Here is a 53,725-nt window from a genome sequence, read left to right on the forward strand (position 1 = left end):
GCGATATTGATCGCGCCTGTCAGCCGCTGGGTGATGAAATGGCGGGTCGAGGCTTTCTTGTCGCCATAGACCGACTTGGGATTGGCGACCGTGTCGCGGGTAATGACCTGTTCGCGCATCATGCCATCCAGACAAAGACGGTCCAGACCAGCACGGTCAGGACGATGGAACCGACAAGATTGGCCCAGGCCAGCATTTCGCGCTGCCCCGGCTCCATGCCGATGATGAAATCCCAGATGAAATGGCGGATGCCGCCCAGCATGTGGTGGATCAGGCTCCAGCTGAACCCGAACAGCACCAGCTGGCCGAACCAGCTGCCATAGATCTCGTTGACCATATTGAGCGGCGCCTGCCCCCAGGCGGCGGCGCCGAGCCAGATCACCAGCAGGACCGTGCCGGCATAATTGGCAATGCCGGTGGCGCGATGGAAGATCGACATCGCCATGGTAATGGTCCAGCGATAGATCTGGAGATGCGGAGAGAGCGGGCGGGATCGAACCGTCATGAGGCCTCGCTGGCTTGCGGCCGGGCCGCTTGCAGTTTGGAATGGTTCGAGACTTCTAGCGCCCAAAGCTTACGAAATCAAAGCATCGCCATCCGACTTTTGGCGCATTGCGCACTTTGTTCGTATGTCGAACAGCCTGTGCGGGCAGCGCATCGCGGGACTGTCGGCCAAAAGCAGACTGCCCCGGCGTTGACCGGGGCAGCTGTTGCACAGACCCAGCCGGGTCCTACTTCCACTTGATCGGCAGGTCGTTCTTGAACCCGCCGCCCTTGCCGCCGCCGCCCTGGCCGGGGGCGACGCCGCCCGTGCCTTCATTGAGCGACTGCGCGTCGGGCATGCCGATCACGCGGTTGACGGCGATCTGGTTTTCGATGCCCGGCCACTGACACTCCGCATTGTTGAGATCAAGGAAGCTGCACTCGATCACCGTATTGGGGGTTTCACACGAAAAGCTCGGATTGGCATCGGACAACGTGCCGCCCTGCGCGATGCAGCGATCGGCGAAGCGGTCGATGGTGATGCCGACCGACCGGGTGGCTGCCTGGGCCGGCAGGCTGCCCGAGAGGCCGGCAAGGGTAGCGAGGGCGGCGGCGATGATGATGGTCTTGGTCATGGTTCTCTCCTGATGGGGTGCGGTGGCCATGTGGCGCGCCGCTGATGGCGCCCTTCTAGCCAAGCCCACCTCACGCCGCCGTGAACCGGCCGTTTATCTGCCATTCAGCAAAGCGTCTGGCCGCATCGGAGCGTTTGCGGCATAGAGGCGGCAGCACGCGAGGACCTTCATGCACGACACCATCACCATCGACAGCATCACCCCGCTCGCCAAGGACTGGGGGCGGCTGGACCGCTATGAGGTGACCCATGCCTGCCGCGACGGCACGCGCCAGACCGTCATGCGCGAAGTCTATGACCATGGCAGCGCGGCGGCCGTGCTGATGTTTGCGCCCGCGACGCGCAGCGTGATCCTGACGCGCCAGTTCCGCCTGCCGCCCCATCTCAATGGCGACCCGGCCTGGCTGATCGAGGCGCCCGCCGGCCTGCTCGACGGCGAGGCCCCGGCCCTGGCGGCGCGGCGCGAGGCGATCGAGGAAACCGGCTATGAGCCGCAGGCCCTGCAATTTCTCTTCGACGCCTATATGAGCCCCGGCTCGCTCACCGAGAAATGCGCCTGCTTCCTCGCCCGCTATACGCCCGGCGAGCAGCTGGCCGCAGGCGGGGGCCTGGCCCATGAAGGCGAAGATATCGAGGTGTTCGAACTGGACCTCGATGCCGCGCTGGAGATGATCGCTACCGGCGAAATCGCCGATGCCAAGACCATCCTCATGCTGCAGGCGCTGCAATTGCGGCTGGTCCTGGGCGAAGGGATTTAGCGGGTCTCCGCCCCTCGCCATTCGGGCATGGCCCTCATGGCCTCCTCACCTAAAATCACGCCAATGGCGTGACTTGCCTCCGGCCGGTCAGAAGTCCACCAGCTTCTTGTCCGGATCATAGGGCTGGTCCCTGGCAACCCGCGTCATCGCCTGGCCGACCTTCATCGTCTGGGTGGAGGCATCATAGGCGTAGCTGGGCGAGCCATGCAGCTGCCAGCCCTCGCTCAGCGCCTTGGTGACCTTGTGGCAGAAAGCGGCGTCGTCCGCGCCGGTCAGGAAACGGTAGATGAGCATGCATGTCCCCGTTGCGCGGCCAAACACATCGCCGCAGTTGATCTCGGCCGTTCTTACCGATAATCGAAAGGTCATGCATCGCTTTCCTGATCACCTGCTGAAGGGCCACGCCAATTTCATGGCCGGCCGCTATGTCCGCGAAAAGGACCGCTACCGCGAGCTTGCCGCCAGCGGTCAGACGCCGTCCACCATGATCATCGCCTGCTGCGACAGCCGCGCGGCACCGGAAATGATCTTCGACTCCGAGCCGGGCGAACTCTTCGTCCTGCGCAACGTGGCCAACCTCGTGCCCGTCTACCAGCCCGATGGCGGCCAGCACGGCACTTCGGCGGGCATCGAGTTTGCCGTCAAGGCGCTCGAAATCTCCAATATCGTGGTGATGGGCCATGGCCGCTGCGGCGGCATCAAGGCGGCCCTCAACCCCGATCACAGCCCGCTCGATGAAGGCGACTTCATCGGCAAGTGGATGAGCATGCTGGGCGACCTGCCCGGGCAGCTTGGCACCAAGTCCATGATGACCGCGGCCGAGCAGCAGACCGCGCTCGAGCGCATCTCGATTCGCAACTCCATCAACAATCTGCGCACCTTCCCCTATGTCGCCGACCTCGAAGCGGCGGGCCGGCTGGCGGTGCACGGCGCCTGGTTCGATATTTCGACCGGCGAATTGTGGGTCATGGATGGCGACAGCGGCGACTTCGTCCGCCCCGACTTCTGAGCTTTCCCTGACAGAGACTGTCAGCACACGGCCGCGTGAAGTGTTCGCGCGGCCGCTTCACGTATCCGTGATGCTGAACATCTGAAAGCCGACCACCGATCGACTGCATGATCGGGTTGCTGTCGAGACAATAAAACTTCGTAATACTGCGCAAGACTACAATCTTTACGTGCAAAATGCATGTTTATCTTGTTGCATACACTTTGGGATGATTAAGGCAATACTGCCTGAAAATGGCCCGATAATTTCCCGCTCCCGGCCGATTTTCCGGCCCGGACGGAACACATTGCCAGATCATTGTCTGTCTCACGGGCTGCAGGAGAGCATCCCGTCGGGGATCGGCTAACCGGTCACCGCTTTTATCTCCCCAACATTGGAGCTCAACTCCCATGAAGAAGATCATTGTTTCGTCCCTCGTCGTGCTCGGCCTTTCGACCGCTGCATTCGCTCAGGCTGCCACGGACTTCGCGTCCGTCGATGCCGATATGAGCGGCGGTGTTTCCCTTGCCGAAGCCCAGGTCGCCTGGCCGGACCTGACCGAGGAAGCCTTCACGGCTGCGGACACCGACGCCAATGGCGATCTGTCGGCTGAAGAATACGACGCGCTCGTCGCCGCATCGGCTGCCCCGGCCAGCTAAAGCCGGTTCGCGCCCCACCCACGGGCGCTGACAGAAGCCACCCCATGCCTCCTGGGGTGGCTTTTTCTTTCGGCCGCGCCGCCGCGGCCCCTTATGGAGTTTTTAGCATGCACAAGATTGTCCTGAGCCTTGCCGTCCTCGGCTTTTCCGCCACGGCGGCCTTCGCCCAGACCCCAACCAGTTTTGCCGATGTCGATACCGACGCCAATGGCGAGCTGAGCTTTGCCGAATTGCAGCTGGCTTGGCCCGACCTGACGCAGGCCGAATTCGACGCTGCCGATGGCGATACCAGCGGAGGCCTCGCCCCCGACGAGCTTAATACGCTGCAGCCGGCCGCCCTGCCCGCGACCCCGCAATAGCCCTGTGCCGGGCCGCCTGTCGGGCGGCCCGCTTCGCTCAGTCGAGGCGGATGGCAGGCTCGATGGACCGCGACCGCCACAGCGTGACCAGGAGCCCGGCAATGACCAGCACCCCGCCGGCAATCTCGATGCCCGTAATGGTTTCGCCCAGCACCAGATAGCCGGACAATAGCCCGGTAATCGGCACCAGCAGGGTGAACGGCGCCACCACTGTGGCGGGATGCCGGCCCAGCAACCAGCTCCAGATCACCCCGCTCAGCAGCGTGGCCGGATAGGCCAGGAACGCGATCAGCGCGGCGTCGGACCAGTCAAAACCCAGCAGCGCCGCCGTCACCGCGGGCGGCCCTTCGACCAGCAGCGACAGCGCCAGCAAGGGCAAAGGTGCGGCCAGCAGGCCCCAGACGGTGAAGGACAGGGCATTGACCTTGCCCGCCCGCTTGGTCAGCACATTGGCAAGGCCCCAGCACAGCGCAGCCAGCAGCGTCATCACCAGCGGCACCAGACTTGCCCCGCCCAGCCGCCCGGTGGCGATCACCGCAATGCCGGCAAAGGCGATGATGGCGCCGATGACCTGGAACCGGCTCGGCCGCTCGCCCAGGATGACGAAGGCCAGCGCCATGGTGAAAAAGGCCTGCACCTGCAGAACCAGCGAGGCCAGGCCCGCCGGCATGCCCCAGGCCAGCGAGAGGTTGAGAAACGCATAGAGCCCGAAGCCCAGCGCCAGCCCGAACCCGGCCACCCAGACCCAGTGAACCTTTGGCGGCTTGACGAAGAATACCAGCGGAAAGGCCGCGAAGAAGAAGCGCAGGGCGGCCGCCAGCAGCGGCGGCATGGCCGCGACGCTGAGCTTGATGACCACGAAGTTGAAGCCCCAGATGGCGACGACGAGCAGCGCCAGCAGCACGTGACGGATCGGCATCAGGCAGCCCGCAGCCGCGCCACGAGGCGCGGTCCGAACACATTGAGCACGAGGCCGGCCAGGATCAGCAGGCTCCCCGCCACCTCCAGCGGCGTAACCATTTCACCCAGCAGCACGAAGGCCGCGGCAAAGCCCACCACCGGCACCAGCAGCGTAAAGGGCGCTACCAGCCCCGCCGGATGCCGCCCCAGCAGCACCGCCCAGCCGCCATAGCCCAGCAGCGTCGAGCCATAGGCGATGAACAGCACTGAGAACCAGGCCTGCGGACTGGCGCTGGTCAGCGCCCCCAGCGCCTGCGGCCCCTCGAGCAGCAGCGATACTGCCAGCATGGGCAGGGGCGGCACGAGGCTCCCCCAGATGACGAAGGCAAACATGTCGACCTTGCCGGCCCGCTTGGTGACGATATTGGAGATGGCCCAGAACCCGGCGGCCACCAGCGTCATCAGCAGGGGCAGCAGCACCGCGCCGCCGATATGTTCGGACGCGATGGTGCCAAGGCCCGCCAGCGCGATCCCCGCGCCGGCCAGCTGCGGTAGGGTCGGCCGTTCGCCGAGAAACAGGATGGCCAGCCCCAAGGTGAAGAAGACCTGCATCTGCATGACCAGGCTCGCCAGCCCTGCCGGCATGCCCAGCCCGATGGCAGTGAACAGGAAGCTGAACTGCAGCACGCCCACCGTCATGCCATAGGCCACCAGCATGGCCCAGCTCACCTGCGGCTTGCGCACGAAGAACACCGCCGGCAGGGCACAGCCCAGATAGCGCAGGCCTGTCAGCAGGAAGGGCGAAATCTCATCCACCCCCCACTTGATCGCGACGAAATTGAGCCCCCAGACGAAGACGACGCCAAGGGCAAGGAGAATGTCGCGAAGGGGCACTTGGATGTTCCGCCTGGGTCAGGCTGGGCGTTGCCAGCCGAAGAGAATGTCGGGCAAGCCGGCTTCGTTGTCGCCGTCGGTCCGCCGGATTTCGGTAAAGCCTTGTCGGACATAAAAGGCCCGGCCGGCGAGATTGTCCGCGAAACACCACAGTTGAAGGTGGTCCTGGCGGTGTTTGGCTGCATCGACCAGCAGTTTGCCGACGCCCTGTCCGCGCTGTGCCGGCTCGAGATAGAGATGCTCGATCCAGCCCGGCGTTTCGACCAGGAAACCCAGCTTCACCCCGACCCGCTCTGCCAGCGTGATCAGGCCCCCGTCGAGATAGCCCCCGAAGAATTCGATGTCCTCTGCCCCGCTATGCAGCACTGGCAGAAAGGGCAGCGCCGCGGCGCGTGAACGGGCAAAAATCCCGGCTACATCGACGATATCGTCAATCGAGGCGGGCCGGAGGGTGATGGTGTCCATCAATATTCCCCCCGGCCGCTGTTTGGTTCAGGCCGCCTTGCGGGCCACGAGGCCCCGCGCAATCAGCTCTTCGGCGATCTGGATCGTGTTGAGTGCGGCGCCCTTGCGCAGATTGTCCGAGACGACCCAGATATTGAGCCCGTTCTCGATCGTCGCGTCCTCGCGGATGCGGCTGACAAAGGTGTCATATTCGCCCACGCACTCGACCGGCGTCGCATAGCCACCGGCCTCGCGCTTGTCGATCACCGAAATGCCGGGCGCCTCGCGCAGGATGTCGCGGGCCTCGTCGGGCGAGATCGGGTTTTCGAACTCGATATTGACCGCCTCGGAATGGCCGACAAAGACCGGCACGCGCACGGCGGTGCAGGTCACCTTGATCTTGGGATCGAGGATCTTTTTGGTCTCGGCCATCACCTTCCACTCTTCCTTGGTCGAGCCGTCTTCCATGAAGACGTCGATATGGGGAATGACGTTGAAGGCGATCTGCTTGGGGAACTTGTTGCCCTGGCCCGGGCTGTCATTGACGAAAATGCCCTTGGTCTGGTTCCACAGCTCGTCGACGCCTTCCTTGCCCGCGCCCGATACCGACTGATAGGTCGAAACCACGATGCGCTTGATCTTGGCAAAGTCGTGCAGGGGCTTGAGCGCCACCACCAGCTGGGCGGTCGAGCAATTGGGATTGGCGATGATGTTGAGCCGGGTCGGATTGGCCAGCCAGGCATCGAGCACATGGCCATTCACTTCCGGCACCACCAGCGGCACGTTGGAATCGTAGCGCCAGAAGCTCGAATTATCGATGACGATGCAGCCGCTGGCAGCGATGCGCGGCGCCCAGTCCTTGGAAATGGTCGAGCCGGCCGACATGATGGCGAAATCGACGCCCTTGAAGTCGAAATCGTCAAGGTTCTTGGCCTTGAGGATCTTGTCGCCATAGGAGATTTCGCGGCCGATCGAGCGCGAGGAGGCGAGTGCGATCACCTCGTCGGCCGGGAACTTGCGTTCAGCCAGGATATTGAGAACTTCACGGCCCACATTGCCCGTGGCACCGACGACAGCGACGCGATAACCCATTTTTTGGAACTCCAGTCCCTTACCATTTCCGCCCCCGCGCGATGAACTTGCCATCGCGGCCAGTGCTTTGAGCCTCTCCCCGTCGGGAGACGACCCGGGGAAAAGCGTCAGGCGGTTTTGGTGGTTTTGGTCATGAGGGCAGCGACGCCACCGGCCAGAAGCCGGGTGGTTGCGAATTCCGCAATGTCGAACAAGCTGCGCATCGATTGACTGCTTTGGTTGAAAGCAGGCGAAGTCATACGCCCAAATAGGAAATAGTCAATGAACTTGCCGCAGGCCGCGCGACGTGGCATGCGCCGACTGGTGCGCAATTGCCACAAGAGCCGTGTTAAGGCTAGCCTAACGCATATTATTGTTGCGGTATTAGGGCCTTTCGCCGGCAATGGCGCAAGGCAGGGAAATGATCGATGCGCGCGGGACTTCTGGCAGGATTGGCTTTGGCTTTTGGACTGTCCGGCGCGGCGCTGGCGCAGGACACGACGCTCTATTTCAGCCCGGACCTGACCAGCGAACTCACGGCCCCCAGCGCCTTTGACGGCCTCTATGCCGGCGCGCTGCTCGGCCCCATCTCGGCCCGCAAGAACAATTTCAACACCACCGGTTGGGAGATCCGCCCCGAAATCGGCGGCGTCGTCGGCTGGAACCAGCCCGTCGCCCCCGGCATCATCCTGGGTGCCGAGCTGCAGGCCACCGTGGCCACCGATTTTTCCAGCTCCGCCTATCTGCGCGCCATGGCTTTGGCCCGGCTGGGCTTTGCCGCCGGCGACAATTCGCTGGTCTATATCCTGGGTGGTGCCGGCCGGCTGGGCGACAGCTGGGCCTTCGAAGCCGGCATCGGCGCCGAAGTCATGGTCACCCAGAACATGGCCCTGCGCCTCGAAGCGGCCGGCATCGGCCAGCTCGGCCCCGTGCCCAATGGCAACAATATCCCCGCCGTCTCGGCCATGCGCATCACGTCGGGCGTCCTCTGGCAGCTCGACGGCCCGCCCGCCGCTACGACATTCAATACCGGCCCGGTGACCGACTTCACCGGCCTCTATGCCGGCATCAATATTGGCGGGCTGACCGATCCGCAGTTCAACTTCTTCAACGACTATGGCTGGGGCTGGCATCTGAGCCGCTTCGAAATGGGCGGCCTGGCCGGCTATAACCATGCGCTGACCGACCTGATCCGCGCCGGCGTCGAAGTCCAGCTCGGCGTCAATTACGACACCTCTGGCGATGCCGGGCTCGATGCACTGGCGCTGGCCCGCGTCGGCGTCGTGCCGGTCGAGGGCCTCCTTGCCTATGCCGCGGGCGGCGTGGGCCTCGTCGAGGGCCGGAGCGCCTATGCCTTTGGCGGCGGCGTCGAATATGCCCTTTGGGGCCAGGCCAGCCTGCGCGGCGAAGCGCTTCTGCTGGGCCGCATGGACAATGCGCCCGGCCTGACCGGGGTCAGCGGGCCCACGACCTCCAAGGTCACCATTGGCACAGTCTGGCACTTCGACTAAGACGCAACCCTTCCCATCCCGCCGTCGCGGGAGTGACGCGGTGAGTTGCCATGCCCCATTATGATGTCGTGATCCTTGGCGCCGGCGCCGCCGGCATGATGGCCGCCATCGAGGCCGGCAAGCGCGGCCGCTCCGTCCTGGTGGTCGACCACGCCAGATATGCCGGCGAGAAGATCCGCATTTCCGGTGGCGGGCGCTGCAACTTCACCAATATCCACGCCACCATCGACAAGGGGCGCGACCGCTTCCTCAGCGACAATCCGCGCTTCGCCCTTTCCGCGCTCAGCCGCTACACGCCCGACATGTTCATCGCCATGGTGCGCGACCACGGCATCACCTTCCATGAAAAGACCCTCGGCCAGCTGTTCTGCGACGGGCCGGCCACCCAGATCAACACCATGCTGCTGGGCGAAATGCGCCAGGCCGGGGTGACCCTGGTGCTCGAAACCAGCGTCGAGGCGGTGGATCGCAGCACCGACGGATTCTCGCTGCAGCTGAGCACCTCGTCCATCACCTGCGAGGCTCTCGTGGTGGCCACGGGCGGCAAGTCCATTCCCAAGATGGGCGCGACGGGCCTCGGCTATCAGCTGGCCACCCAGTTCGGACTGCGGCTGACCGAGACCCGCCCGGCTTTGGTGCCGCTGACCTTTGAGACCGGTGCCCTGGAAAAGCTCAAGGAGCTCTCCGGCATCGCCACCGACGCCATTGTCAGCCACGGCAAGACCGCGTTCGAGGAGGCGCTGCTCTTCACCCATCGCGGCCTCTCCGGCCCGGCCATCCTGCAGATCTCGTCCTATTGGCGCGAAGGCGATGCCATCGCCGTCGACCTCCTGCCGCATCAGGATGCCGGCGAAAAGCTGCGCGCCGCCCGCAAGGCGACGCCCAAGGTGCAGGTCCAGACCGTGCTCGGCGGCATGCTGCCCAAGAAGCTGGCGCAATTGCTGGGCGACGAACTCGACCTGCCCGGCATGATCGGCGATTTCTCCGACAAGAAGCTCGCACTGGTCGAAGCGGTGCTCAAGGCCTGGACGCTCAAGCCCGTTGGCTCGGAAGGCTACCGCACCGCCGAGGTCACCCTGGGCGGCGTCGATACCCGCGATCTCGACGCCAAGACCATGGCCGCCCGCAACGTGCCCGGCCTCTATTTTGTCGGCGAGGTGGTCGATGTCACCGGCTGGCTCGGCGGCTACAACTTCCAGTGGGCCTGGGCCTCCGGCTGGGCCGCGGGGCAAGTGGCCTAAGGTTCTTCACCTCTCCCTTTGGGGGAGAGGTGAGGCTAAAACCGAAATCCCAGCCGCATGCCCACATTCGTATTGGCCCGCTGCGGCGTTCCACAGGCGCCGAAATCCGGCAGATGCTCCGCCGTGGCAATCACCGAAGCCCCCAGCGGCAGGTTGACGCCCACGCTGCCGGCCACCCGCAGGCCGACGCCACAGCCAAGGTTGCGCGCCGGATCGTTCTGCGGCGCATTGAACATCGAGCTGCGCAGCACGCCACCCGCACTGGCCTCGACAAAGACCGGCAGGATCGGCGCCTGCACCGTCCAGCTCAGCCCCGCATAGCCATAGCTGTCCTGGCCACGAAAGCTCATCGTGGCACCCAGATGCGGCCGCAGCTCGCCGATCACCGTCCAGGCATTGAGATCGGGCGCGGTGAACAGCAGTTCCACATTGGCGTCGCCGATCCGGTTGGCATCGAGCAGATTGCCCGTGTCGACGCCGCGCGCCGAAATGCCGGCGCGGATTTCGGGCAGGAAGGTCATCTGCGCCTGCGCCGGCAGGGCCGCCAGCAATGCGAGGAGGAGGCTGAGGGAAGCGATCAGGCTGCGCATGGCAAAGCTCCGTGCCGTCAATCCATGATTGAGCGTGTCCGGCGCCGGATCGGCAAGATTTGACTCAAATTGTCATGAACGAGACCTTACCGCGCTGCATCTGCATCTCGCTTTCATCGCATTTTGCCGATAGAAGGCGGGTAAATTGCATGCAAAGGAATTTCCCATGGCCGCTCCCTTCGCCCTGTCGCTGCAGGATCTCGCCCCCATTGCCGAGGGCACCACCACACAACAGGCCATGGCCGAAACCATCCTCCTGGCGCAGGAGGCCGACCGACTGGGCTATACGCGGCTCTGGTATGCCGAACATCACGGAATGCCCTCCATTGCTTCGTCCGTGCCCGAAATCCTCATCGGCAGCGCCGCCGCCCATACCAGGGACATCCGCATCGGCTCGGGCGGCGTCATGCTGCTCAACCACGCCCCGCTCCGCATTGCCGAGGCCTATCGCACGCTCGAGGCGCTGCATCCCGGCCGTATCGATCTGGGCCTGGGCCGCGCGCCCGGTGGCGACGGCTATGCCATGCGCGCCCTGCGCAGCGGCGGCGGCGAGGAATTCTCCGCCTACCTGGCCGAGCTCATGGCCTTTGACGAAGAGAGCTTTCCGCCCGAGCATCCGTTTTCGCGCGTGCCGGTCTCGCCCGGCGGCATCCGCCTGCCGCCCATGTGGCTGCTCGGCTCCTCCGGGGCCAGCGCCTCGGCGGCCGGCCAGCTGGGCATAGGCTATGCCTTTGCCGCCCATTTCAGCCACACGCCCCCTGCCCCCGCCTTCGAGGCCTATCGCTATGCCTTCCAGGCCACCGAGGCCTTCCCCAGGCCGCGCGCCATGCTCTGCGTCTCGGTGATCTGCGCCCCCACCGACGAGGAGGCGCAATATCTGTCGCGCTCGCAGGCGGTCAGCTGGACCCTGTTCACCACGGGCGAGCAGCGCAAGCTGATGTCGCCCGAAGAAGCCCATGCCCGCGTGCTGACGCCCCAGCAGCAGGCCGTCATCGACCATCAGTCGACCCTCTGGATCGTCGGCTCGCCCCAGACGGTGCGCGACACCATTGCCGAAAAGGCCGAAAGCTGCGCCGCCGACGAGGTGATGATCACCACCACCATCCACAGCTATGCCTTGCGCCGCCGCAGCTATGCGCTCATCGCCGAGGCCTTCGGGCTGGATCCGCGGCACTGACGGGCACCAATTTCATGCCCTGTTAACGTCTCGTTTCGGCTCGGCTATTATCATGCCCGAAATTGAGCTTTCGGATCAGGCCATGAGCGCTGCCGCCTTCGTTCTGGCCATTAATCTGTTCGTCGCCCTGATCTTTGCGGCCGCCTTCGGCATCGTCGCGGCATATGCCCGCTCGGCCGTCGGCGCGCGCTGGCTGGCTCTGGCCTATGGCCTGGGCGTGATCAATCCCGTGCTCGAATTCATCCTGCCGCACCAGATCGATCCCCGTCCGGTGCAGGTCGCCATTTTCGCGTCCTTCCTCTTCGCCCTCAGCCTCGTCGTCATCGGCCTTAACCGCCACTACCGGCTGACGCCGCCCTGGCGGACGCTCAGCATCATCGTGACGGGGTCGATGCTGCTCAATGTCCTGATCATCGACATGCCGCGCGATTCCCTGCTGCGGGCCGTGCTCTACCAATTGCCCTATTTCGCCGTGCAGGTCGTGGGCGTCGTCACCATCCTGCGCTACCGCGGGCGCAGCGCGCTCGATCTGGCGCTCCTCGTACTGATCGCCGTCAGCGCCCTGCAATTTCTGTCCAAGCCGCTGCTGGCGGCATGGCTGGGCTCGGGCGCCACGCCCCAAGCCTATATCGGCTCCACCTATGCCGCCATTTCCCAGAGCGTCGGCGCCGTGCTGCTGATCGCCAACGGCCTGCTCATGCTGCTGATCATCGTGCGCGACGCCATGGCCGAAATGTCGGCGCGCTCGGAGACCGACAAGCTGTCCGGCCTGCTCAACCGCCGGGGTTTCGAGGACCGCGCCAATCGTCTCATGGCCATTGCCCGGCGCGCCAGCATGCCGGGCGCCATGGTGGTGGCCGACCTCGACCACTTCAAGGCGATCAATGACAATCACGGCCACGAGGCCGGCGACCGCGTCATCACCGCCTTTGCCGACATGCTGGCCGGGGCCGCCGACCAGCGCGCGGTGCTGGGGCGGCTGGGCGGCGAGGAATTTGCGGTCTTCATCCCCGGGGCCAACCCCGCCACCGGACGGCTGTATGCAGAGGGCGTGCGCAGCGGCTTTTCCGGCCTGGTCATGGACCAGCTGCCGCCCGATCACCGGCTCAGCGCCAGCTTCGGCGTGGCCCAGCTGCTGCATGGCGACAGTCTCTCCGACCTGTTGCGCCGGGCCGATGCGGCACTATACGAAGCCAAGAAGAACGGTCGCGACCGGGTCTGCGTCGCCGAAGTCGACGGCACGCCCCAGCTCGCTGCGTCGCGGCGGAGCAATGCCAGCGCCGATCGCGCCAGCGACAGTCCCGAAATCAGGACATCTCCGCGCCGGTCCGGGCCGTGACCTGCACAATCAGCATGCTGGCGGCCGGGGACGACCTGCGCGGCTTGCCGTCGGCGCATCCCACTGGCTTCAGCTGAAGCGCTTCTGGAAGAATATGCGGCGCGAGCCAGCAGGATGATCTTCGATGGCCCCGAATTCGACGAAGCCGACCTTGCGATAGAAATCGGGCGCCTGGAAATCGAAGGTTTCGAGCCACATGCCGCCCAGGCCCCGTTCGCGGCCCCAGGCTTCGGCGCGCCCGATCAGCGCCTCGCCCAGGCCTTGTCCGCGCGCTTCCTCGGCAACCGACAGGTACTGGACGAACATCCACTCATAGAGGGCATAGCCGGTCAGCCCACCGATGATCTTTCCCGTCTCGTCCTTCAGCAGGAAGCCATAGCTGCGGTAGTTGGCGCCGGGGCGCTGGCGTTCCGCCGCCTCGCCGATAATGTTCAGGACCGCCCCGATCTGCTCTTCGTCGGGCGCATCGACGAACTCGATACGGGCCGCGGCGCTCACGACGCATGCGCCCCGATGCGCGCAGTGACTTCGATCTCGATCTTCATGCCAGGCTCGATCATCTGTACGATCAGCATGCTGGCGGCAGGGCGGATATCCTTGAATACCGGACCGACAGCGGCCACGACGGCATTCACGTCATTGCGGTCGCCCACATAATAGACCACGCGCACGGTATCCTGGATCGACGAGCCGGCTTCCTTGAGCGCCTTGTCGATGGTGGCCAGCGCATTGGCCGCCTGCTGGCCGACATCGTCGGGCATGGTCATCGTCGCATAGTCATAGCCGGTCGTGCCGGAGACATAGACCGTATCCTCGTGCCGGACGGCACGGGAATAGCCGAAGGTCGCTTCGAAGGGCGAGCCGGTGGAAACGCGCTGGACCATGGATCAACTCAAGTGTTTGTGGAGGAAATACCGGCTGTGGCCGGGCGGATAGTTGGCGATTTCGCCGAACACGGCATAGCCGAGCTTTGCGTAAAAGCCCGGCGCCTGGAAGCTGAAAGTGTCGAGCCAGATGCCGGTGCAGTCATGCTGGCGCGCCACCACCTCGGCCTGCTCCATCAGCTGCCGTCCCACACCCTGCCCACGCAGACGCTCGGGCACGAACAGCAGTTCGACGAACATCCAGCCAAAGCCGATGCGGGCGGTCAGCCCGCCATCGGTGGCACCTGTTTCGGGATGGCGCAGCATGAGACCTATCGTGCCGAACTGCCCGGTAAAATCCGGCGTCTGGCTGCGATTGAAGGCAACGAGACCATCCACCACCGCCTGGCGGCTTTCCGGCCGCAATTCGGCCTCGTAGACGATCTCGCTCATGGCTTCAGAGCCAGGGGCGGTCGGCCGCCATCTTGCTTTCGAAGCTGGTGATCGACGGATCGGACTTCAGCGTGCCGGCAATATCGTCCAGCCCTTCGAGCAGGATCTGCTTGCGGCTCGGGTCGATATCGAAGTGGATGGTGCCGCCATCGGGACCCTTGATGGTCTGGGTTTCCAGATCCACGGTCAGCGTCGCATTGGAGCCGCGCTCGGCATCGTCGAGCAGCAGCTTGAGCTGGTCGGGGGTGACCACCAGCGGCAGGATGCCGTTCTTGAAGCAGTTATTGTAGAAGATGTCGGCAAAGCTGGTCGAGATCACGCAGCGGATGCCGAAATCGAGCAGCGCCCAGGGCGCATGTTCGCGGCTCGAGCCACAGCCGAAATTGTCGCCAGCCACGATGATGCTCGCCTGGCGATAGCTTGGCTTGTTGAGCACGAAATCGGGATTCTCGGTGCCATCCTCGTTATAGCGCATCTCGCTGAACAGCGCCGAGCCCAGGCCCGTCCGCTTGATCGTCTTGAGATACTGCTTGGGGATGATCATGTCGGTGTCGATATTGATGATCGGCAGCGGCGCCGCGACCCCGGTCAGGCTAGTGAACTTGTCCATGAACAAACCTCGCTTTGGCGAAGGGTCATCGCGCGAAAGCAGGGTTTGGGTCAAGTCGGGAATGGGCAGAAGCGTTCGGCGAGGTACTGCTGAGTACGCCGGAGGCGCAGTCGTCTCCCTCCCCCTTGTGGGGAGGGATCAAGGGTGGGGGTGAGTCAGGGGAGTGGAGTTTGCCGAAACACCCCCACCCGACCCCTTCGAGGCCACCCTCACCACAAGGGGGAGGGAGCGCCGACTGATATATCCGTTAAGCCGCCAGGCTCTCCCGGGCGCTCACGCCCAGCATCAGGTTCAGATTCTGCACCGCGGCGCCCGACGCGCCCTTGCCCAGATTGTCATAGACCGCCACCAGCACGGCCTGCGCCCGCGCGTCATTGGCAAAGACATGCAGCGTCATCGTATTGGTGTCGTTATGCGCCTGCGGATCCAGCGCCGGCGTCCGGGCCGCTTCCTCATAGGGCGCCACCACGACGAAACTGTCCTCGATCGCCGCGAAATGGTCGGCAATGGCGGCATGCAGCTCCCGCCCGCTCGGCACGCGGGCCAGCTGGCCCAGCTGCAGCGGCACGAAGGTGGTCATGCCCTGGGCAAAGTCACCCACCGTCGGCACGAAGAGCGGTGCGCTGTCGAGCCCTGTATAGAGCGTCATTTCCGGCACATGCTTGTGGTTGAAGGTCAGCCCATAGGGCATGAAGTGGCTGGCCGAAGCGCCCGCTGCCTCATATTCGGCGATCATCTGCTTGCCGCCGCCCGAATAACCGGAAATGCCGTTATAGCTGATGGCATGGTCGGCCGGCAGCAGGCCCGCCGCGATCAGCGGCCTTACATGGGCGATCAGCCCCTGCGGCCAGCAGCCAGGATTGCTGACGAAGCGCGCACTGGCAATGGCCTGGCTCTGTCCCTTGTCCATCTCGGCAAAGCCATAGGCCCAGCCGGGATCGACGCGGAAGGCGGTCGAGGCATCGATCACCCGCGTCGTGTCATTCTCGATCAGCGAGACGCTCTCCTTGGCCGCCTCGTCGGGCAGGCAGAGGATGGCCACGTCGGCGGCATTGAGCAGCCGCTTGCGCTCGTCCTGATCCTTGCGCTTCTCAGCAGCAATGGACAGCACTTCGAGGTCGCGCCGGCCGGCCAGGCGCTCGCGGATCTGCAGACCCGTGGTTCCGGCTTCCCCGTCGATGAAAATCTTCGCGACCATTGGCGTTTCTCCCGATGCGGCAGCGTAAATGGACCTCGCATGTGTCGAGGTCAAGACGTCACGCCGCGGCTAGAGCACGGTGTCGATCGCCTGCAGCATGGTGATCCAGCCCTTTTCGGTCCGGGAAACCCAATCGAGCCATTGCGCATCCATCTCGTGATAGAGCGTCACAATGGCGCCCGGCCCGTGCGGCTCGGGCTCGATGATCATGGTGACCAGCGAGGTCTGCTCCTCCTCGCTGGGATCGGTATACCAGGTGAAGGCGATCTTGGTTGGGCGCTCAAGCGCCGTGAAGGTGCCCCAGTGACGGGCCTCGCCGTCGGCCCGCATATCGGCGAACAGGAACTTGCCGCCCACCACCGGGTCGATTTCGCACGCCGTCATTTCCCCGCCGCTGCCCGACTGCTCGCCCCAGGCCTGCTGCCAGAGCCGCACCATGGCCGGATCGAGAAAGGCGTCATAGACACGCTCCGGGCTGGCCTTGAACCGGTGGGTGACCTTGGCTTCGATCGTGTCGGCCATCAGCTTTGCTCCTTGTTGTCGTGGGCGGCGAGCACGGCATCCATGGCCTCGAGCCCGCCCTTCCAGAAGCGTTCCTGTTGCTCGATCCATTCGCGGGCGCTGCGCAGGGATTCGGGCCGGAAGCTCAGAATGTGCTCGCGGCCTGCCTTGCGGCGGCTCACCAGTTCGGCCCGCTCCAGCAGCCGGATATGCTTGCTCACCGAATTCAGCGAAATGGCGAAGGGCGCCGCCAGTTCGGTCACGCGCGCCTCGCCCTGCGACAGGCGCTTGAGGATGGCCCGCCGCGTCGGGTCGGCCAGGGCAATGAGCGTGTGATCGAGCAGGGCATCCGGAGCTTGCATCAATATTCATCCTTATGGGTTAATATTGTCGATCCCACCCACGGTTGTCAAGCCGGTGCGCCAATGGCATTGCTTTGACCAACTGGACAAAAATCAGGGAGACGAAGATGACCCCACACAACCATGCCAAGGCGGGTGACTATGCCGAAGCCGTGCTGCTGCCGGGCGATCCCCTGCGCGCCAAGTGGATTGCCGAGACCTTTCTCGACGACGCCAAGCTGGTCAATTCGGTGCGCAATTGCCTGGGCTATACCGGCACCTACAAGGGCAAGCGCGTCTCCGTGCAGGCCACCGGCATGGGCCAGCCCTCGCTCTCGATCTATGTGCATGAGCTGATCAACGTCTATGGCCTCAAGACGCTGATCCGCGTCGGCACCTGCGGCGGCCTCAATGCCAAGGTCAAGGTCCGCGACCTGATCCTCGCCCAGGCCGCTTCGACCGACAGCGCCATCGTGCGCGACCGCTTCGGCGCCTATAATTTCGCGCCCATCGCCGATTTCGGCCTGCTGCGCGCCGCCGCTGAAAAGGCCGAGGCCAGGGGCATGCGCTACCATGCCGGCAATATGCTGAGCTCGGACATCTTCTACCATGCCGACGGCATGGCCGGTTACGACAAGCTGCCCGAACACGGCGTCATCGGCGTCGAGATGGAAGCCGCCGCGCTCTATACCCTTGCCGCCCGCTTCGGCGTTCGGGCCCTCACCATCTGCACCATGACCGATTGCCTGATCACCAAGGAAGAGATCGACGCCAACGAGCGCCAGACCTCCTTGCGCGAAATGGTGGAAGTGGCTCTCGAAGTGGCGATCGAGGCCTAGACGCAACCCTGCGCATGAGGGGAGGCCAGCTGGCGCCCCCCTCACGCGCTCGTCATAAACCCTCACCTAATCCGCCACCGTTCTGCCGATATCGCTGTGTTAACCTCCCCTTAACATCGGGGCCCGTCGCACATGCAGCTCAAGCCGAACGCCTATCGCCTCAACGAAACCGTCAAGGGCGTCGAGACGATGACCCGCTTTGCCCTGGCCGTGCTGGCTTTGGCCTCGGGCGTCTATACCTATCTCGGTGTGCGCGGCCTGCTTGATGGCTCGGCCACCTTCGTCTTCTTTGCCGCCATCATCTATTCGGCTGCCGTATCGGTGGCCATCTATGCCTTCTGGAGCTTCATGCTCCGCTTCGTGCCGCTGGTCACTTCCGGCGTGCAGCGGCTGGCTTTGTTCCTCACCATGGCCATTGGCTGCGCCATGATCATCGCCATGTCGAGCTGGCTCAACGCCGCCGCCCTCGCCGGCTCGGCCTCGCTCGAGCAGCATATGGCCGTGACGCTGCAGGGCTATGCCGAGGATCTCGACAATGCCCATGCCAATGCGCTGGCCAGCCAGAGCCTCCTGCCCGACGTGCAGCGCGCGGCCGAGCGCTTTGCCGGCCTTGCCGCCGACGAGCGCGAAAGCGGCGCCCTGACCGGCACCACCGGCTCGGGCAGCGTTGTGCAGCTGCTCACCCAGATGGGCACCCAGATGGACCAGCTGGCCGCCACCATTACCGGCTCGCGCGACGAGGTGGCTTTGCTGTTCGAACAGGGCTCGGCGCGCCTCGCCACCATGCGCGAACTGGTCTCCACACCCGGCGCCATCGAGCCGCGCTCCGACAGTTTCCAGGCCGAGGCCGTCCAGCTCTCCGCCGTCATCGCCGCGCTGCAGCAGACCGACGTCGCCTCTTCGGTCAAGCGCGCCTCGGCTGACCTCTCGGCCGGCTTCATCGCCCCCGTCGCCGATGGCGGCACCGCCGATCTTGCCAATCGGCAGGACCAGGTGATGGAAACCGTGCGCGCCTCGGTGGCCGCCCAGTCCGCGGCGCTGACCCAGGCGGCCGACGAGATTCTCGCCAATCCGCCGGTCGAGCAGCGCCGCTTCGTGCCGCTCTCCAGCGCCGAGGCGGTGATCCGCTACTGGCAGGATTTCATCCCCAGCTGGGCCGGCGCCATTTCCATCGACCTGCTGCCCGTCGTGCTGGTGCTGGTGCTGATGATCGTCAACGACGCCATGCGCAAGGATTCCGAGTCCCTCGCCGAGGCCGAGAACATCACCGCCGCCGAAATGCTGCGCGCCATGGCCCTGTTCCGCCAGATGGAGGCGGCCGGCATCGATGTGTCCACCGGCCAGCCGCGCCAGGCGCCCGCCGCGCCGGCCGAGCCCGAACCCATCGACACCGCCACCGTCACCGCCGCGGCGCCTGACGACGCCACCGTGACCCCCATCGATGCGGCACAGCGCAAGCGTACCGACGGTCCCCGCCCGGCATGAAGACCGCCGCCAACGCTCGCGCCGAGAACACCACATTCTACCGCCGCCTGCTCCACCGGGCGGCCGCGGTCGATGACGGCAATATCCTGCGCGTCGCCTTTTTCGCCCTGCTGATCGGCACTGCCTCGGTGCTCTATGTCGACTTCCGCGAGCTGACCGAAAGCGAGGGCTCGGCCCTGGCCATGCCCATGCAGCCCATCCTGCCGCCCTATGATCCGGAGGGTCCTTCCGAAGGCGCCCGCCCCAATATAACAACCAGCCCTCAAGTGCTTGAACAGCCGCTGGAAATCGCCCTGGGCACCGGTGGACAACTCACCCTGACGGGCTCGATCGAGCTCGGTTCTGCCACCCGCTTCGCTGACGAGATTGCAGCCCGGGGAGAATACGTACAGACTGTGGTTCTCGATTCCCCTGGAGGGTCGGTCGTGGATGCGCTGGCTATCGGCAGTCTGATCCATGAAAAGGGCCTTGGCACCAAGGTCGCTGCCGGCTCGCTGTGCGCCTCGTCCTGCCCCATCATCTTTGCCTCGGGCGCCACCCGCATTGCCAGCCCCGAGGCGGCCATCGGCGTGCACCAGATCTATGCCGCCGCGCTTTCGGGCGATCCGCAGAGCGCCCTGCGCGTTGCCGGCGCCGCCATGAGCGATGCCCAGACCACCACCGCCGAGATCATCAGCCACCTCACGAAAACCGGCGTCGATCCGGCCCTGTGGCTGCATGCCCTCGAGACACCGCCCGACCGGCTCTATTACTTCACGGCAGAGGAGATGACGCGTCTCAAGCTTGTCACGCAACTGGCAGACAATTGATCGCCTGACAGCGGAACCGGCGGAGGACCGGACCGTTCCATCAGGTTAGCAAGCATATTGGCGGGGAGGCCAATAATGACTCAGATTCATACCCTTACACGACACCGCGATATCCAGAACTGGGTGACCGATCGGCATGGCATTCCGGCAATTGCCCGGGTGCGCAACCGCTTCGGCGAAGAGCGCGCCCAGCTCAAGCTGAGCTTCCAGCGCCGCAACCGGCCGGGCCTCGCCAGCCAGGATGAGGGCCTCAGCCCCTGTTCCTGGACCGCCTGGCTTGCCGAACTCGACCGCCAGCAGCTGGCTCTGCAGGTCGACATGGCAGCCGACGATTGCGCCATCGTCGAGCGTCGCGCGGCGAGCTGACCGGCACGCGAGCCCACCGCTAACCCCCGGACCTGATCCGGGGGCTATTTCGCTTTCCTTTGCGTGACGTCACCCCGCCATCCGCGGCGGAGGCTGGTCTGCGCCAATCCGGCATTGCGAAAATTGCTGCTTCGGGGTCAATAGGCCGACCCTGACGATTCCCGAGACCTCATGAGCCGGCCCCAGATCGCCCTTGTCCTGCATGCCCTGCTGCTGATCGGGGCGCTGGCCTATCTGGTCCCCGCCTTGACCCGGACCTTTGGCGGCCCCACCGGCTATCTGCTGTCGCTGCTCGCCTATTGGCTCGGCTTCTGCCTGCCGGTTATCGCCCTGCATGTGCGCGGACGGCGCAGTCCACACCTCTTTTCCGAGCGGCTGGCCTGGCGGGACTGGTTCATCCCAGCTCTCCTGCTATTGCAGCTGGGCGTGATCAGCCTCGTGGCGATGACGCCCCATACCTCCATGCTGACCACGCATGGCGCCATGCTCGCGGCGCTGATCGGCGTTATCAATGGTCCGCTCGAAGAGATCGCCTGGCGCGGCGGCTTCATGACCCGCTTTGCCGATCGGCCGCGCCTGGGCTTCTGGCTCGGCTGGCTGCTCTTTACCCTCTGGCATGTGCCGCTGGCGCTGAGCCACGATATCGTCTTCGAGGGCGGCTGGATGGCGTTGGTCGGCGGCGCGGCCGCGCTGGGCCTGTTCTGGAACTGGATCGCCTGGCGCACCGGTTCGGTCTTCTGGACATCCATCGCCCACGCCCTCACCAATATTATGGCCTTCTGGGTGCTGTTCGACGGCAACGGCTTCGTATGAGCCGGCGGCGGCAGTTCGCGCCAGCCGCCGGCCCCAGGGTCAATCCAGCCCATCCCTGTTGCGATAGTCGAACTGCTTGCGCATGGCGTCGAGCAGCATGGGCGGCGGCTGGCGCCTTTTGAGCACGGCATGCAGGTCCAGCGGCTCGAGGCCGATATCATAGAGCAGCCGGCTGTCGAGCCGGGACAGCATGATATGGGTCTGGGCGGCCCGGTTTTGCCGGCGCATCCGCACCTGCAGGCGCAGCAGGCGCCACTTGAAAGCAGTCAGGGATGTGAGGCGCGGACGGGCGTCAAAACGCAGGCCGCTGTCGATAACGGTCATTGAACTTCTCCTGAAAACCAGGGGCCATGCCGCGGCATGGCCCTTGGCTATTGGTGGGATGGATCAGGCAGCCAGCTGCGGCAGGCAGTGGTGGCAGATGGCGCCGATATGGCGGTGATCGGTGCCGCAGCACCCGCCGATCACCCGTATATTGGGCAGCAGCGGCAGGATGCGCTGGTAGCGCTGCGCCAGGTCCTGCCAGTCACCGATATCGAGCACCTCGCTCTCATCGAGCTCGGCATGGCTCTTCATCGAGGCATTGACGCGCAGGCCCCCGATCCGGTCCACCCAGCTCCCCGCATGACGGATGGTGCTGGCGAAGTGGATCGGATGCACGCAGTTGATCATGTAATAGGCCGGTGTCCCGCCGGTGGCCGCCTCCACTTCACCAATCGCCTGGCCCAGCGGCTTGCCGCCGGGCAGCCTGCCATCGGTTTCGAGCGTGAAGGACAGCACGCATGGCAGCCCCGCCGCCGCGGCCAGCTTGGCAATGCCGATTGCCTCGGGCGTATTGGTGAGCGTATAGGCCGTCACCAGGTCCGCCTCGGCTTCGGCAAAGGCTGCCACCTGCCCGTCATGATAGCGCATGGCCTCCTCGACGCTCATCGCGCCATCATATTGCCAGGCATCGCGCCGCGGCCCGATGGCCCCGCTCACCACCGTGGGCACGCCTGAAGCATGAAAGCTCTCGGCCACGTCGCGGCAGAAGCGGACCGCCCCGATATTGACCGCACGCAGGCGCTCGGCATCATAGCCCACCAGCGCACCCCAATCGGGATTGGCCCGCCAGGTATTGGTGTCGAACAGGAAGCCCTGTCCGGCATTGCGGGCAATCCCGATATAGGGCTGGTAATATTCGCGCATCGCCTGCCGGCCCTGCTCGCTGTCATTGAGCTGGAACACGCTGAAATGGGGTAGGTCATGCCCTTCGTTGAAGATCATATGCGTTTCGATACCGCCATCGGTGACGAACATCTGTCCGGATAGCTGTGGCAGGGTCTTGCTCTGCTTTGCCATTGGGGCCTCCATTGCGACTTGATTTAGCCAGTGAGGCGGCGCTACACCTTGGCCGCCGGTGGTCAAGTGATGCCCCGGATCGGCAGCGCGCATCTAGCAGACTTGCGGTCCAGTCTGTTGCAGCCTGCTATTTCCTTTTGCGATCAATAGTTTGCAGTGCCAGGCGGGCCCACGACCGCGTTTTCGCCCGCATTGCAAAGCTCAAAAACTGTACTGGCGGTACAGTCAGCAGCGAGGGCGGACCCATGTTCAGGAAGGCGACCAAGGGGCAGGAAACCCGCGAACGGCTCCTGGCCATTGCCGAAACCTCGGTACTGGCCAAGGGCTTTGCCGCCACCTCGATCGAGGAGGTAATCGCCGAGGCGGGCATCACCAAGTCCGGCTTTTTCTATCATTTCTCCGACAAGAATGCCCTGGCCCACGAAATGCTGCAGCGCTACGTGGCCGCCAATGACGAGATCTTCGAGGAGCTGTTCGGCCGCGGCGCCGAACTCGCCGATGACCCGCTGCAGAGCTTTCTCATCGGCCTCAAGCTCTTGGCCGAGACCATGGCAGACCTGCCCAATGGCCATCCGGGGTGCCTCATTGCCAGCGTCTGCTATCAGGAGCGCCTGTTCGACCACACCGTGCGCCAGCTCACCGCCGACTCGGTCCACAAGTGGAATGCCTTCTTCCGCGCGCGCATCGACGCCATCGCCGCCGCCCATCCCCCGGCCGAGCCGGTCGACCTCGATCAACTCGCCGGCATGATGAGCTGCATCGTCGATGGCGGCATCATCATGAGCAAGACGCTGGGCGACCCATCTATCCTGCCCAAGCAGATCCTGCTGTTCCGCAGCTATGTCAAACTGCTGTTCCAGCCCTGAGGCTTGACCGCGGCGCCGCTGCTGGACGAATCCGCGCCGCCCGTCCTTGCGCAAGCCCCCAAAAACCCGCTATGTGCCCCGCCAAGGTGTACCCACCAGTACGGCGAGGAGCTTTCCCATCATGGCCACCCATTCCCTATTCCTTTTGCCCGGCGACGGCATCGGCACCGAGATCATGGTCGAGGTCGAAAAGCTGATTGCCTGGACCAATGCCGAGCAGCTCACCGATTTCTCGACCGATACGGGCCTGGCCGGCGGCGCCGCCTATGACGCCCATCAGGTCGCCATCACCGATGAGGATACCGAGAAGGCCAAGGCCGCCGACGCGGTGATCTTCGGCGCCGTGGGCGGCCCCAAATGGGACAATGTCCCCTATGAGCACCGCCCGGAAGCCGCGCTCCTGCGCCTGCGCAAGGAAATGGCCGTCTTCGCCAATCTGCGCCCCGCCATCTGCTACCCGGCCCTGGCCGATGCCTCCTCGCTCAAGCGCGAGCTTGTCGAAGGCCTCGATATTCTCATCGTGCGCGAGCTGACCGGCGGCGTCTATTTCGGCGAGCCCAAGACCATCACCGATCTCGGCGATGGCCAAAAGCGCGCCATCGACACCCAGGTCTACGAGACCTACGAGATCGACCGCATCGCCCGCGTCGCCTTCGACCTCGCCCGCACCCGCAACAACAAGGTGCACTCGGCCGACAAGAAGAATGTCATGAAGTCCGGCGTGCTCTGGGACGAAGTGGTCAAGGGCGTCGGCAAGGACTATGCCGATGTCGAGCTGCACCACATCCTGGCCGACAATGCCGCGATGCAGCTGGTGCGCAATCCCAAGCAGTTCGACGTCATGGTCACCGATAACCTGTTCGGCGACATCCTCTCCGACGTCGCCGCCATGCTGACCGGCTCGCTCGGCATGCTGCCCTCGGCGTCACTGGGCGCGCCCGATCCGGTCACCGGCAAGCGCAAGGCCTTCTACGAGCCCGTGCACGGCTCGGCCCCCGACATTGCCGGCAAGGGCATTGCCAACCCCATCGCCATGATCGCCTCGGTCGCCATGGCCCTGCGCTACAGCTTCGGCATGATCGAGCTGGCCACCAATATCGAAAACGCCATCTCCGCCGTGCTCTCGGACGGCCTGCGCACCGGCGACATCGCCCAGGACAACCGAAGGACCGTCGGCACCGAGGAAATGGGCGCAGCCATCCTGGCCAAGCTGAAGTCGTAACCGGCCTTTCAGTCGACACCCTCCCCCGTCAAGGGGGAGGTGCCGCGCGGTCGGTGCTCATCCATCTTGAACAACAAAAAGCCCCGGCGCTCGCGCACCGGGGCTTTTGCAATTCATGCGGCCAGCGGCTTACTCGGCGGCAGGCGCTTCGTCGGCAGCGGCTTCCTCGACCGGAGCGGCCTTGGGAGCGTTCTTGGCTTCTTCGATGGCGGCAGCCTTGGCGGCCTTCTCGTCAGCGCGTGCCACGGCCTTTTCGCCCGGCTTGCCCTTGTTGGGGTTGCTGCGGGCTTCGCGGTTGGCAACGCCAGCCGTGTCGAGGAAGCGCAGCACGCGGTCGGTCGGCTGGGCGCCGACGCTCAGCCAATGCTTGGCACGCTCGACATTGAGCACCACGCGGCCTTCATTGTCCTTGGCCAGCAGCGGGTTGAACGTGCCGAGCTTTTCGATGAAGCGGCCGTCGCGGGGCGAGCGGGCATCGGCAACGACGATATGGTAGAACGGGCGCTTCTTGGTGCCACCACGGGCGAGACGGAGCTTGAGGGCCATTTTGGTATCCTTGAGTTAGGTTGAGACGATTATTTCTTCTTGCCCAGGCCGGGAAGGCCGGGGAAACGGGGAACACCGCCGAGCCCGGGCAGGCCCGAACCGGAGGTCTTGAGCAGCGCGCCGACATCGCTCGGCAGCTTCTCGGTCAGCTGGGGCGTCTGCACCGAGGGCAGGCCCTTGAGCTGGTTGGGGTCGATGCCGGCCTGGCGGGCCATGGCCTCAAGCTGGGCCGGGTCCATCTTGCTCATGTCGGGCATGCCGCCGAGCATATTGCCCATCTTGCCGCCGAACATGCCGCCCAGCGCACCCATGCCGCCCTTGCCGACCTTCTTCATCATGTCGGCCATCTGGCGGTGCTGCTTGGCGAGCTTGTTGATCTCGCTCACCTCGACGCCCGCGCCGGCGGCAATGCGCTTGCGGCGGCTGGCATTGAGCAGGTCGGGATTGGCGCGCTCTTTCTTGGTCATCGAATTGATGATGGCGATCTGGCGATCGAACACCTTCTCGTCGACATTGGAATTGGCCATGGCCTTCTTGAGCTGGCCGGCGCCGGGCAGCATGCCCATCAACCCGCCCATGCCACCCATCTTCTTCATCTGGATGAGCTGGTTGCGCAGGTCGTCGAGGTCGAAGCTGCCCTTCTTGAGCTTGCGCGCCATCTTCTGCGCGTCTTCGGCCGAGACATGCTCGGCGGCCTTTTCGACCAGCGAGACGATGTCGCCCATGCCCAGGATTCGGTCGGCAATACGCGAAGGATGGAAATCCTCCAGCGCATCCATCTTTTCGCCGACGCCGATCAGCTTGATCGGCTTGCCGGTCGCCGCGCGCATCGAGAGCGCCGCGCCGCCACGGCCATCGCCGTCGACGCGCGTCATCACGATGCCGGTCACATCGAGCCGGCTGTCAAAGCTGCGCGCGACATTGATCGCGTCCTGGCCCGTCAGCGCATCGACGACCAGCAGGATTTCATGCGGGCTGGCGATGGCCTTGATCTCGGCCGTCTCGGCCATCAGCTCTTCGTCGATATGGGTGCGGCCGGCCGTATCGAGGATCAGCACGTCATAGCCGCCCAGGCGCGCCTCGCGCTCGGCGCGGCGGGCGATCTGCACCGGCGTTTCCGTCGTGACGATGGCCAGCGTATCGACGCCCACCTGCTCGCCCAGCACCCGCAGCTGCTCCATGGCGGCCGGACGGCGCGTATCGAGCGAGGCGAGCAGCACCTTCTTCTTGTTGCGCTCGGTCAGCCGCTTGGCGATCTTGGCAGTGGTCGTGGTCTTGCCCGAGCCCTGCAGGCCCACCATCAGCAGCGTGACCGGCGCCTTGGCATTGAGGTCGATCGGCACGGCATCCGAGCCGAGCACGGCGACCAGCTCGTCATTGACGATCTTGACGACCTGCTGGCCTGGCGTCACCGAACGGGTCACCTCGGCGCCCACGGCGCGCTCGCGCACCTGCTCGACAAACGCCCGGACCACTTCGAGCGAAACGTCGGCCTCGATCAGCGCGCGGCGAATCTCGCGCATCGCCGCATCGACGTCGGCGGCATTGAGCGCACCGCGTCCGCGCAGTCCTTCGAAGATTTTGCCAAGCCGGTCGCTTAAGCTCTCAAACATTGTCCGTCCTTGTTCTCACCGGTCGATCCGGCAGAGATAGGATCCATCAGTCCAAACGCCAAACCCACCCGCGGGCGCAACGCGCTGGCGGATGGTGGCCTCCGGGATCGGTTTATACCCCTGGGGGGTCCCGGTCGGCTGGTCAGGAGCAAAGCCTGATGAATGGGCGCGGTGTAGGGGAAACCACCCGCTGAGTCAAGGAAAGCGCAAGCGGCCCGGCGGCGCGACCCCCGCGTTACCCATCGCCACCGATTCTGTGCACCGGTTAAGGAACTTGTGCCAAATGCCCGCTACAATCGGGCCCACCACGTCAATTTCGGACGATCAGCCAATGAGCCTGCCGGCAGGGCCGACCCTGACCAATGCCACCACGAGCGCCCCTGCGGCGCTCGATTTTGTGTTGTTCGACAGTCTGGCGACGGCCGAGCCGGCCTGGCGCGCGCTCGAAGCCGTGGCCGTGCTCACCCCCTATCAGCGCTTTGACTGGCTTGCGGGCCTCGTCGCCTCGGGGCTCGAAAGCGGTGCTGGCCTCTGCGTCGCGCTGATCCGCCGCAACGGCCGCGCCGTGGCCCTCCTGCCCCTGCGCATCACCCGCCGCTTCGGTCTCGCCACCGCCCAGATGCTGGGCACCGACCAGTCCAATTGCGACTGGCTGGTCACCCTGCCCGATTTCACCCCCGACGCCGCCCAGCTGCGCGATCTGCTCGCCCGCATCGGCCGTGAGGCCGGGGGCATCGATATTCTCTCCCTGCTCAATCAGCCGGCGCAATGGCAGGGCAAGCCCAATGCCATGCTGGCGCTGGGCCGCTCGCCCGGCGCCTCCAATCTCTACACCGCCACCATCGGCCCCACCCCGGTGCCCTATATCGAGCATCGCCTCGCCACCAAGCGCCGCAGCAATATCAAGCGCGGCATCCGCCGGCTGGTCGAGCTCCACGGCCCGGTCCGGGTGGTCCGCGTCGGCGATGCGGCGACGCTCGACAAGGTCCACGCCGCCTTCCTCGCGCAGCGCGCCCTGCGCTTTGAGGAAATGGGCATCCGCAACATCTTTGCCGAACCCGGTTTCATGCGCTTCTTCCGCCAGCTCGCCATCGACAGCTTCGACGAGGCGCGGCCGGCGCTGACGCTGCATGCGCTCTATGCGGGTGACGAAATCCTCGCCACCTGCTGGGGCGCCATGGCCGGCAATCATTATTCCCAATATATCAATTCCACCGCCGCCGGCACGGCGGCCAAATATAGCCTCATGGCCGTGCTGATTGCCGAGGTGATGGACGATCTGACCCAGTCGGGCATCATCACCTTCGACATGGGCCTGGGCGATTTCGAGTACAAGGTCGAGTGGACCGAGCCCGAGCCGGTCTTTCACAGCGTCATCGCGCTGACCGCCAGGGGCCGGATCGCCGCACGCCTGCTTGAGCAACGCGCTGCCATCAAGCGGGTGATCAAGCAGACGCCCGCCCTCTGGTCCGCCGCCCGCGCCCTGCGCCGCCAGCTGCTGCGCTTCCGCGGCAGGCCCTGACATGAGCGCCGTCCCTTCCCTGGCGGGGTCGGATCCCGCCCCAAGGGTCACCCTGGGCGATGCCCATGCCGTGTCCCTGCCGGCCTGGCAGGCCCTGGCATCGGCCGGGGGCAATGGCTTCATGCATCCCGCCGCCCTCGCTGCCGCCGCCAAGGCCGGCGCCGATATCGTGACGCTCTGCGCCTGGCGCGGCGAGGCCCTGGTGGGCTTCTGGGCCCTCCGTCGGCGCCGGCCGCAGCCCCTCCTGCCGGTGCAGCTTGAAGCCCTGCCCTATGACTATGCCTTCCTCTCGACGCCCCTGCTCGCCCAGGGCGAAGCCGCTGCGGTCATGCCGGCTTTCCTGGCCGCCATCGCCGCCACCCCAGATCTGCCCAAGGCGCTCTGGCTCAAGGATTTCGATGCCGATGGCCCGGGCCTTGCAGCGCTGGCTGCCCTGCCGCAGATCAGCACTCGCCGGCTGAGCCGCCCCGTGGCCACAAGGGAGCAGGGCATCAAGCCCAGCGGCTCCACCCGCAAGAAACTGCGCCAGCATTTCAACCGGCTGGCCGCTCTCGGTTCCGTCGACATCGTCGATCATCGCGCGCCGGAGGCAATCGGCGCCGCTCTGGACCGTTTCCTCGTGCTCGAAGCGGCCAGCTGGAAAGGCGGCAAGGGCACCGCGCTTTCCAGCAAGCCCGCCGATGCCGGCTTTGCCCGCCGCATGTTCACCGGCCTCGCCGAGACCGGCGCCGCCTCGATCATCGAGCTGCGGCTCGATGGCGCCGTGCTGGCCAGCCAGGTCCTGCTCTATTGCGGGCCGCATGCCTTCACCTGGAAGATCGCCTTCGACGGCGCCTTTGCCAAATATTCGCCGGGTTCGGTCCTCGTCGACAGGCTCACCGAGACCCTGTTGGCCGGCGACATCACCCTGATCGATTCCTGCGCGCTGGACAGCGGCTTCATGGGCCAGCTCTTCAGCGGCCGTAAGACCACGGTCGATCTCGTCCTCTCGGCCACGCCGCGTCCCGGCCTGTCCTATCGCCTCGCCGCCGCCTATCAACAGGCCTACCACCAACTGCGCCAGTGGCGCGATCAGCTGCGCGCCCGCCGCTAGAAAGCAGCCAGGCAAAAAGGCGGCCCGGATTTCTCCGGGCCGCTCCAATCGATCAGTCGACCCGCCTTACATGCCGATCTGCTTGGGCTTGGCCTTGTCGCGGTAATAGTAGTTGGCATCCTTGCCCAGCACGAGAGAGCGGATCAGCTTGCGCAGGCCCTCGCTCTTGCGCAGCGGCGCGGCCAGCAGCGCCAGCCCCTGCACGGCGGCAACCTTGAGCCCGTCCAGCACCGGGCTGACGCCGGGCGCCTTTTGCGGGAAGCCACGGTCGCGCAGCATGGAATTGGCGACATAGAGGTGGTTGCGGCGCTTCACCTCGGGCGTCTTCCAGGTAATGGCCAGCGAGATGGAATAGGTGTCCTTGGTCTTGACCCAGTGCGGCCAGATATAGGGCACGAAGACGCCCTCGCCCGGCTGCAGCTCATTGATCGTGCCCTTGGGGGCAAAGGCCTCGTCGAACTTGAGGTTGCGATGCTTGGTGATCGCATGCTCGATCTGGTCTTCGCTGGCGATCGAGCGGTCACTGTTGTCATAGATGGCAAACTGCTTGTCGCCATGCACCTGCACGAAGAAATTGTCCTCGCTGTCGAGATGGAAGGGCGTGGTCGAATTGGGCGAGGACACGAACATGAAGCCCTGGATATCGGTAAACCGCGCATCCCTGGCACTGGCAAAGCCCTGCGCCACCGCCACCGAGGCCAGGGCCTCCTCGAGCAGGGCCTTGTAGGTCGGGTGATGCTCGACGCGCTTGAGCACCATCCAGGCGCCGGCGGTCTCGATCTGCTTGATCACCTCTTCGGGGTCGAGATCGACCAGGGGCGTCGAGGACGGGTCCTGGCTGACATTGGCCTTGCCCGAATTGTATTCGATGCGATCGCGCGGCAGCGTCTTGACCAGGTCGAGCATGGCCGGCAGCGTCAGGCGCGGATCGCCCGCCAGGCCATGGCGGATGCGGAACGGCTGGTTGGGAAACAGCGCCTTGAAGGCAGAGTCGTCAGCGGTCAGCAGCGGTGTCGTCATGTCCTGGTCTCCTTGACTGTCTTGATACGGTGCACCAGCCCCTTGAGCTGGCTGCGCAGGCCGCGTCGCGCGGCCATCAGCGCCACGATGGCGCCGGCAATGGGGTCATTGGCATGGGTGGGGATCAGCATGTCGCCCACGCAGAGGCGCTCGCGCCACACATGGTCGATCATCGGATGGCCGGCATCGGCGGTGGAATCGACCAGCGCAATGCCCGGATCGGCCGCGAACAGCCGCGTCAGCTCCACCGTCAGCTGCACGCCGGGCGAGTAGCGCGCCAGCGTCTCGTCATAGGCGATCTTGAAGAACAGGGCGCGGTTCCCCTGCTGCAGCACAATGCCCGAGGCGACAGCCCGGTCATCGACGCGCAGTTCGGCAATAGTGAAAACGCCTGCACCGGCAGCCTCGCGCGCAAAGGCGGCGTCATCCGCCCTCTGGCCCAGCCCGGTTCCCGCCTGGCCCTTCCAGCCGCGCGCTTCCAGTGCGAAGAACCGCTCCAGCGCCGCAGTCACCGCGGCCGGATCGCGCGCCACGGTGAAGGCAACCTTGCCCTCCTCTTCGAGCCGGTTGCGCAGCCGGCGCAGGTCCTTGAGTCTTTTTGAGCCGAAGCCGCCCCGAAGATAGCTCTCCGCGTCCTGGCTGGCGTCGAGCGCCGCGCGCTCGTGTTCATTGTGTATCGTGGCGACCAGGCCGCGGGTCTTCATGGCGGCTGAGAGCGCACCAAAGGCCGGTCCATCCAGTGTCATGGCGGGCAGCGAGAGCAGACGCGCCCCGGCTGATTTCGCGGCATCGATCAGCGCCCCGGCCGCCTGTTCGGCATGCGCGCCGCACAGCAGCGGCAGGGTGAGCGGACTATAGGGCTGCTGGGCCACCAGCGCCGGCACCGGCAGGCGCAGCGCCGACCACGCCCAGACGACCGGCAGCAAGCCGGTAAGCCGCGCCCCATTATGGGCGAGCAAGGCTTGTGGACTGCTTTGCTTGGGGCCGCAGCCAAAGGCGGGCAGCGCATAGCCCGATGCAAAGAACGCATTGGGTTCGATGGCGGTCTCGGCCAGCCCGTCCCAGGCCGCACGGGGGACCTGGTCGAGCGGCAGCGTGCTGGCGGGGCCCGGCGTCGCGATGACCCCGGCCGGCAGATTGCCCGCGCTTTCGATCGCTGTTCCGCTCATCTCGGCCGCTTCTCCCACTCTCTCGCCTGCACAAATAGCGGGAATGGTGCAGCCATGGGCAAAAGCTTCCGACCCTGGTTAAAGCGCCATGAGCGGGAAGTCTTTACGGCATATGAACAATTGTCCGCCGGACGCCTGCCGCATGGCCCTCGCGCCGGCCTGCCACTGGCAATTTTCACCGGCATCGGCCATATAGGGGCCAATCCTACCAAACCTCAGGCGAGGCAGACTGTGAGCGGCGTGCCGTTTCTCAAGATGAACGGGCTGGGCAACCAGATCATCGTGGTCGACATGCGCGGCCGCCCGGGCCGTGTCACGCCCGAAGCCGCCATTGCCATCAATGCGACGCCCGGCACCAAATTCGATCAGATCATGGCCATCCATGATCCCAAGGTCCCCGGCACCGCCGCCTATATCGACATCATCAATTCCGATGGCTCGCGCGCCCAGGCCTGTGGCAACGGCATGCGCTGCGTCACCCAGTTTCTGGCCTCGGAAGGCGTTCATCAGTCGTTCACCTTCGAGACCGTGGCAGGGATTTTGTTTGGCGAAGTCATGGCGGATGGGTTGATCACCGTCGACATGGGCACGCCAAAGTTCGCCTGGTACGACATTCCCCTGGCCGAGGAATTCGCCGATACCCGCAAGATCGAGCTGCAGATCGGCCCCATCGACGCGCCGGTCCTGCACTCGCCATCGGTCGCCTCCATGGGCAATCCGCAGGCCACCTTCTGGGTCAACCAGGACGTCTGGAGCTATGCGCTCGACCGCTTCGGCCCCATGCTGGAAAACCATCCGATCTTCCCCGAGCGCGCAAATATCTCGATCGCTCAGGTACTTGCGCCAGACCGCATCATCCTGCGCACCTGGGAACGCGGCGCCGGCCTCACCGAGGCCTGCGGCACTGCCGCCTGCGCCGCCGTGGTCAACGGTGCCCGCACCCGCCGCACCGCCCGCAAGGCCACCGTCACCCTGCCGGGCGGCGACCTGCTGATCGAGTGGCGCGACGATGACCACGTCGTGCTCACCGGCCCGGCCGAGCTGGAATGGACCGGCACGCTCGACCCGGCCACAGGCGCCTGGACCCGCACCGAGGCCGCGGCCTGATGGCCGTCGAAACCCTGACATTCGGCTGCCGGCTCAATGCCTATGAAGCCGAGGTGATGAAGGCCGAAGCCGTCAAGGCGGGGCTGGAAAACGCCGTGATCATCAACACCTGCGCCGTCACCGCCGAGGCCGTCAAGCAGGCAAGGCAGGCCGTGCGCAAGGCGCGCCGCGACCATCCCGATGCCCGCATCATCGTCACCGGCTGCGCCGCCCAGACCGAGGCGCGCAGCTTTGGCGACATGCCCGAAGTCGACCTCGTTATCGGCAACAACGACAAGATGAAGGCCGCCAGCTACACCCCCATGGTGTTCGGCACCCCCCTTAACGACAAGGTCCAGGTCAACGACATCATGAGCGTGCGGGAAACTGCCGGCCACCTGATCGAGGGCATGGACGGCCGCGCCCGCGCCTTCGTCCAGGTGCAGAATGGCTGCGACCACCGCTGCACCTTCTGCATCATCCCCTTCGGCCGCGGCCCTTCGCGCTCGGTACCCATGGGCATGGTGGTCGACCAGGTCAAAAAGCTCGTCGCCAATGGCTATCGCGAAGTGGTGCTGACCGGCGTCGACATCACCTCCTATGGCCCCGACCTGCCCGGCGCGCCGACCCTGGGCAAGCTGACCCAGTCCATCCTTCGCCACGTGCCCGACCTGCCGCGCCTGCGCATTTCCTCCATCGACTCCATCGAAGCCGATGACGCCCTCTACGACGCCGTCGCCAGCGACCACCGCCTGATGCCGCATCTGCATCTGTCCCTGCAGTCGGGCGACGACATGATCCTGAAGCGCATGAAGCGCCGCCACAGCCGCGACGACGCGCTGGCCATCGTCGCCAAGCTGCGCGCGCTCCGCTCCGACATGGTCTTCGGCGCCGATATCATTGCCGGCTTCCCCACCGAAGACGATGCGATGTTCGAAAACACCCTGCGCATCGTCACCGAAGCCGACCTGACCTATCTGCACGTCTTCCCCTATTCGCCGCGCGAAGGCACGCCGGCCGCGCGCATGCCGCAGGTCGACCCCCAGATCGCCAGAAAACGTGCAGCACGCTTGCGGCAAACCGGCAGCATGCAGCTGGCAAAACTCAGTTCTGCCCGCGTCGGCCAGGTTGAAAATGTGCTGATCGAGCGCAACGACCTCGGCCGCACCGAACAGTTCCTTCCCATCGCCGTACCCGGCACGCAACCGGGCGAATTGCTGGCCGTTCGGGTCACGGGCGTCACCGCCGATGGCCTTGTCGGCGAAGCGCTGCGCGAAGCCGCCTGATTCAGGGCACGGACCTAAAGGCATAGTATGACCGAGAAAAAGCCGGGATTCTTCAAGCGCTTGTTTGGCGGCGAAACGCCCGCCCAGCCGCCCGCGCCGCCCGAAACGCTGCCCGGGCCGACCCCGGTTCCGGAGCCCGTTGCCCCCACGCCGGCGCCACCCCCGGACCTTGTTCCCGAGCACGAACCCGTCCCCCTGCCGGGCCCGCCCGAGACCACGCCGGACTATATCGAGGACATCGAGGAACAGGCCGCTGCGCCCGCGCAAGCCATTGAAGAACCCACGGTTTTCGTACCCCTCGACCCGCCCGCCGTGGTGGAAGTCCCGCTCGAACAGCCGCGCCAGGGCTGGTTCGCCCGCCTGGCTTCCGGCCTCAAGCGCTCCTCCGACCAGCTCACCGGCTCGATCACCTCGGTCTTCACCAAGCGCAAGCTCGATGCCGCGACCCTCGACGAGCTGGAAGACGTCCTGATCCAGGCCGATCTCGGCATCGAGACGGCCATGGCCATCACCGAAACGCTGCGCCGCGACCGCTTCGATCGCGACGTGACCGGCGAGGACGTCCGCGCCGTGCTCGCCGCCGAGGTCGAAAAAGTGCTGGGCCTCGTGGCCCGGCCACTGGTCATCGACCCTTCGCAAAAGCCCTTCGTCATCCTGATGATCGGGGTCAACGGCTCGGGCAAGACCACCACCATCGGCAAGCTGGCGCAGAAACTGGCCGATGAAGGCCGCTCGGTCATGCTGGCGGCCGGCGACACCTTCCGCGCCGCCGCTATCGAGCAGCTGCAGATCTGGGGCCAGCGCACCAATGCGCCGGTCATCTCGCGCCCCGCCGGCGCCGACGCCTCGGGCCTTGCCTTCGACGCCGTGACCCAGGCCCGCGCCGAGGGGCGCGACGTGCTGATCATCGACACCGCCGGGCGCCTGCAAAACCGTGACGAGCTGATGAACGAGCTCGAAAAGGTCATCCGCGTCATCAAGAAGGTCGACCCTAGCGCGCCGCACGCAACGCTGCTGACGCTCGACGCCACGACCGGGCAGAATGCGCTCAAGCAGGTCGAGATTTTCGGCCAGCGCGCCGGGGTCACGGGCCTCGTGATGACCAAGCTCGACGGCACGGCGCGTGGCGGCATTCTCGTGGCCATCGCGCGCAAATTCGGCCTGCCGGTGCATTTCATCGGCGTCGGCGAAAGCGTGGGCGATCTCGAACCCTTTACCGCGTCCGAGTTTGCCCGGGCCATTGCGGGAGGCGATTAGCCGCAATCTTAACACGCTTGCGGTCTATGCCGACCTTGCAAGCCGGGGCGCTTGCCCTCACATTGCCCCTGTTGCCATTAGAGATTTGCCATGACCGAGAATGCCGAGCCGGAGATCAACTGGGACGAGCTTCGCCCCCAGCTCATCAAGATGGCACTCGAACTGGGTCCGCTGGTCGTCTTCTTCATCATGAATGCGCGGGCCGACATTTTTGTCGCCACGGCCTGGTTCATGGGCGCCATGCTGATCTCGCTGGCCGCAAGCTGGCTGATCCTCAAGAAGATCGCCGTGATGCCGCTGGTTACCGGCGTCGTGGTGCTGGTCTTCGGCGGCCTGACGCTATGGCTACAGGACGACACGTTCATCAAGATCAAGCCCACCATCACCAATGGCCTGTTCGCCACGGTGCTGCTGGGCGGCCTGCTGTTCGGGCATTCGCTGCTGAAATATGTCTTCGGTGATGTCTACAAGCTGCGCCCCGAGGGCTGGAGCAAGCTGACGCTCAACTGGGGCCTGTTTTTCGTCGTGCTGGCGGTGCTGAACGAAATCCTCTGGCGCAACTTCCCCACCGATTTCTGGGTCGCCTTCAAGGTCTGGGGCGTGATGCCGCTGACCGTGATCTTCTCGATCAGCCAGGTAAGCCTGCTCAACAAGTATGCGCCGGCGGCCGAGCCGAAGCACGTGCCGCCCATCGTGGTGGAGAGCTAGCCGAAGACGCCGATGACCACGCCGTCGATCAGCAGCACGCCAAGCAGATAGCCGCCATCGATGAGGGTCCGCGTCCAGGGCGCACCTTCATAGCGGTGATTGATGATCATCGATGTGATGACAAAGCCCAGCCACATATGGGCACCCACGATCAGCCCATTGGTCACACTGGTTGTTTCCAGCAGGGCCGGCGTCAGCAAGGCGATGAAATAGGCCATGACGAAGAGCAGCGCCGCCGACCAGATAAACGGCGTGTAATCGTTGCCCATCGTCTCCTTTGTCTTGCCGATAGCGGCAAGCCATTGCTTTGACAGGGCCATGTACCAGGCGGCACCAAAAGCGAAGCTGGCGACGGTCGCCAGGACCACGGCCAGCCAGTTGACGGCAAAATGCGACATGTTGAACTCCCCCGAAGCACTGTTGTGCGCGGGAGATATTAGCGCGTGACGGGCCGTCCTGCCACGCCCCCGGCGCTATGCGCCAACAGCATTGCGATGGCCTACAGCCCGCCCATCTTGCAGATCAGGTCCCATTCTTCCGGGGACACTTTCGAGACTGAAAGCCGGGACAACTTGACCAGTTCGAGATTGGCCAGTTCCGGCGTGGCCTTGACCGTCGCCAGGGTCACCGGCTTGGGCAGGGGCTTGACCGCTTCGACATCGACGCATTCCCAGACGATGTTGCCCTTGTCATTGGGCTCGGCCGTGCTGTCGGGATGGGCCAGGGCGATCACCTTGATGATGCCCACGATCTCCTTGCCGATATTGGAATGGTAGAAGAAGGCCAGGTCGCCCAGCGCCATCGCCTTCATGTTGTTGCGCGCGGTGTAGTTGCGCACGCCATGCCACTGCTCGGGCTCGCCGCGCTTGGTCTTGGCCATCATGTCATCGAAGGAGAAGACGTCCGGCTCCGATTTCATCAACCAATAGGCCATCGCATCACACCTTCGGGGACATGTGGTCGTAGGCCAGCCGCCAGGGCTTGATCTCGACACTGTCGAAGATCCCCTCGGAGACGAATGGGTCGGCATTGAAGATCGCCGTGGCGGCCTCGAGCGTTTCGGCTTCGATCACCACCAGCGAGCCCTCGGGCGTGCCTTCCGCATTGAGCAGCGCCCCGGCCAGCCGCAGCTGCTGACCCAGGCTATCCAGATGCTGCAAATGCACCGGGCGCACGGCCAGGCGCGTGTCGATCGTGCCCGGCCTGTCCTTGGCGATCATGGCAAACAGCATTGAAGTCAGTCCTCTCGTTTGAGCGGGCGGGCCATCAGCCCCGCCACCACTGTGGCAATATCGGCCTGGCCGCTCAAGACGGCATGCACGGCCTGGATCAGCGGCGCATCGACATCAAGGCTCCGGGCCAGCGCCTCGGCGACCGGCGTGGTGGAGACGCCTTCCGCGAGCTTGGCGCCACCGGCCATGATCGTCTCGACGGAGAGCCCCCGGCCCAGCGCCATGCCGAACTGGTAATTGCGCGACTGCACCGAGGTGCAGGTCAGCGTCAGATCGCCGAGCCCCGCCAACCCGGTCAGCGTGCTGGCCGAGCCCCCCATGGCCGAGACCATCCGTGCCATTTCGGCAAAAGCCCGGGCAATCAGCGCCGAGCGAGCCGACGCGCCCAGTTCTGCGCCTTCAATGGCGCCACAGGCCAGTGCGTAGACATTCTTGAGCGCGCCGGCGATCTCCACCCCGATGCGGTCATCGGCGGCATAGGGCCGGAAGCTCGGGCCAGCCAGGGCCGCCGCAAGCATCGAAGTATCGCCGGCATCGTCCCCTGCCAGCGTCACAGCGGTCGGCCGACCGGCCGCCACATCGGCCGCAAAGCTGGGGCCGGACAGCACATAGGGAACGGCGTCGGGCGCCATGTCGGCGAGGATTTCGCTCTGCCGGTCGAGCGTACCGGTTTCAAGACCCTTGGCCGACAGCACCACCGGCTTGCCGGCAAGCAGCGCCGGATCGAGCGCCCCCAAGGCGGCCCGGCTCGACTGCGCCGGTACGGCGAGGATGACGAAATCGGCCATGCCGGCCCGCGCGGTGGCAATAATGGCTTCGTGCAGGCGCTGCTCGCCCAGATAGCTGCGATTGGTCCGCACGCTGTTGATTTCTGCGACCTGGGCGGCGTCGCGCGCCACCAGCGATACCTGCCGGCCCGCCATGGCTGCAGCCTGCGCCAGGGCCGTGCCCCAGGCGCCCCCGCCAATGACGCTGACAGTTTCAAGCCGCATCGGGCGCTATCCTCATGTCGTCGAGATCCAGCGGCCAGCGCGGACGCGCGGTGAAATCTAGCCCATCCTGCGCCCCAAGCGCAAAGCGCTCGGCCCCCGCCCAGGCGACCATGGCGCCATTGTCGGTGCAAAGCGCGATCGGCGGTACCACGAGCGTCGCGCCAGCCGCAGCACAAACCGCCTGCAATGCCGCGGCAATGGTCCGGTTGGCGGCAACGCCGCCGGCCACGACCAATTGCATCTTCTGTCCGGGATAGTCGGCCGCAAGCCGCTCCAGCGCCTGGCGCGATCGCGTCGCCACCACATCGGCCACCGCCTGCTGGAAGCTGGCGGCAATGTCAGCGACATCCTGGTCGCTGAGCGGCGCCAGCGCCTCCGCCTGCAGCCGCACGGCGGTCTTGAGACCGGAAAAGGAGAAATCGAGCCGCGCCTCGCGCAGCAGCGGCCGCGGAAACTTGAACCGCTTGGCATCGCCTGACTTGGCGATCTGCTCGACCGCCGGACCGCCGGGATGACCAAGGCTGAGCAGCTTGGCGACCTTGTCGAAGGCCTCGCCAAGCGCATCGTCGATCGTCGTGCCCCAGCGCTCGTAATCGCCCACGCCCCGCACCAGCACGAACTGGCTGTGTCCGCCCGAGACCAGCAGCATCAGATAGGGAAATTGCACGCCATCGGTCAGTCGCGCCGTCAGGGCATGGGCCTCGAGGTGATTGACCGCGATCAGCGGCTTGCCCAGCGCCGCGGCAAGCGCCTTGGCGGTGGTGAGACCCACCAGCACGCCCCCGATCAACCCCGGACCGGCTGTCGCCGCAATGGCGTCGACATCGGCCAGGTCGATCCCCGCCTCCCGGCAGGCCTGGGTGATGATATGGTCGAGCCAGGTGACATGGGCCCGCGCCGCAAGCTCGGGCACGACGCCGCCGAATGCCGCATGTTCATCGAGCTGGCTGCGGACCACATTGGAACGAATCGTTGCCCTGCCGGATTGGTCGCGCATGACCACGGCGGCCGCGGTTTCGTCGCAGCTGGTCTCTATGCCGAGGATGATCGCTGGCGCTTGCCCGGTCACGACGAACTGGTTACTCCCTGAGGGTGTCTCTGCCTACTATAGGACGTTCCGACATTGCAATCGCCAGCTCCCTTCGCCCGCATCGGAACCCGTGGCAGCCCCCTGGCACTGGCGCAGGCGCGCCTGCTCCGCCGCCTGCTGGGCGCGGCCCATGGGGTGGCCGAGGATGACATTGCCATTGAGGTGATCTCCACCGGCGGCGACCGCAGCCAGGCCAGCAATGCCAGCCTCACCGAGATCGGCGGCAAGGGCCTGTTCACCAAGGAAATCGACGAGGCCATGCTGGCCGGTCGCATCGATATCGGCGTGCATTCCAGCAAGGACGTGGCGACGCGCCTGCCCGAGGGCATCATGCTGGCCGCCTTTCTCGAGCGCGAGGACGTGCGCGACGCCTTTATGTCCGTAAAGGTGCAGAGCCTCGACCACCTTGCCGAACGGGCAAGGTTCGGCACCTCCTCCATCCGCCGGGCCGCCCAGGTGCTGCGGGTCCGCCCTGATCTGGAAATCGTCCCCTTCCGCGGCAATGTCGGCACGCGGCTGCAAAAGCTGCTCGATGGGGTGGCCGACGCCACCATGCTGGCCATGGCCGGGCTCAACCGGCTGGGCGAGGGCCACCGCGCCACGGCCCTGCTCGATCCCGAAATCTTCATGCCGGCGCCCGCCCAGGGCGCCATCGGCCTTGCCGTGCGCAGCGATGATGCGCGCATGGCCGGTCTGGTCGAAGCGCTCGACCACGCCCCTACGCACACCACAATCACCGCCGAGCGCGCCATGCTGGCCGTGCTGGACGGCTCCTGCCGAACCCCTGTGGGCGCCCTGAGCCGGCTCGACAACGGCTCCCTGACCCTCAAGGGGCAGATTCTAAGCCTTGATGGCAAGACCGCCTTCGACAGTGCGGCCACAGGGACTGATCCCGAGTCACTTGGCCGCCAGGTCGGCGAGGACCTGATCGCCCAGGCCGGCACCGAATGGCTGGCGCAATGGGCGAGCCTCTGATGCGGATGCTGGTGACCCGACCCGAACCGGATGCGCAATCGACACTGGCGCGATTGGACGCGCTCGGCATCGACGCGATTGCCGCGCCGGTTATGGTTCGGCAGACACTGGAGGCCAGCCTGCCACCGCCCGAGGGCTTCACAGCCATGGTGCTGACCAGCGCCAATGCCGTCCGCGCGCTGGTCGATCGGGGCGTGGCCGGCGACTATCACCATCTGCCGGTCTTTGCCGTCGGCGACCGGACGGCACTGGAAGCGACGGAAGCCGGCTTTCTCCGGGTGAGCAGCGCGGCCGGAGCTTTCCAGGACCTGGTCAATGCCATGACCATTGCGCGCGTGCCCGGCCCGATCTTCTACCCCACCGGCAAGCATCAGAGCGCCGACCTCGCCAAGGCCCTGGCGCCCTCCGGCGTGATGGTAGCGACGGCCAAGGTCTATGAAATGGTGGCCGTCGACGCCCTGCCCGAGACGGTGCTGACCGGCCTAACCGACGGCAGTCTGGGCGCCGTGCTGGCCTATTCCCGCCGCACCGCCGAGATATTTGCCGCCCTGACGCAGTCGCTTCAAGCCCCGCAGCGCCGGCGCCTTGCCATGCTGTGCATGAGCGAAGCGGTGGCCGAGCCGCTGCTCGAAGCCCGCTTCAACCGCATCAGCCTGGCCGACCGGCCTGACGAAGACGCAATGATGGCGCTGGCTTTGGCTTTTGCGCGCGAGCAAACTGGGCCATGATCGGCTCCAACAAGAGGATACCCAGCGATGGCGGACACCCCGGGAAACGATCCTAAGCCGACAGGCGCCAAGCCGGCCGATGCCAAGCCCGAGGTGAAGTCCGGCGCGGTCAAGCCGCCTGTGCTGGACCTCAAGGCCCGCGAGAGCGGCGCCAGCACCGGTGCGGACAAGCCCGAAGCCAAGCCGGCCGACACGACCGCGACCGCCAAACCCAGGCCGGCCGACAAGCCGGTGACGACCACTGCGCCGCAGCGCGGGTTTCCGTTCGCCGCAACCCTGGCCGGCGGCGTGCTTGGCCTTGCGGCAGCCTATAGCCTGGCCTGGTTCGGCCTCTGGCCCACAGCGCCGGCAGTGGCGCCGCCGGCCGATCCGCGCCTGGCCAGCTTTGCCACCGCCATCCCCGAACTGGAAACGGTGACCCAGACCACCCAGGCGGAACTGGCCACCCTCAACCAGCGCATCGGCGCGCTGGAAACAGCCGAACCCGCCGCCGCAGCGACAACAGCCGAACCGGTCGACCTCAGCACGATCGAAGCCGACATCGCCGCGCTGACCCAGCGCATCGATTCGGTCTCGGCCCCCCCAGCGGATACTGGCGTCGATGCGCTGCGCACCGAGCTGGCGGCCCTCAATGCGCGCCTCGCCGAGCTGGCGGCACGCCTCGGCACCGCCGAGGCCGGATTGCGCGACCTCGACACCACCGTCACCGAGACGTCAGCCACCCTGGCCAGCCAGCCCAGTGATATCGGCGCGGTGCTGCAGCTGCCGCTGATCCTCTCCGGCTTCGAGACCGCCTTTGCGACCGGCCGGCCCTTCGAAACCGAGCTTTCCGCCCTGCGGGCCGCCGTGCCGGACGCCGCCATTCCCACCGCCATCGCCAACAATGCCGCAACCGGGCTGACCCGTCCCGACATCATCGCCAGCCGCTTTGCGGAGGTTCTGCCCGCCATGCTGGCCGGGCGCCCTGTCGATGCCACCGAACAATGGCAGGACGGCGCGCTTGACTGGTTCCGTTCGGCCATTGCCCTGCGTCCCACCGGCGAGATTGAGGGCGACAATCCCGAAGCGGTGATGTCGCGGCTCGAGGGCGCCATTGCCCGGCGCGATTTCACCACTGCGGAAACCCTCTTGGCCAGCCTGCCGGAGCCCATGCTTTCCGCGGCCGCAGACGTGCCCGCTTTGGTCGCCAGCCAGGCCGAAGCCGCCCGTTTCCTTGACACACTGCGCGCCAGCGCCCTATCCGGCGAGGCCATACAATGATCCGTCTTGCCTCCTGGATTGTCGGCAGTCTCGTCATCACCGCCCTCGTGGCCTGGATGATATCTCTGCCCGGCACGCTGACGCTGGAAGTGGCCGGCTATCGCATGCAGCCGCGGCTGGGTGCCGCGGTCTTCATGTTCATCCTGATCGCCATGGTCGTCATCGTCATCTGGACCGTGATCCGTCGTATCCTGTCGACGCCGGGCACCCTGGCCCGCCGCAGCCGTGAACGCCGGCGCGAGCAGGGCGTGGAAGCCCTTTCAGATGCGATCATCGCCTTGCAGGCTGGCGACCCGGCGCGCGCCCGCAGTCTCGCCCGCGACGCGCAGGCCCGCCTGCCGGCCAATGCCGCCGCGCGCCTGCTCGAAGCCCGCGCCGATCTGGCACTGGGGGACATGCCGGCGGCGCGCGAGCACTACCGCGCCCTCATCGCCAGTGAAAAGACCGCCGTGGCCGCCCTGACCGGACTTTACGACCAGGCACGCACCCAGAATCGTCCAGAGGCCGCGTTGACCTTCGCGCGCAAGGCGCTGGCGCTGGCGCCCGGCAATGGCTGGGCTGCGGATGCCGTCTTCGACGACCTGACCCGGCGCGGCCAATGGGCCGAGGCCGTAGCCATGGTCAATGTCGAACAGGCCACCAATCGCGAGGACCGCGCCCGCAAGCGGCGGCGCCAGGCGGTCATCGAGACCGCCCGCGCTCGAGAGGCCGAGACCAGTGATCCCCTGGCGGCGCTTGACCACGCCCTGACAGCGCTGAAGCTGCTGCCTGATTTCGTCCCGGCAGCGCTTATAGCGGCGCGCATCCACATCAATCGCGGCGAGACACGCAAGGCGATGAGCCTGCTGCGCCGCATCTGGCGCGCCACCGGGCATCCCGACGTGGCCGCGCTCTATGCGCATGCCCAGCCCGGTGCTTCGGCGGTGGAACGACTCAAGCGCCTTGGCGAAATCATCGAGACCCCGCCGCCGCATCGCGCGGCCGGCATGGCCCTGGCCCGTGCCGCCATCGATGCCTATGACTGGCCACTGGCGCGCCAGGCACTGGCGCCATTTGCCGGCTCGGACGCTACCCAGGGGGTCGCCAGCCTGATGGCGGAAATCGAGGAAGGCCAGAGTGGCGATCAGGGCAAGGCTCGCGAATGGCTGGCCCGCGCCGTGCGCGCCCCGCGCGATCCCGCCTGGACGGCCGATGGCCTGGTCAGCGACGAATGGGAGCCGATCTCCCCCGTCACCGGCAAGCTCGATGCGTTTGAGTGGAAGGTACCGGTAGCCATCACCGGCCGACCCCTGCCCAACCCGGCCCAGTCGCAATTGCCGGCCGAAGCGCCCTTGCCTCTTGCACCGGCCACGAACCCGACGTAAAAGGCGACCCGTTGCCGCTTTAGCTCAGTTGGTAGAGCACATCATTCGTAATGATGGGGTCAGGTGTTCGAGTCACCTAAGCGGCACCATTCTCCAATCACTAGACGCGCTCGGTTTCGGCCAGCACCCGTTGCTGATGCGCCTGGCGCGCTGTCGGCCCGATGGCGGGCACGCTTCGACCCGTCGCGCCGAACAGCACTTCGCGCTCCTGCTGCGTCGACATGAAGAACGGGAAGCGGTCCATGATGCGGTCATAGATGACCGGCACGCGGGCGCCATAGAGGCATACCGGAAACGTCAGTTCGCCCCAGTAGCCGATGCCGGCCATCTGCTCGAGGCCGAACACCCGCTTGTAGAACGGCCCGTGCTCGGGCCGGACCGAGGAGATGCAGTAGGTGGCGTTGAAGTGCTCGCAGGCCATGACCGCCATGCGCAGCGTGAGATAGGGCAAGGCTGGGAATTCGAGCGAAGCGTCGTGATCGGCGGTGAACCGGCTCGGGTCCACATAGCTGCCACCGCCATCGATGATGGCACCCAATACATCCGGCCAGATCTTGCGGCTGGGCGAGATCGGCTCGGCCGCGCTGACGACATGCAGGCGGATCGAACTCACCAGCCGGTCGTCGATATAGACGCCGAAGCAGTAGCAGTTCGGCGCATCGTCATAGGCGTCGCGAGTGATCTGCTGGGAATTGACGGGGATGAAGTTCTCGCGCCGATAGGCTTCGTAGCGGAGCCGGTAGACCGGGTCGAACTGCTCATCCACCGATACACGCCTATATTGCACACGATCGAGGAGGTCGATGAGAGTCAGGGCAAACCGCGAGGTGGCGCTGCCCCTGTCAATAACGGCACTCATGCAATTGCCCCTGAAATAGTCACGGGCACATTAATGTTTTGTTAGCCATAACGGGACCGCTAAATTCGAGCTGTGTCCCGCCCGGGAATCCTCCCACCGGCGAAAATTATTCAATTACAATGATGTAACGGGATTAACCATGCCGACGGTTTGTCGCGGCCTGATAGGTCTCGGCATTGAGACGGCTGATGAGCTCGCTGATATCGCGCTCGGGCAGCGGCCGGCTGAAGTAGTAGCCCTGTACCTGCTGGATCTGGGTATGCGCCAGCATGGTCTCGAGCTGCGCTTCGGTCTCCACCCCTTCGGCGATGACCGTGAGATCGAGATCGCGGCCCAGCCTGGCCACATTGGCCAGCAGTCGAAGCGAGCGCGGATTGCTGGCAATGTCGGCAACAAAGGACCGGTCGATCTTGAGCTTGGTGAAGGGCAGCGCGTTGAGATAGCTCAGCGAGGAATAGCCGGTGCCGAAATCATCGAGGGCAATGGCAATGCCTTTCCGGGCCAGGTCGGTCAGCACGCGCTGGGCGATTTCGCGCTCCTCGATGACGGCGGTCTCGGTAACCTCGATCTCGAGCCGCGACGGCGACAGGCCCGACATTGCCAGGGCCCGGTCGACCAATACGGCCAGATCGGCGGCACGGAAATCACGCGCCGAAATATTGACCGCCACGGCGACGTCGGCCGGCCAGCGGCTGCATTGCTGGGCGGCCCTCTGGATCACCCATTCGGTGATTTCGGAGATCAGGCCCATCTCCTCGGCAAGCGGAATGAAGGTGGATGGCGGGATACTGCCCAGTTCGGGGTGGTTCCAGCGCGCAAGCGCCTCACAGGTCACCACCTTGCGGGTGGCAATGTCGAGCAGGGGCTGGAAAGCCAGGGTCAGCTCACCCGCATGGACCGCATCACGCAGATCGTTCTTGAGGCGCTGGCGATAGTGATAGTCGATATCCATCTGGGCATGGAAGATCTGGCTGCGGGCCTTGCCGTCGCCCTTGGCTGAATAGAGCGCCAGATCGGCCTTGGTCATCAGATCATCCACCGGCTCGGACGCCACCGAACTGGTGGCGACGCCGACGCTGACCGAAACCGAAAGCGTGAGCCCGTCCAGTTTGAACGGATTGGTAAAGGCCGACAGGATGGCCGCCGCATCGGCCCGCGCCTGCTCGGCATCGCCCACCGTGCCGCGGTAGATGACGAATTCGTCGCCGCCCAGACGGGCCAGCACGGCTTCGGTCGGCAGGGTCCGGCGCAGGCGGCCTGCAACCTGCACCAGCAGGTCATCGCCCACGATATGGCCGAACGTGTCGTTGACATGCTTGAAGTCATCCACGTCGATGATCATCAGCGAGACCAGCCGCTCCCGCGCGCCGGGCAGGCGGCGGGACGCCATATCCTCACCGGCCAGCTCGCCGAAATAGGTTCGGTTTGGCAGATTGGTCAGCGTGTCGTGGCGCGCCATGAAATTGATGCGCTCTTCGGAGGCCACCCGTTCGCTGATGTCTTCAAACAGCAGCACACAGCGTTCGCGGCGCGAACTGACGGTGACTTCATAATAGCGATTGCCCGGCAGGCAGAGCAGGACCTTGCCGGCCCCGCGCGTGCTGATGAGATCGGCCAGCCGGTCGACCGTCGTGCGGGGCAAGGCCCTGGCATCGGCGAGATCGGCCAGCACCGAACCGAAGGGGCGCCCGACCAGTTCGGGCAGGCCGACCAGTGCAAACAGCCGCGTCGCCCGCTCATTGGCGACCGAAATGACGCCGCGCTCGTCGAGCATGCACAGGCCGTGCTCGAGAGTCGTCATGGCCATGTCGAGTTCCGCGGCCAACCGGGACGCTTCGACCCTGCCATGTACCGCACTGAGCAGAATGGAGCGGATATCGCCGGCCAGCTTGCGGAAGCTGGCCAGCATCACGATGAGCAGCGCCGCCAGAACGGAGTGATAGATATCGCCATTGAGGAAGAAGCCGATCGACATCGGCACGATCACGCCCAGCATCTGCAGGGCGACCAGCCGATCAAGGCCAAAATTGCGGGCACAGATGCCCACCATCACCGCGATCGACAGCGAGACGCTAGCCAGCTCGGCGAAGGGGTCGTTGACCAGCACCATGGCGAACAGGCACCAGAACCCATAGACCAGCGCCAGCGCGCTGCCCGATGCTACGGCACGATTTTCCCACTGCTCGGCCGCCGCGGCATCGTCATTGTCGATGGCCGCCTTCCAGAAGGCGCGCATGTTGAAATAGCGCAGCAGGCCGATGACCACGAAGGCGAAGGCAATGACATAGAGGGGCCCGGACTGGGCTTTGTAGGCGGAGAGCCCGGCCGTGAAGGCGCTGGCAAAGGCGCCAGCCAGCATCGCCCGCCGGTCGCCATAGACCGAGCGGATGATCGACACATAGTCGAGAGCCGGCGTTGTCTTCCGGGCTGAGGTAAACACCCAATTCCCCTTTTTTCGGGCCCATGAGAGCGCTTCAAGGCATTAAGAACGCCTTGCCATGCTCCTCCAACGCACCGGACTCAGGAGTTTTCCCAATGGCAAGGTGAATGCCAAATTAATGAAATTGCTGGCGTTTCATCCTGTCGGACGGAGACCGGCCTGTTCTGCCTTGAGTTCCATGATCGCGGCGGCCGGGGTCATCGTCGGATCATTCCAATAGTGATTGGCCACATCCCACACGGCCGTGACCCAGGCCTGAGACGCCGTCAGATGGGGTGTCGGCAGGGCGAAATCGGGCCGGTCCAGCGCAGCAAGCACCTTTTGCGAACAGCGGTCGATGGCGGTATGGGCATCGAGGCGAACCGGCGTTGAACCCTTGACGGCTGCAAAGCGGGTCTGGATGGCCAGATCGACCGTGGCGTCGGCAAAGGCCCGGCCCGCCGCCTCTTCCTCGGGAGTGCTGCCGGCCAGCACGCCCCAGCTGTCGACGGTAACCGGCAGGTGAGCCGCGCCGGGCACGAAGCGGCAGCCAAAATCGACGCCCTCGTTTTTGCCAGCGGCATGCCATTCACCCTTCATCCAGTCGCCTTGCAGTTGCAGCAGCGCCTGCCCGTTGATCACCATATTGGTGGCGACGTTCCAGTCGCGGCTCAGGGCCTGGGCATCGGCAAGCTGCTGGAAGCGCCGCAGCCAGACAAAGACATCGATCATGCTGTCATCATCGAGCACAGCAGGCTCCACGGTCTGTCCATACAATCCGGCATAGACCTCCGGAGCGCCCAGGCTGGCCACGAGGGCATGCGTCAGGTAGCCGACCTGCCAGCGCTGGGCGCCCAGCGCGATAGGCTGGAAGCCTGCGGCCCGCACGGCGCCGAAATCGGCCCACATATCCTCGAGCGAGGTCCAGCCTTCAGGGTCGATGCCGGCCGCTTCGGCCACTGCCCGGCTGTAGTAGATCATCGCATCGGCATGGATTGTGGCCGGCGTCTTGACGATGGCGCCGTCGATGGTGATCGCCTCGCGCACCACGGCCGGCAACTGCTCCAGGACGCCACTGGCGGTGAACTGCTCATCCAGATGCAGCACCTTTCCACCGGCCTCGAGCGCCCGGTAGATATCGGGCTGCGATTGCAGGAACACATTGGGTGTGGCCCCGGCCTCGATCAGTTCGAGCACGGTGATGTCGCCATCGGCATCATGCGGAATGGCCAGCGGCACCCAGTTGAGGCCACTGGCTTCCACCGACTCGCGCAAGACGTTGAGCGCTGCAAGTTCGGTTGGAGAATCCCAGTTGTGATAGACGACGATGTCGGCGGCGCTGGCCGCAGGAATGGCAAGGGTGAGGGCAAGGAGATGGTGGGCAAGTCGTCGGGTCCACACCACTCGCTCTCCTCCACCGCGGATCTGAAGGCAGGATCGCCTGTTGCCGGTCCGGCTCTGGGTCGAACGAAGGCTTGCAGCGCAAGCTTGCGACCAAACTGCTTGCCAGCACGTTAATGACCGCCCCGGAAGCGTCGCCAGGCGAGTTGTCGGGTTATGAATAGTCCGGTTGGAACAGGTGACAGCATGGTCGAAAAGCTCAGCGGCAAGGAACGGGAGACGGGCCTGGCCAGCCTTAATGGCTGGATCTATCACGAGGCGGATGATGCCATTGAGCATGTCTTCAAGTTCAAGGACTTCTCCGAGGCCTTCGCCTTCATGAGCCGGGTAGCGCTGGCGGCCGAGAAGGCCGGCCACCATCCCGACTGGTCCAACAGCTACAATAGCGTCACCATTCGCCTGTCGACGCATGATGCTGGCGGTCTTAGCGCCAAGGATATTGCCTTGGCCCAGGCGATCGACAGGATCATCGCCTGACCAGCCACTCAATGGAAATTGCGGCCACCCGGCAGCGCCGCATAGGCTTGCCGCCGGGCCCGCTCCACTTCGAGCAGTGCAGGCCTGTCGCGCCCGGGCTGTGGGCCGGAACGGCCTTCGTCGCCCCGCGCCAGGACGCGGTCACCAATATCAAGACCATGCGCCAGATCGAGCAGGTGGCTGGTCATGTCGGTCAACTGCTCGGCAATGATGTGAACGACCAGCCCTTCGCGCTGCAGCTGCCCGCGCACCGCCAGCATGCGCGCGCCCAGCACCGTCTTGCGATTGGCCTCGAACACTTTGGGCCAGATGACGATATTGGCAATGCCGGTCTCGTCCTCGAGCGTGGCAAAGATCACCCCGCTCGCCGTGCCGGGGCGCTGGCGCACCAGAACCAGGCCGGCCACCTCGATGCGGCTGCCCGGCCTGACCTGCATGAGCTGGTCCGACGGGGTGATGCGGCGCGCATCGAGCAGCGGCCGGATGAACTGCAAGGGATGCCCCTTGAGCGAAAAGGACAGCGTCGAATAGTCGTGGATCACTTCCTCCCCCGGCAGCATGCGGGGCAGGCCGGCTTCGGCGTCGCGGGCCGTTTCGACCGCGCCGGACGCCTGGAACAGCGGCAGCGTATCGGCCCCATGCGTGCCGATCAGCCCCTTGACCGCCCACAGCGCCTCGCGCCGCGACAGGCCCAGTGAGGCAAAGGCATCGGCGCGGGCAAGCTTTTCCAGCGTCGCTATCGGCACGCCGGTTCGCAGCCACAGGTCGCGCACCGAGTCGTAACCGGCGCCGCGCCGCGCCACGATGATGTTGATGTCGGCTTCCGGCAGGCCGACGGCCTGGGAAAAGCCCAGCCGGATCGCCTTGTTGGAATGGATGTCGGCGGCCATTTCGGCATGCTGGGGCCACAGATGGTCGCGCGTCCAGCGAATGGCGCCATCGGGATAGCAGCTGTCTTCCAGCACGCATTTGAGATCGGACAGGTTCACGTCCACGGCCAGCACCTCGACGCCATGCTCGATGGCATCGCGGATGATCTGGCTGGGCGCATAAAAGCCCATGGGCTGAGAATTGAGCAGGGCGCAGGCAAAGACATCCGGGTAATGGCATTTGAGCCAGCACGAGGCATAGACCAGCAGGGCAAACGAGGCCGCATGGCTTTCGGGAAAGCCATATTCGGCAAAGCCCTGGATCTGCGCGAAGCTGGCCTTGGCGAAATCGAGATCATAGCCATTGGCCACCATGCCCGCGATGAACTCGTCGCCGAACTGGGCGATCTTTCCCGTCCGGCGCCAGGCAGCCATGGCGCGGCGCAGCTGGTCTGCCTTGCCGGCCGAAAAGCCGGCGCCGACAATGGCGATCTGCATCGCCTGCTCCTGGAACAGGGGAATGCCGAGGGTGCGGTGCAGGACGGCCTTGAGCGCTTCGCTGGGATACTTGACCTCTTCCAGGCCCTGCCGGCGCTTGAGATAGGGATGGACCATGCCCCCCTGGATCGGGCCGGGCCGGACAATGGCCACCTCGATGACGAGGTCGTAGAAGGCCTGCGGCTTGAGCCGGGGCAGCATGGACATCTGCGCCCGGCTTTCGATCTGGAACACCCCGATCGTGTCGGCGCGATGGGTCATGGCGTAGACCCGCTCCCTGGCAAATGGCCCCTTGCCATTCTCCTCGGCCAGCAATTCGGTCAGCGCGGGCTTTTTGCCGTAATGCACCTGCATCAGCTCGAAGCCGCGCCGCAGGCAGCTGAGCATGCCCAGCGCCAGCACGTCGACCTTGAGGATGGCCAGGGCATCGATATCGTCCTTGTTCCACTCGATGATCTGCCGGCTTTCCATCGCCGTCTTGCCGATGGGCACGAGGCTTTCCAATGAATCGCGGGTGATGACGAAGCCGCCGACATGCTGGGACAGGTGGCGTGGAAAGCCGCGCAGGACTTTGACCACTTCGAACATCTGCGCCAGCGTCGGATCATCGGGGCTGAGGCCGATCGACGTCAGTTCGGCCAGGCCCAGCTTGGACCCCCAGCCCCAATGCAGCTGGTTGAGCGCGGCCACGATATCGTCCGAGACCCCGAACACCTTGGCGGTCTCCCGAATGGCGCTCTTGGAGCGATAGGAAATGACATTGGCCGTCAGCCCGGTGCGCTTGCCGCCATACTTCTGGTAGACATATTGCATCACCTCCTCGCGCCGCTCATGCTCGAAATCGACGTCGATATCGGGCGGTTCGTCGCGCTCGGTCGAGATGAAGCGGCCAAACACCAGATTGGCGTTTTCCGGATCCACCTCGGTAATCTCGAGGCAGAAGCAGACCGTGGAATTGGCGGCCGAGCCGCGCCCCTGGCACATGATCCTGCGCTCGTTGCGCGCAAACATCACGATGTCATGCACGGTCAGGAAATAGGCAGCATAGCCCTTGTAGCCGATGAGGCAGAGCTCGGACCACAGGCTGCGCTTGAGCTTGTCCGAAAGCCCATCCGGATAACGCTTGGCCGCCCCGGCCCAGGTCAGGCGCTCCAGGGTCTGCTGCGCCGTTTCGCCCGTGCCGACGGTTTCCTCCGGATAGTTGTATTTGAGCTGATCGAGCGAGAAGCCGATGCGGTCGATGAACCGCGCGGTTTCGGTAATGGCATCAGGATGCTCGCGAAACAGCCGGGCCATTTCGCCGGCGGGCTTGAGATGGCGCTCGGCATTGGCGGCAAGCCGGAAGCCGGCACTGTCCAGCGTCAGGTGCTCGCGGATGCAGGTCACCACATCCTGCACCATGCGGCGGTTGGGCTCGTGATAGAGCACGTCATTGCTGGCAATCATGGCCGCCCGGTGCCGCTTGGCCATCTCGTCGATCCGGTTGAGGCGGGCGCGATCCTGCCCGTCAAAGCGCAGCGAACCGGCGATCCAGACCTGGCCGGGCGCCCGGCTGGACAGGCTGTCGAGCGTCTTCTCGGTCATCCCCCAGTCGGCCTCATCCGGCACGAGGATGAAGAGCTGCCCCTGGGCATAGTTTTCCGGCGGCCCCTGTTCGAATTCCGCCGGATCGCCCGAGCCGAACAGGTCGCCGAAATGCAGCACCGGCTTGCCCTTCTCGCCGCGCTGGTTGGCCACGGTCAATAGCTTGCAGAGCCGGCCATAGGCGAGCCGGTCGGTGGGATAGGCGATGATGTCGGGCGTTCCATCGGCAAAGCAGAGGCGCACGCCCACCAGATAGCGGAAGTCGGCAAAGCGCGTCATGTCCCGGTCGCGCGCGGTGACATAGCCCCGCACCACTCCGGCAAAGCTGTTGCGATCGGTCACCCCGAGGGCCGTCAGCCCCAGATACATGGCGGCCGTCACCAGCTCTTCGGGCGAGGAGCCGCTATGCAGGAAGGAGAAGTTGGTGGTCGATATCAGCTCGCCAAAGGCCGGCGCCGGCGGGCGCGGGCGGACCCGCTCCTGGGGCTGGAGCCGGACAATCTCGCTCATGCGAAAAACCCGTGCAGATACCAGCGCGTCTCGCCATAGAGACCCTCCCGGTAAATCCAGAAGCGGCGGCCTTCGGCATCCTCGGCATTGTAGTAATCCCGCGTCATGCCATCGGGATCGAGCAGCACCAGATCGGGAATATAGGGCGGCTGTTCCGGCTTTTCGCCCGGCTCGGGCGGCTTGGGCACATGCGGCGGCACCAGTTGCAGCCGCTGCCCGCTGCGCCACCATTCCGCACCCAGCCGTTCCGGTCCCGACGCCTTGACCAGCCGATAGCCGACCCGCCGCCAGATCATGGAAGCCGGCAACCCGTCGGGCACTTCGGCATTGATGGCGACCAGCTCAGGCCGCGGCAGGAGGCGCAGCGGCCGCACCAGGTCCAGCGGCGGGCGCACCGATGCAGTCGGGGCATGCGCGAGGGCCGGCACCAGCCGCGCCGCCCGCTCGGGAACGTGGCTCTGGACGAACTGGGTGCGCAGCACGGCCAGCGTGCCCAGCCGGCTGCTGATCCGGTCATGCAGCTGGTCAAGATCCTCGGTGCCGTCCTGGTTGGCAAAGGCGCCCAGCTGCACCGCATCGAGCTCGCCCATCGAACTCACCGCCAGCCGGATCATGTCGATGCCAAAGCCCGCATCATATTCGCCTTCGAGACGCTCCGAGCGGTTGGAGAAGAGCTTGGTGATGTGCTCGGGATCGCGCGTCAGGCGGGCCGAATTGACCGAAAGCGACATCACCTTGTGATCGACGCGATAGAGAAACAGGTGAAACGCCTGTCCGCCCAGGCCTTCCGCCTCGAGCCGTATGGCAAGCTGGATGGCCAGGTCATGCGCCGTCATCAGCACATCATCCATCAACCCGATCGGATCGACAAAACGTCGTTCCGCATAGCGTTCGGCAATAGGCAGGCGCGGCGTCATGCGTTCTTCCAGCAGACCCAAGGCCTGGTCCAGCCGCTCCAGCAGCGACAGGCCGAAGCGGGCCTGCAGCGGCTTGCGCTCGCGTGGCCGCAGCTGGCCGATGGTCTTGAGCCCCATCTGGTTCAGCCCCGCGATCTGGGTTTCGCTCAGCCGCAGGGCATTGACGGGCAAGGCATCGAGGATGGTCCCGAGATCGGCCGGTTCCACAACCTGGCTGCGCGCGAAATGGCTGACCGCCCAGGCCGCCCCGATCGTCGGCGCAATGGCGCCGGCAACCGTGTAGCCAATATCGCGCAACCGCGTCAGCAGCAGGCGCAGCATGGCCCTCTCGCCGCCAAACAGATGCGCCACCCCGGTAATGTCGAGCACCAGGTCACCAAAGGCACTGGCATGGCTCATGACGGCGACCAGCGGGCTGGCATTGGAGTGCCAGTCGGCAAAATCGGCAAAGACCGCCTCCAGCAGCGGCCGGTCGATCTCGCGCACCACCAGGTC

The 53,725-nt window shown here is 65.3% G+C and carries 58 protein-coding genes and 1 tRNA gene (2 of these 59 only partly in view); 27 read left to right on the forward strand and 32 right to left on the reverse strand.

Going from position 1 to position 53,725, the window contains the following annotated elements:
* From sdhD to ACLI1C_RS19250, 3 genes are all read right to left on the reverse strand, one after another.
* On the reverse strand, nucleotides 1–122 hold the 5' end (the start) of the coding sequence (gene sdhD / locus ACLI1C_RS19240; RefSeq protein WP_411399183.1) for a succinate dehydrogenase, hydrophobic membrane anchor protein. It extends 274 nt beyond the left edge of the window; only the first 122 of its 396 coding nucleotides appear in the window; the start codon lies at nucleotides 120–122; its stop codon lies off the left edge, out of view.
* Nucleotides 119–505, reverse strand: a complete 387-nt coding sequence (sdhC, locus tag ACLI1C_RS19245; RefSeq protein WP_411399184.1) for a succinate dehydrogenase, cytochrome b556 subunit — start codon at nucleotides 503–505, stop codon at nucleotides 119–121. The genes sdhD and sdhC overlap by 4 nt, the downstream gene beginning before the upstream one ends.
* A gap of 226 nt (nucleotides 506–731) precedes the next feature.
* Nucleotides 732–1,118 (reverse strand): hypothetical protein, encoded by a 387-nt coding sequence (locus ACLI1C_RS19250; protein WP_411399185.1) that lies wholly within the window; start codon nucleotides 1,116–1,118, stop codon nucleotides 732–734.
* A 169-nt stretch (nucleotides 1,119–1,287) separates the two neighbouring features.
* Between ACLI1C_RS19250 and ACLI1C_RS19255 the strand changes: the two genes are divergently transcribed.
* Nucleotides 1,288–1,875, forward strand: a complete 588-nt coding sequence (locus ACLI1C_RS19255; protein WP_411399186.1) for an NUDIX domain-containing protein — start codon at nucleotides 1,288–1,290, stop codon at nucleotides 1,873–1,875.
* An 87-nt stretch (nucleotides 1,876–1,962) separates the two neighbouring features.
* Here ACLI1C_RS19255 and ACLI1C_RS19260 read toward each other — a convergent pair whose 3' ends face one another.
* A complete protein-coding gene (locus tag ACLI1C_RS19260; protein ID WP_411399187.1) occupies nucleotides 1,963–2,169 on the reverse strand; it encodes a DUF1737 domain-containing protein in 207 nt (68 codons plus the stop codon).
* A 73-nt stretch (nucleotides 2,170–2,242) separates the two neighbouring features.
* Here ACLI1C_RS19260 and ACLI1C_RS19265 point away from each other — a divergent pair, with 73 nt between their 5' ends.
* The 3 genes from ACLI1C_RS19265 (at nucleotide 2,243) to ACLI1C_RS19275 (ending at nucleotide 3,881) form a co-directional block, all read left to right on the forward strand.
* Nucleotides 2,243–2,884: a carbonic anhydrase gene (locus ACLI1C_RS19265; RefSeq protein WP_411399394.1), complete on the forward strand. Its 642-nt coding sequence runs from the start codon at nucleotides 2,243–2,245 to the stop codon at nucleotides 2,882–2,884.
* Nucleotides 2,885–3,273: 389 nt separating this feature from the next.
* Complete coding sequence (locus ACLI1C_RS19270; protein ID WP_411399188.1) at nucleotides 3,274–3,522, forward strand: hypothetical protein; 249 nt, start codon at nucleotides 3,274–3,276, stop codon at nucleotides 3,520–3,522.
* Nucleotides 3,523–3,629: 107 nt separating this feature from the next.
* A complete protein-coding gene (locus tag ACLI1C_RS19275; RefSeq protein WP_411399189.1) occupies nucleotides 3,630–3,881 on the forward strand; it encodes a hypothetical protein in 252 nt (83 codons plus the stop codon).
* Nucleotides 3,882–3,918: 37 nt separating this feature from the next.
* Here the strand turns inward: ACLI1C_RS19275 and ACLI1C_RS19280 are convergent, their stop codons facing one another.
* The 4 genes from ACLI1C_RS19280 to ACLI1C_RS19295 are packed head-to-tail and all read right to left on the reverse strand — an operon-like array spanning nucleotide 3,919 to nucleotide 7,211.
* Nucleotides 3,919–4,800, reverse strand: a complete 882-nt coding sequence (locus ACLI1C_RS19280; protein ID WP_411399190.1) for an EamA family transporter — start codon at nucleotides 4,798–4,800, stop codon at nucleotides 3,919–3,921.
* Nucleotides 4,800–5,675: an EamA family transporter gene (locus ACLI1C_RS19285; protein ID WP_411399191.1), complete on the reverse strand. Its 876-nt coding sequence runs from the start codon at nucleotides 5,673–5,675 to the stop codon at nucleotides 4,800–4,802. Before ACLI1C_RS19285 ends, ACLI1C_RS19280 begins: the two co-directional genes overlap by 1 nt.
* Nucleotides 5,676–5,693: 18 nt before the next feature.
* Complete coding sequence (locus tag ACLI1C_RS19290; protein ID WP_411399192.1) at nucleotides 5,694–6,140, reverse strand: N-acetyltransferase family protein; 447 nt, start codon at nucleotides 6,138–6,140, stop codon at nucleotides 5,694–5,696.
* 27 nt (nucleotides 6,141–6,167) lie between these two features.
* Nucleotides 6,168–7,211, reverse strand: coding sequence for an aspartate-semialdehyde dehydrogenase (locus ACLI1C_RS19295; RefSeq protein WP_411399193.1), 1,044 nt, complete (start codon nucleotides 7,209–7,211; stop codon nucleotides 6,168–6,170).
* A gap of 437 nt (nucleotides 7,212–7,648) precedes the next feature.
* On the opposite strand from ACLI1C_RS19295, the gene ACLI1C_RS19300 reads away from it, so the two are divergent.
* Nucleotides 7,649–8,701 (forward strand): outer membrane protein, encoded by a 1,053-nt coding sequence (locus tag ACLI1C_RS19300; protein ID WP_411399194.1) that lies wholly within the window; start codon nucleotides 7,649–7,651, stop codon nucleotides 8,699–8,701.
* A 50-nt stretch (nucleotides 8,702–8,751) separates the two neighbouring features.
* Nucleotides 8,752–9,942: an NAD(P)/FAD-dependent oxidoreductase gene (locus ACLI1C_RS19305; protein ID WP_411399195.1), complete on the forward strand. Its 1,191-nt coding sequence runs from the start codon at nucleotides 8,752–8,754 to the stop codon at nucleotides 9,940–9,942.
* 35 nt (nucleotides 9,943–9,977) lie between these two features.
* Here the strand turns inward: ACLI1C_RS19305 and ACLI1C_RS19310 are convergent, their stop codons facing one another.
* Nucleotides 9,978–10,532 carry a hypothetical protein gene (locus ACLI1C_RS19310; protein WP_411399196.1) on the reverse strand — a complete coding sequence of 185 codons (555 nt, stop codon included), beginning with the start codon at nucleotides 10,530–10,532 and terminating at the stop codon, nucleotides 9,978–9,980.
* Between the two features lie 166 nt (nucleotides 10,533–10,698).
* Between ACLI1C_RS19310 and ACLI1C_RS19315 the strand changes: the two genes are divergently transcribed.
* On the forward strand, nucleotides 10,699–11,709 hold the full coding sequence (locus ACLI1C_RS19315) for an LLM class flavin-dependent oxidoreductase (RefSeq protein ID WP_411399197.1): 1,011 nt from the start codon (nucleotides 10,699–10,701) through the stop codon (nucleotides 11,707–11,709).
* 82 nt (nucleotides 11,710–11,791) lie between these two features.
* Nucleotides 11,792–13,048 (forward strand): GGDEF domain-containing protein, encoded by a 1,257-nt coding sequence (locus tag ACLI1C_RS19320; protein WP_411399198.1) that lies wholly within the window; start codon nucleotides 11,792–11,794, stop codon nucleotides 13,046–13,048.
* A 69-nt stretch (nucleotides 13,049–13,117) separates the two neighbouring features.
* Here ACLI1C_RS19320 and ACLI1C_RS19325 read toward each other — a convergent pair whose 3' ends face one another.
* The 7 genes from ACLI1C_RS19325 to ACLI1C_RS19355 form a co-directional block, all read right to left on the reverse strand.
* The gene (locus ACLI1C_RS19325) at nucleotides 13,118–13,546 is read right to left on the reverse strand and encodes a GNAT family N-acetyltransferase (RefSeq protein WP_411399199.1); all 429 of its coding nucleotides are present in this window, start codon (nucleotides 13,544–13,546) and stop codon (nucleotides 13,118–13,120) included.
* Nucleotides 13,543–13,932, reverse strand: coding sequence for a RidA family protein (locus ACLI1C_RS19330; protein WP_411399200.1), 390 nt, complete (start codon nucleotides 13,930–13,932; stop codon nucleotides 13,543–13,545). The genes ACLI1C_RS19325 and ACLI1C_RS19330 overlap by 4 nt, the downstream gene beginning before the upstream one ends.
* 3 nt (nucleotides 13,933–13,935) lie before the next feature.
* A complete protein-coding gene (locus ACLI1C_RS19335; protein ID WP_411399201.1) occupies nucleotides 13,936–14,364 on the reverse strand; it encodes a GNAT family N-acetyltransferase in 429 nt (142 codons plus the stop codon).
* A 4-nt stretch (nucleotides 14,365–14,368) separates the two neighbouring features.
* Complete coding sequence (gene leuD / locus ACLI1C_RS19340; RefSeq protein ID WP_411399202.1) at nucleotides 14,369–14,974, reverse strand: 3-isopropylmalate dehydratase small subunit; 606 nt, start codon at nucleotides 14,972–14,974, stop codon at nucleotides 14,369–14,371.
* Between the two features lie 247 nt (nucleotides 14,975–15,221).
* Nucleotides 15,222–16,172: an N-acetyl-gamma-glutamyl-phosphate reductase gene (gene argC, locus ACLI1C_RS19345; protein WP_411399203.1), complete on the reverse strand. Its 951-nt coding sequence runs from the start codon at nucleotides 16,170–16,172 to the stop codon at nucleotides 15,222–15,224.
* 69 nt (nucleotides 16,173–16,241) lie between these two features.
* Complete coding sequence (locus tag ACLI1C_RS19350) at nucleotides 16,242–16,694, reverse strand: SRPBCC family protein (RefSeq protein WP_411399204.1); 453 nt, start codon at nucleotides 16,692–16,694, stop codon at nucleotides 16,242–16,244.
* Nucleotides 16,694–17,035: an ArsR/SmtB family transcription factor gene (locus ACLI1C_RS19355; RefSeq protein WP_411399205.1), complete on the reverse strand. Its 342-nt coding sequence runs from the start codon at nucleotides 17,033–17,035 to the stop codon at nucleotides 16,694–16,696. Before ACLI1C_RS19355 ends, ACLI1C_RS19350 begins: the two co-directional genes overlap by 1 nt.
* Before the next feature lie 107 nt (nucleotides 17,036–17,142).
* On the opposite strand from ACLI1C_RS19355, the gene deoD reads away from it, so the two are divergent.
* From deoD to ACLI1C_RS19380, 5 genes are all read left to right on the forward strand, one after another.
* Nucleotides 17,143–17,853 (forward strand): purine-nucleoside phosphorylase, encoded by a 711-nt coding sequence (gene deoD, locus ACLI1C_RS19360; RefSeq protein WP_411399206.1) that lies wholly within the window; start codon nucleotides 17,143–17,145, stop codon nucleotides 17,851–17,853.
* A 132-nt stretch (nucleotides 17,854–17,985) separates the two neighbouring features.
* Nucleotides 17,986–19,338, forward strand: a complete 1,353-nt coding sequence (locus ACLI1C_RS19365) for a hypothetical protein (RefSeq protein WP_411399207.1) — start codon at nucleotides 17,986–17,988, stop codon at nucleotides 19,336–19,338.
* Complete coding sequence (locus ACLI1C_RS19370; protein ID WP_411399208.1) at nucleotides 19,335–20,147, forward strand: ATP-dependent Clp protease proteolytic subunit; 813 nt, start codon at nucleotides 19,335–19,337, stop codon at nucleotides 20,145–20,147. The genes ACLI1C_RS19365 and ACLI1C_RS19370 overlap by 4 nt, the downstream gene beginning before the upstream one ends.
* A 75-nt stretch (nucleotides 20,148–20,222) precedes the next feature.
* Nucleotides 20,223–20,513: a hypothetical protein gene (locus tag ACLI1C_RS19375; RefSeq protein ID WP_411399209.1), complete on the forward strand. Its 291-nt coding sequence runs from the start codon at nucleotides 20,223–20,225 to the stop codon at nucleotides 20,511–20,513.
* A 171-nt stretch (nucleotides 20,514–20,684) separates the two neighbouring features.
* Nucleotides 20,685–21,326, forward strand: a complete 642-nt coding sequence (locus tag ACLI1C_RS19380) for a lysostaphin resistance A-like protein (protein ID WP_411399210.1) — start codon at nucleotides 20,685–20,687, stop codon at nucleotides 21,324–21,326.
* Between the two features lie 39 nt (nucleotides 21,327–21,365).
* Here ACLI1C_RS19380 and ACLI1C_RS19385 read toward each other — a convergent pair whose 3' ends face one another.
* Nucleotides 21,366–21,650, reverse strand: a complete 285-nt coding sequence (locus ACLI1C_RS19385; RefSeq protein WP_411399211.1) for a hypothetical protein — start codon at nucleotides 21,648–21,650, stop codon at nucleotides 21,366–21,368.
* Between the two features lie 63 nt (nucleotides 21,651–21,713).
* Nucleotides 21,714–22,667 carry a homocysteine S-methyltransferase family protein gene (locus ACLI1C_RS19390; protein WP_411399212.1) on the reverse strand — a complete coding sequence of 318 codons (954 nt, stop codon included), beginning with the start codon at nucleotides 22,665–22,667 and terminating at the stop codon, nucleotides 21,714–21,716.
* A gap of 245 nt (nucleotides 22,668–22,912) precedes the next feature.
* Between ACLI1C_RS19390 and ACLI1C_RS19395 the strand changes: the two genes are divergently transcribed.
* Together ACLI1C_RS19395 and leuB are read left to right on the forward strand one after the other, a co-directional pair.
* Nucleotides 22,913–23,533 (forward strand): TetR/AcrR family transcriptional regulator, encoded by a 621-nt coding sequence (locus ACLI1C_RS19395; RefSeq protein ID WP_411399213.1) that lies wholly within the window; start codon nucleotides 22,913–22,915, stop codon nucleotides 23,531–23,533.
* A gap of 121 nt (nucleotides 23,534–23,654) precedes the next feature.
* Complete coding sequence (gene leuB, locus ACLI1C_RS19400; protein WP_411399214.1) at nucleotides 23,655–24,755, forward strand: 3-isopropylmalate dehydrogenase; 1,101 nt, start codon at nucleotides 23,655–23,657, stop codon at nucleotides 24,753–24,755.
* A gap of 129 nt (nucleotides 24,756–24,884) precedes the next feature.
* Here leuB and rpsP read toward each other — a convergent pair whose 3' ends face one another.
* Together rpsP and ffh are read right to left on the reverse strand one after the other, a co-directional pair.
* Nucleotides 24,885–25,301 carry a 30S ribosomal protein S16 gene (gene rpsP / locus ACLI1C_RS19405; protein WP_411399215.1) on the reverse strand — a complete coding sequence of 139 codons (417 nt, stop codon included), beginning with the start codon at nucleotides 25,299–25,301 and terminating at the stop codon, nucleotides 24,885–24,887.
* Nucleotides 25,302–25,330: 29 nt separating this feature from the next.
* Nucleotides 25,331–26,914: a signal recognition particle protein gene (gene ffh, locus ACLI1C_RS19410; RefSeq protein WP_411399216.1), complete on the reverse strand. Its 1,584-nt coding sequence runs from the start codon at nucleotides 26,912–26,914 to the stop codon at nucleotides 25,331–25,333.
* Nucleotides 26,915–27,245: 331 nt separating this feature from the next.
* On the opposite strand from ffh, the gene ACLI1C_RS19415 reads away from it, so the two are divergent.
* Both ACLI1C_RS19415 and ACLI1C_RS19420 read left to right on the forward strand, forming a co-directional pair.
* Entirely contained in the window at nucleotides 27,246–28,436 is a 1,191-nt protein-coding gene (locus tag ACLI1C_RS19415) for a GNAT family N-acetyltransferase (RefSeq protein ID WP_411399217.1), read from the forward strand.
* 1 nt (nucleotide 28,437) lies between these two features.
* Nucleotides 28,438–29,529 carry a GNAT family N-acetyltransferase gene (locus ACLI1C_RS19420; RefSeq protein WP_411399218.1) on the forward strand — a complete coding sequence of 364 codons (1,092 nt, stop codon included), beginning with the start codon at nucleotides 28,438–28,440 and terminating at the stop codon, nucleotides 29,527–29,529.
* Between the two features lie 66 nt (nucleotides 29,530–29,595).
* Here the strand turns inward: ACLI1C_RS19420 and ACLI1C_RS19425 are convergent, their stop codons facing one another.
* The gene (locus ACLI1C_RS19425; RefSeq protein ID WP_411399219.1) at nucleotides 29,596–30,549 is read right to left on the reverse strand and encodes a cupin-like domain-containing protein; all 954 of its coding nucleotides are present in this window, start codon (nucleotides 30,547–30,549) and stop codon (nucleotides 29,596–29,598) included.
* A complete protein-coding gene (locus ACLI1C_RS19430; protein ID WP_411399220.1) occupies nucleotides 30,546–31,718 on the reverse strand; it encodes a GNAT family N-acetyltransferase in 1,173 nt (390 codons plus the stop codon). Before ACLI1C_RS19430 ends, ACLI1C_RS19425 begins: the two co-directional genes overlap by 4 nt.
* Nucleotides 31,719–31,973: 255 nt before the next feature.
* Here ACLI1C_RS19430 and dapF point away from each other — a divergent pair, with 255 nt between their 5' ends.
* The 4 genes from dapF to ACLI1C_RS19450 all read left to right on the forward strand — a co-directional run bounded on the left by dapF (nucleotide 31,974) and on the right by ACLI1C_RS19450 (nucleotide 36,055).
* A complete protein-coding gene (gene dapF / locus ACLI1C_RS19435) occupies nucleotides 31,974–32,825 on the forward strand; it encodes a diaminopimelate epimerase (RefSeq protein ID WP_411399395.1) in 852 nt (283 codons plus the stop codon).
* Nucleotides 32,825–34,090 carry a tRNA (N(6)-L-threonylcarbamoyladenosine(37)-C(2))-methylthiotransferase MtaB gene (mtaB, locus tag ACLI1C_RS19440; protein WP_411399221.1) on the forward strand — a complete coding sequence of 422 codons (1,266 nt, stop codon included), beginning with the start codon at nucleotides 32,825–32,827 and terminating at the stop codon, nucleotides 34,088–34,090. The genes dapF and mtaB overlap by 1 nt, the downstream gene beginning before the upstream one ends.
* 27 nt (nucleotides 34,091–34,117) lie before the next feature.
* Nucleotides 34,118–35,347, forward strand: coding sequence for a signal recognition particle-docking protein FtsY (gene ftsY, locus ACLI1C_RS19445; protein WP_411399222.1), 1,230 nt, complete (start codon nucleotides 34,118–34,120; stop codon nucleotides 35,345–35,347).
* Nucleotides 35,348–35,437: 90 nt separating this feature from the next.
* Complete coding sequence (locus ACLI1C_RS19450; protein ID WP_411399223.1) at nucleotides 35,438–36,055, forward strand: septation protein A; 618 nt, start codon at nucleotides 35,438–35,440, stop codon at nucleotides 36,053–36,055.
* Here the strand turns inward: ACLI1C_RS19450 and ACLI1C_RS19455 are convergent.
* From ACLI1C_RS19455 to tsaD, 5 genes are all read right to left on the reverse strand, one after another.
* Nucleotides 36,052–36,453, reverse strand: a complete 402-nt coding sequence (locus tag ACLI1C_RS19455; protein ID WP_411399224.1) for a DUF1761 domain-containing protein — start codon at nucleotides 36,451–36,453, stop codon at nucleotides 36,052–36,054. The genes ACLI1C_RS19450 and ACLI1C_RS19455 overlap by 4 nt on opposite strands.
* A 101-nt stretch (nucleotides 36,454–36,554) precedes the next feature.
* Nucleotides 36,555–36,989, reverse strand: coding sequence for an EVE domain-containing protein (locus ACLI1C_RS19460; protein WP_411399225.1), 435 nt, complete (start codon nucleotides 36,987–36,989; stop codon nucleotides 36,555–36,557).
* A 4-nt stretch (nucleotides 36,990–36,993) separates the two neighbouring features.
* Nucleotides 36,994–37,287 carry a YciI family protein gene (locus ACLI1C_RS19465; protein WP_411399226.1) on the reverse strand — a complete coding sequence of 98 codons (294 nt, stop codon included), beginning with the start codon at nucleotides 37,285–37,287 and terminating at the stop codon, nucleotides 36,994–36,996.
* A 5-nt stretch (nucleotides 37,288–37,292) separates the two neighbouring features.
* Nucleotides 37,293–38,279 (reverse strand): NAD(P)H-dependent glycerol-3-phosphate dehydrogenase, encoded by a 987-nt coding sequence (locus ACLI1C_RS19470; RefSeq protein ID WP_411399227.1) that lies wholly within the window; start codon nucleotides 38,277–38,279, stop codon nucleotides 37,293–37,295.
* Nucleotides 38,269–39,276 carry a tRNA (adenosine(37)-N6)-threonylcarbamoyltransferase complex transferase subunit TsaD gene (tsaD, locus tag ACLI1C_RS19475; RefSeq protein WP_411399396.1) on the reverse strand — a complete coding sequence of 336 codons (1,008 nt, stop codon included), beginning with the start codon at nucleotides 39,274–39,276 and terminating at the stop codon, nucleotides 38,269–38,271. Before tsaD ends, ACLI1C_RS19470 begins: the two co-directional genes overlap by 11 nt.
* A 126-nt stretch (nucleotides 39,277–39,402) precedes the next feature.
* Here tsaD and hemC point away from each other — a divergent pair, with 126 nt between their 5' ends.
* The 5 genes from hemC (at nucleotide 39,403) to ACLI1C_RS19500 (ending at nucleotide 43,785) form a co-directional block, all read left to right on the forward strand.
* Nucleotides 39,403–40,344, forward strand: a complete 942-nt coding sequence (hemC, locus tag ACLI1C_RS19480) for a hydroxymethylbilane synthase (protein WP_411399228.1) — start codon at nucleotides 39,403–39,405, stop codon at nucleotides 40,342–40,344.
* The gene (locus ACLI1C_RS19485) at nucleotides 40,329–41,072 is read left to right on the forward strand and encodes a uroporphyrinogen-III synthase (protein WP_411399229.1); all 744 of its coding nucleotides are present in this window, start codon (nucleotides 40,329–40,331) and stop codon (nucleotides 41,070–41,072) included. The genes hemC and ACLI1C_RS19485 overlap by 16 nt, the downstream gene beginning before the upstream one ends.
* A gap of 27 nt (nucleotides 41,073–41,099) precedes the next feature.
* Entirely contained in the window at nucleotides 41,100–42,332 is a 1,233-nt protein-coding gene (locus ACLI1C_RS19490; protein ID WP_411399230.1) for a COG4223 family protein, read from the forward strand.
* A complete protein-coding gene (locus ACLI1C_RS19495) occupies nucleotides 42,329–43,696 on the forward strand; it encodes a heme biosynthesis protein HemY (RefSeq protein WP_411399231.1) in 1,368 nt (455 codons plus the stop codon). The genes ACLI1C_RS19490 and ACLI1C_RS19495 overlap by 4 nt, the downstream gene beginning before the upstream one ends.
* Before the next feature lie 13 nt (nucleotides 43,697–43,709).
* Nucleotides 43,710–43,785 (forward strand) — tRNA-Thr (locus ACLI1C_RS19500).
* 11 nt (nucleotides 43,786–43,796) lie between these two features.
* On the opposite strand, the gene ACLI1C_RS19505 is transcribed toward ACLI1C_RS19500, so the two are convergent.
* From ACLI1C_RS19505 to ACLI1C_RS19515, 3 genes are all read right to left on the reverse strand, one after another.
* Nucleotides 43,797–44,555 carry an N-acyl amino acid synthase FeeM domain-containing protein gene (locus tag ACLI1C_RS19505; RefSeq protein WP_411399232.1) on the reverse strand — a complete coding sequence of 253 codons (759 nt, stop codon included), beginning with the start codon at nucleotides 44,553–44,555 and terminating at the stop codon, nucleotides 43,797–43,799.
* Between the two features lie 133 nt (nucleotides 44,556–44,688).
* Nucleotides 44,689–46,995, reverse strand: a complete 2,307-nt coding sequence (locus tag ACLI1C_RS19510; RefSeq protein WP_411399233.1) for a putative bifunctional diguanylate cyclase/phosphodiesterase — start codon at nucleotides 46,993–46,995, stop codon at nucleotides 44,689–44,691.
* Nucleotides 46,996–47,130: 135 nt separating this feature from the next.
* Nucleotides 47,131–48,375: an ABC transporter substrate-binding protein gene (locus tag ACLI1C_RS19515; protein WP_411399234.1), complete on the reverse strand. Its 1,245-nt coding sequence runs from the start codon at nucleotides 48,373–48,375 to the stop codon at nucleotides 47,131–47,133.
* A 186-nt stretch (nucleotides 48,376–48,561) separates the two neighbouring features.
* Here ACLI1C_RS19515 and ACLI1C_RS19520 point away from each other — a divergent pair, with 186 nt between their 5' ends.
* Entirely contained in the window at nucleotides 48,562–48,852 is a 291-nt protein-coding gene (locus ACLI1C_RS19520; RefSeq protein ID WP_411399235.1) for a 4a-hydroxytetrahydrobiopterin dehydratase, read from the forward strand.
* Between the two features lie 8 nt (nucleotides 48,853–48,860).
* Here the strand turns inward: ACLI1C_RS19520 and ACLI1C_RS19525 are convergent, their stop codons facing one another.
* Complete coding sequence (locus ACLI1C_RS19525) at nucleotides 48,861–52,313, reverse strand: error-prone DNA polymerase (protein WP_411399236.1); 3,453 nt, start codon at nucleotides 52,311–52,313, stop codon at nucleotides 48,861–48,863.
* A protein-coding gene (locus tag ACLI1C_RS19530; RefSeq protein WP_411399237.1) for a Y-family DNA polymerase crosses the window boundary here: on the reverse strand, nucleotides 52,310–53,725 show its 3' portion. Its footprint extends 252 nt past the window's final position; the window shows 1,416 of its 1,668 coding nt (coding positions 253–1,668); its start codon lies off the right edge, out of view; its stop codon occupies nucleotides 52,310–52,312. The genes ACLI1C_RS19525 and ACLI1C_RS19530 overlap by 4 nt, the downstream gene beginning before the upstream one ends.

This window comes from Devosia sp. XGJD_8 (assembly GCF_046614475.1).
In the GTDB taxonomy this organism is placed as follows: Bacteria; Pseudomonadota; Alphaproteobacteria; order Rhizobiales; family Devosiaceae; genus Devosia.

Bases quoted from the DNA above. Each gene is read 5' to 3' on its own strand.
- sdhC (WP_411399184.1), bottom strand. From the start codon at position 505: ATGACGGTTCGATCCCGCCCGCTCTCTCCGCATCTCCAGATCTATCGC.
- ACLI1C_RS19250 (WP_411399185.1), bottom strand. From the start codon at position 1,118: ATGACCAAGACCATCATCATCGCCGCCGCCCTCGCTACCCTTGCCGGC.
- ACLI1C_RS19255 (WP_411399186.1), top strand. From the start codon at position 1,288: ATGCACGACACCATCACCATCGACAGCATCACCCCGCTCGCCAAGGAC.
- ACLI1C_RS19260 (WP_411399187.1), bottom strand. From the start codon at position 2,169: ATGCTCATCTACCGTTTCCTGACCGGCGCGGACGACGCCGCTTTCTGC.
- ACLI1C_RS19265 (WP_411399394.1), top strand. From the start codon at position 2,243: ATGCATCGCTTTCCTGATCACCTGCTGAAGGGCCACGCCAATTTCATG.
- ACLI1C_RS19270 (WP_411399188.1), top strand. From the start codon at position 3,274: ATGAAGAAGATCATTGTTTCGTCCCTCGTCGTGCTCGGCCTTTCGACC.
- ACLI1C_RS19275 (WP_411399189.1), top strand. From the start codon at position 3,630: ATGCACAAGATTGTCCTGAGCCTTGCCGTCCTCGGCTTTTCCGCCACG.
- ACLI1C_RS19280 (WP_411399190.1), bottom strand. From the start codon at position 4,800: ATGCCGATCCGTCACGTGCTGCTGGCGCTGCTCGTCGTCGCCATCTGG.
- ACLI1C_RS19290 (WP_411399192.1), bottom strand. From the start codon at position 6,140: ATGGACACCATCACCCTCCGGCCCGCCTCGATTGACGATATCGTCGAT.
- ACLI1C_RS19295 (WP_411399193.1), bottom strand. From the start codon at position 7,211: ATGGGTTATCGCGTCGCTGTCGTCGGTGCCACGGGCAATGTGGGCCGT.
- ACLI1C_RS19305 (WP_411399195.1), top strand. From the start codon at position 8,752: ATGCCCCATTATGATGTCGTGATCCTTGGCGCCGGCGCCGCCGGCATG.
- ACLI1C_RS19310 (WP_411399196.1), bottom strand. From the start codon at position 10,532: ATGCGCAGCCTGATCGCTTCCCTCAGCCTCCTCCTCGCATTGCTGGCG.
- ACLI1C_RS19315 (WP_411399197.1), top strand. From the start codon at position 10,699: ATGGCCGCTCCCTTCGCCCTGTCGCTGCAGGATCTCGCCCCCATTGCC.
- ACLI1C_RS19320 (WP_411399198.1), top strand. From the start codon at position 11,792: ATGAGCGCTGCCGCCTTCGTTCTGGCCATTAATCTGTTCGTCGCCCTG.
- ACLI1C_RS19330 (WP_411399200.1), bottom strand. From the start codon at position 13,932: ATGGTCCAGCGCGTTTCCACCGGCTCGCCCTTCGAAGCGACCTTCGGC.
- ACLI1C_RS19335 (WP_411399201.1), bottom strand. From the start codon at position 14,364: ATGAGCGAGATCGTCTACGAGGCCGAATTGCGGCCGGAAAGCCGCCAG.
- leuD (WP_411399202.1), bottom strand. From the start codon at position 14,974: ATGGACAAGTTCACTAGCCTGACCGGGGTCGCGGCGCCGCTGCCGATC.
- argC (WP_411399203.1), bottom strand. From the start codon at position 16,172: ATGGTCGCGAAGATTTTCATCGACGGGGAAGCCGGAACCACGGGTCTG.
- ACLI1C_RS19350 (WP_411399204.1), bottom strand. From the start codon at position 16,694: ATGGCCGACACGATCGAAGCCAAGGTCACCCACCGGTTCAAGGCCAGC.
- ACLI1C_RS19355 (WP_411399205.1), bottom strand. From the start codon at position 17,035: ATGCAAGCTCCGGATGCCCTGCTCGATCACACGCTCATTGCCCTGGCC.
- deoD (WP_411399206.1), top strand. From the start codon at position 17,143: ATGACCCCACACAACCATGCCAAGGCGGGTGACTATGCCGAAGCCGTG.
- ACLI1C_RS19365 (WP_411399207.1), top strand. From the start codon at position 17,986: ATGCAGCTCAAGCCGAACGCCTATCGCCTCAACGAAACCGTCAAGGGC.
- ACLI1C_RS19370 (WP_411399208.1), top strand. From the start codon at position 19,335: ATGAAGACCGCCGCCAACGCTCGCGCCGAGAACACCACATTCTACCGC.
- ACLI1C_RS19375 (WP_411399209.1), top strand. From the start codon at position 20,223: ATGACTCAGATTCATACCCTTACACGACACCGCGATATCCAGAACTGG.
- ACLI1C_RS19380 (WP_411399210.1), top strand. From the start codon at position 20,685: ATGAGCCGGCCCCAGATCGCCCTTGTCCTGCATGCCCTGCTGCTGATC.
- ACLI1C_RS19385 (WP_411399211.1), bottom strand. From the start codon at position 21,650: ATGACCGTTATCGACAGCGGCCTGCGTTTTGACGCCCGTCCGCGCCTC.
- ACLI1C_RS19390 (WP_411399212.1), bottom strand. From the start codon at position 22,667: ATGGCAAAGCAGAGCAAGACCCTGCCACAGCTATCCGGACAGATGTTC.
- ACLI1C_RS19395 (WP_411399213.1), top strand. From the start codon at position 22,913: ATGTTCAGGAAGGCGACCAAGGGGCAGGAAACCCGCGAACGGCTCCTG.
- leuB (WP_411399214.1), top strand. From the start codon at position 23,655: ATGGCCACCCATTCCCTATTCCTTTTGCCCGGCGACGGCATCGGCACC.
- rpsP (WP_411399215.1), bottom strand. From the start codon at position 25,301: ATGGCCCTCAAGCTCCGTCTCGCCCGTGGTGGCACCAAGAAGCGCCCG.
- ffh (WP_411399216.1), bottom strand. From the start codon at position 26,914: ATGTTTGAGAGCTTAAGCGACCGGCTTGGCAAAATCTTCGAAGGACTG.
- ACLI1C_RS19415 (WP_411399217.1), top strand. From the start codon at position 27,246: ATGAGCCTGCCGGCAGGGCCGACCCTGACCAATGCCACCACGAGCGCC.
- ACLI1C_RS19420 (WP_411399218.1), top strand. From the start codon at position 28,438: ATGAGCGCCGTCCCTTCCCTGGCGGGGTCGGATCCCGCCCCAAGGGTC.
- ACLI1C_RS19425 (WP_411399219.1), bottom strand. From the start codon at position 30,549: ATGACGACACCGCTGCTGACCGCTGACGACTCTGCCTTCAAGGCGCTG.
- ACLI1C_RS19430 (WP_411399220.1), bottom strand. From the start codon at position 31,718: ATGAGCGGAACAGCGATCGAAAGCGCGGGCAATCTGCCGGCCGGGGTC.
- dapF (WP_411399395.1), top strand. From the start codon at position 31,974: ATGAACGGGCTGGGCAACCAGATCATCGTGGTCGACATGCGCGGCCGC.
- mtaB (WP_411399221.1), top strand. From the start codon at position 32,825: ATGGCCGTCGAAACCCTGACATTCGGCTGCCGGCTCAATGCCTATGAA.
- ftsY (WP_411399222.1), top strand. From the start codon at position 34,118: ATGACCGAGAAAAAGCCGGGATTCTTCAAGCGCTTGTTTGGCGGCGAA.
- ACLI1C_RS19450 (WP_411399223.1), top strand. From the start codon at position 35,438: ATGACCGAGAATGCCGAGCCGGAGATCAACTGGGACGAGCTTCGCCCC.
- ACLI1C_RS19455 (WP_411399224.1), bottom strand. From the start codon at position 36,453: ATGTCGCATTTTGCCGTCAACTGGCTGGCCGTGGTCCTGGCGACCGTC.
- ACLI1C_RS19460 (WP_411399225.1), bottom strand. From the start codon at position 36,989: ATGGCCTATTGGTTGATGAAATCGGAGCCGGACGTCTTCTCCTTCGAT.
- ACLI1C_RS19465 (WP_411399226.1), bottom strand. From the start codon at position 37,287: ATGCTGTTTGCCATGATCGCCAAGGACAGGCCGGGCACGATCGACACG.
- ACLI1C_RS19470 (WP_411399227.1), bottom strand. From the start codon at position 38,279: ATGCGGCTTGAAACTGTCAGCGTCATTGGCGGGGGCGCCTGGGGCACG.
- tsaD (WP_411399396.1), bottom strand. From the start codon at position 39,276: ATGCGCGACCAATCCGGCAGGGCAACGATTCGTTCCAATGTGGTCCGC.
- ACLI1C_RS19485 (WP_411399229.1), top strand. From the start codon at position 40,329: ATGGGCGAGCCTCTGATGCGGATGCTGGTGACCCGACCCGAACCGGAT.
- ACLI1C_RS19490 (WP_411399230.1), top strand. From the start codon at position 41,100: ATGGCGGACACCCCGGGAAACGATCCTAAGCCGACAGGCGCCAAGCCG.
- ACLI1C_RS19495 (WP_411399231.1), top strand. From the start codon at position 42,329: ATGATCCGTCTTGCCTCCTGGATTGTCGGCAGTCTCGTCATCACCGCC.
- ACLI1C_RS19505 (WP_411399232.1), bottom strand. From the start codon at position 44,555: ATGAGTGCCGTTATTGACAGGGGCAGCGCCACCTCGCGGTTTGCCCTG.
- ACLI1C_RS19520 (WP_411399235.1), top strand. From the start codon at position 48,562: ATGGTCGAAAAGCTCAGCGGCAAGGAACGGGAGACGGGCCTGGCCAGC.
- ACLI1C_RS19525 (WP_411399236.1), bottom strand. From the start codon at position 52,313: ATGAGCGAGATTGTCCGGCTCCAGCCCCAGGAGCGGGTCCGCCCGCGC.